The organism is Vibrio sp. 10N.247.311.47, assembly GCF_041467535.1.
In the GTDB taxonomy this organism is placed as follows: Bacteria; Pseudomonadota; Gammaproteobacteria; order Enterobacterales; family Vibrionaceae; genus Vibrio; species Vibrio crassostreae_C.
Genome location: NZ_JBFSUR010000008.1, coordinates 115,344 through 173,014 on the forward strand (window position 1 = coordinate 115,344; position 57,671 = coordinate 173,014).

At 44.5% G+C, this 57,671-nt stretch carries 48 protein-coding genes and 1 other annotated feature (1 of these 49 only partly in view); of the genes, 29 read left to right on the forward strand and 19 right to left on the reverse strand.

The window, feature by feature from the left end; translation table 11 throughout:
* On the forward strand, window positions 1-763 hold the 3' portion of the coding sequence (gene yaaA / locus AB6E51_RS07865) for a peroxide stress protein YaaA (protein WP_372057784.1). It extends 14 nt beyond the left edge of the window; 763 of the gene's 777 nt are visible here — the last part of the coding sequence; its start codon lies beyond the left edge, outside the window; it ends in the stop codon at window positions 761-763.
* A 115-nt stretch (window positions 764-878) separates the two neighbouring features.
* On the opposite strand, the gene srmB is transcribed toward yaaA, so the two are convergent.
* Both srmB and AB6E51_RS07875 read right to left on the reverse strand, forming a co-directional pair.
* Window positions 879-2,144 carry an ATP-dependent RNA helicase SrmB gene (gene srmB / locus AB6E51_RS07870; RefSeq protein ID WP_017059323.1) on the reverse strand — a complete coding sequence of 422 codons (1,266 nt, stop codon included), beginning with the start codon at window positions 2,142-2,144 and terminating at the stop codon, window positions 879-881.
* Window positions 2,145-2,251: 107 nt separating this feature from the next.
* Window positions 2,252-2,980 (reverse strand): tRNA1(Val) (adenine(37)-N6)-methyltransferase, encoded by a 729-nt coding sequence (locus tag AB6E51_RS07875; RefSeq protein ID WP_017062876.1) that lies wholly within the window; start codon window positions 2,978-2,980, stop codon window positions 2,252-2,254.
* A gap of 314 nt (window positions 2,981-3,294) precedes the next feature.
* Here AB6E51_RS07875 and brnQ point away from each other — a divergent pair, with 314 nt between their 5' ends.
* Window positions 3,295-4,608, forward strand: coding sequence for a branched-chain amino acid transport system II carrier protein (brnQ, locus tag AB6E51_RS07880; RefSeq protein WP_065584721.1), 1,314 nt, complete (start codon window positions 3,295-3,297; stop codon window positions 4,606-4,608).
* A 146-nt stretch (window positions 4,609-4,754) separates the two neighbouring features.
* Here the strand turns inward: brnQ and fldB are convergent, their stop codons facing one another.
* The gene (gene fldB / locus AB6E51_RS07885; protein ID WP_017062875.1) at window positions 4,755-5,276 is read right to left on the reverse strand and encodes a flavodoxin FldB; all 522 of its coding nucleotides are present in this window, start codon (window positions 5,274-5,276) and stop codon (window positions 4,755-4,757) included.
* A 150-nt stretch (window positions 5,277-5,426) separates the two neighbouring features.
* Between fldB and xerD the strand changes: the two genes are divergently transcribed.
* The 8 genes from xerD to AB6E51_RS07925 all read left to right on the forward strand — a co-directional run bounded on the left by xerD (window position 5,427) and on the right by AB6E51_RS07925 (window position 14,954).
* The gene (gene xerD, locus AB6E51_RS07890) at window positions 5,427-6,341 is read left to right on the forward strand and encodes a site-specific tyrosine recombinase XerD (RefSeq protein WP_017059327.1); all 915 of its coding nucleotides are present in this window, start codon (window positions 5,427-5,429) and stop codon (window positions 6,339-6,341) included.
* A 26-nt stretch (window positions 6,342-6,367) separates the two neighbouring features.
* Window positions 6,368-7,147 carry a thioredoxin fold domain-containing protein gene (locus AB6E51_RS07895; protein WP_017062874.1) on the forward strand — a complete coding sequence of 260 codons (780 nt, stop codon included), beginning with the start codon at window positions 6,368-6,370 and terminating at the stop codon, window positions 7,145-7,147.
* 80 nt (window positions 7,148-7,227) lie between these two features.
* On the forward strand, window positions 7,228-8,964 hold the full coding sequence (recJ, locus tag AB6E51_RS07900; RefSeq protein WP_372057782.1) for a single-stranded-DNA-specific exonuclease RecJ: 1,737 nt from the start codon (window positions 7,228-7,230) through the stop codon (window positions 8,962-8,964).
* Between the two features lie 236 nt (window positions 8,965-9,200).
* A protein-coding gene (prfB, locus tag AB6E51_RS07905) for a peptide chain release factor 2 (protein ID WP_100208942.1) occupies window positions 9,201-10,299 on the forward strand; the annotation gives its coding sequence in 2 pieces (ribosomal slippage) (window positions 9,201-9,275 and window positions 9,277-10,299; 1,098 coding nt in all).
* Window positions 10,300-10,397: 98 nt separating this feature from the next.
* Window positions 10,398-11,930 (forward strand): lysine--tRNA ligase, encoded by a 1,533-nt coding sequence (gene lysS, locus AB6E51_RS07910; protein ID WP_017059330.1) that lies wholly within the window; start codon window positions 10,398-10,400, stop codon window positions 11,928-11,930.
* Window positions 11,931-12,201: 271 nt separating this feature from the next.
* On the forward strand, window positions 12,202-13,536 hold the full coding sequence (vpsR, locus tag AB6E51_RS07915) for a cyclic-di-GMP-binding transcriptional regulator VpsR (RefSeq protein WP_372057781.1): 1,335 nt from the start codon (window positions 12,202-12,204) through the stop codon (window positions 13,534-13,536).
* Window positions 13,537-14,176: 640 nt separating this feature from the next.
* On the forward strand, window positions 14,177-14,428 hold the full coding sequence (locus tag AB6E51_RS07920) for a hypothetical protein (RefSeq protein WP_004735015.1): 252 nt from the start codon (window positions 14,177-14,179) through the stop codon (window positions 14,426-14,428).
* Between the two features lie 214 nt (window positions 14,429-14,642).
* Complete coding sequence (locus tag AB6E51_RS07925) at window positions 14,643-14,954, forward strand: DUF6482 family protein (RefSeq protein ID WP_004735016.1); 312 nt, start codon at window positions 14,643-14,645, stop codon at window positions 14,952-14,954.
* A gap of 68 nt (window positions 14,955-15,022) precedes the next feature.
* Here AB6E51_RS07925 and mutH read toward each other — a convergent pair whose 3' ends face one another.
* Window positions 15,023-15,688 (reverse strand): DNA mismatch repair endonuclease MutH, encoded by a 666-nt coding sequence (gene mutH, locus AB6E51_RS07930; RefSeq protein WP_102332791.1) that lies wholly within the window; start codon window positions 15,686-15,688, stop codon window positions 15,023-15,025.
* A gap of 616 nt (window positions 15,689-16,304) precedes the next feature.
* Between mutH and rppH the strand changes: the two genes are divergently transcribed.
* The 5 genes from rppH to AB6E51_RS07955 are packed head-to-tail and all read left to right on the forward strand — an operon-like array spanning window position 16,305 to window position 21,615.
* Window positions 16,305-16,823 carry an RNA pyrophosphohydrolase gene (gene rppH / locus AB6E51_RS07935; RefSeq protein WP_017059335.1) on the forward strand — a complete coding sequence of 173 codons (519 nt, stop codon included), beginning with the start codon at window positions 16,305-16,307 and terminating at the stop codon, window positions 16,821-16,823.
* 2 nt (window positions 16,824-16,825) lie between these two features.
* Window positions 16,826-19,075, forward strand: coding sequence for a phosphoenolpyruvate--protein phosphotransferase (gene ptsP, locus AB6E51_RS07940; RefSeq protein WP_102398324.1), 2,250 nt, complete (start codon window positions 16,826-16,828; stop codon window positions 19,073-19,075).
* 8 nt (window positions 19,076-19,083) lie between these two features.
* Complete coding sequence (locus AB6E51_RS07945) at window positions 19,084-19,875, forward strand: sulfite exporter TauE/SafE family protein (RefSeq protein WP_017059337.1); 792 nt, start codon at window positions 19,084-19,086, stop codon at window positions 19,873-19,875.
* A 57-nt stretch (window positions 19,876-19,932) separates the two neighbouring features.
* On the forward strand, window positions 19,933-20,754 hold the full coding sequence (lgt, locus tag AB6E51_RS07950) for a prolipoprotein diacylglyceryl transferase (protein ID WP_017059338.1): 822 nt from the start codon (window positions 19,933-19,935) through the stop codon (window positions 20,752-20,754).
* Window positions 20,755-20,763: 9 nt separating this feature from the next.
* Complete coding sequence (locus AB6E51_RS07955; protein WP_017059339.1) at window positions 20,764-21,615, forward strand: thymidylate synthase; 852 nt, start codon at window positions 20,764-20,766, stop codon at window positions 21,613-21,615.
* Window positions 21,616-22,170: 555 nt separating this feature from the next.
* On the opposite strand, the gene AB6E51_RS07960 is transcribed toward AB6E51_RS07955, so the two are convergent.
* Window positions 22,171-23,316 carry a Na/Pi symporter gene (locus AB6E51_RS07960; RefSeq protein WP_017059340.1) on the reverse strand — a complete coding sequence of 382 codons (1,146 nt, stop codon included), beginning with the start codon at window positions 23,314-23,316 and terminating at the stop codon, window positions 22,171-22,173.
* A 389-nt stretch (window positions 23,317-23,705) separates the two neighbouring features.
* Here AB6E51_RS07960 and nhaR point away from each other — a divergent pair, with 389 nt between their 5' ends.
* Both nhaR and AB6E51_RS07970 read left to right on the forward strand, forming a co-directional pair.
* The gene (gene nhaR, locus AB6E51_RS07965) at window positions 23,706-24,596 is read left to right on the forward strand and encodes a transcriptional activator NhaR (protein WP_017059341.1); all 891 of its coding nucleotides are present in this window, start codon (window positions 23,706-23,708) and stop codon (window positions 24,594-24,596) included.
* Window positions 24,597-24,696: 100 nt separating this feature from the next.
* Window positions 24,697-24,990: a metalloregulator ArsR/SmtB family transcription factor gene (locus AB6E51_RS07970; RefSeq protein WP_004735028.1), complete on the forward strand. Its 294-nt coding sequence runs from the start codon at window positions 24,697-24,699 to the stop codon at window positions 24,988-24,990.
* 277 nt (window positions 24,991-25,267) lie between these two features.
* Here AB6E51_RS07970 and rpsT read toward each other — a convergent pair whose 3' ends face one another.
* Window positions 25,268-25,528 (reverse strand): 30S ribosomal protein S20, encoded by a 261-nt coding sequence (rpsT, locus tag AB6E51_RS07975; RefSeq protein WP_004739529.1) that lies wholly within the window; start codon window positions 25,526-25,528, stop codon window positions 25,268-25,270.
* Between the two features lie 251 nt (window positions 25,529-25,779).
* On the opposite strand from rpsT, the gene murJ reads away from it, so the two are divergent.
* From murJ to ispH, 6 genes are all read left to right on the forward strand, one after another.
* Entirely contained in the window at window positions 25,780-27,342 is a 1,563-nt protein-coding gene (gene murJ / locus AB6E51_RS07980) for a murein biosynthesis integral membrane protein MurJ (protein ID WP_032545655.1), read from the forward strand.
* 70 nt (window positions 27,343-27,412) lie between these two features.
* Entirely contained in the window at window positions 27,413-28,348 is a 936-nt protein-coding gene (gene ribF / locus AB6E51_RS07985) for a bifunctional riboflavin kinase/FAD synthetase (RefSeq protein WP_372057779.1), read from the forward strand.
* Between the two features lie 63 nt (window positions 28,349-28,411).
* Window positions 28,412-31,288: an isoleucine--tRNA ligase gene (gene ileS, locus AB6E51_RS07990; protein ID WP_372057778.1), complete on the forward strand. Its 2,877-nt coding sequence runs from the start codon at window positions 28,412-28,414 to the stop codon at window positions 31,286-31,288.
* A 157-nt stretch (window positions 31,289-31,445) separates the two neighbouring features.
* Entirely contained in the window at window positions 31,446-31,946 is a 501-nt protein-coding gene (lspA, locus tag AB6E51_RS07995; protein WP_004739521.1) for a signal peptidase II, read from the forward strand.
* A gap of 149 nt (window positions 31,947-32,095) precedes the next feature.
* Window positions 32,096-32,527: an FKBP-type peptidyl-prolyl cis-trans isomerase gene (gene fkpB, locus AB6E51_RS08000; protein ID WP_372057777.1), complete on the forward strand. Its 432-nt coding sequence runs from the start codon at window positions 32,096-32,098 to the stop codon at window positions 32,525-32,527.
* Between the two features lie 156 nt (window positions 32,528-32,683).
* Entirely contained in the window at window positions 32,684-33,640 is a 957-nt protein-coding gene (ispH, locus tag AB6E51_RS08005; protein ID WP_372057805.1) for a 4-hydroxy-3-methylbut-2-enyl diphosphate reductase, read from the forward strand.
* Between the two features lie 139 nt (window positions 33,641-33,779).
* Here ispH and btsR read toward each other — a convergent pair whose 3' ends face one another.
* The 3 genes from btsR to AB6E51_RS08020 all read right to left on the reverse strand — a co-directional run bounded on the left by btsR (window position 33,780) and on the right by AB6E51_RS08020 (window position 38,039).
* On the reverse strand, window positions 33,780-34,511 hold the full coding sequence (btsR, locus tag AB6E51_RS08010; protein WP_017070063.1) for a two-component system response regulator BtsR: 732 nt from the start codon (window positions 34,509-34,511) through the stop codon (window positions 33,780-33,782).
* Between the two features lie 105 nt (window positions 34,512-34,616).
* Entirely contained in the window at window positions 34,617-36,287 is a 1,671-nt protein-coding gene (locus AB6E51_RS08015; protein WP_017080271.1) for a sensor histidine kinase, read from the reverse strand.
* Window positions 36,288-36,548: 261 nt separating this feature from the next.
* Entirely contained in the window at window positions 36,549-38,039 is a 1,491-nt protein-coding gene (locus AB6E51_RS08020) for a carbon starvation protein A (protein WP_372057776.1), read from the reverse strand.
* A 354-nt stretch (window positions 38,040-38,393) separates the two neighbouring features.
* Between AB6E51_RS08020 and AB6E51_RS08025 the strand changes: the two genes are divergently transcribed.
* Window positions 38,394-38,744 (forward strand): DUF2799 domain-containing protein, encoded by a 351-nt coding sequence (locus tag AB6E51_RS08025; RefSeq protein WP_017059350.1) that lies wholly within the window; start codon window positions 38,394-38,396, stop codon window positions 38,742-38,744.
* 117 nt (window positions 38,745-38,861) lie between these two features.
* On the opposite strand, the gene murQ is transcribed toward AB6E51_RS08025, so the two are convergent.
* Both murQ and AB6E51_RS08035 read right to left on the reverse strand, forming a co-directional pair.
* Window positions 38,862-39,782, reverse strand: coding sequence for an N-acetylmuramic acid 6-phosphate etherase (murQ, locus tag AB6E51_RS08030; RefSeq protein ID WP_032547377.1), 921 nt, complete (start codon window positions 39,780-39,782; stop codon window positions 38,862-38,864).
* Between the two features lie 45 nt (window positions 39,783-39,827).
* Window positions 39,828-40,943, reverse strand: coding sequence for an anhydro-N-acetylmuramic acid kinase (locus AB6E51_RS08035; protein WP_372057775.1), 1,116 nt, complete (start codon window positions 40,941-40,943; stop codon window positions 39,828-39,830).
* 121 nt (window positions 40,944-41,064) lie between these two features.
* Between AB6E51_RS08035 and nagZ the strand changes: the two genes are divergently transcribed.
* The 3 genes from nagZ to tyrA all read left to right on the forward strand — a co-directional run bounded on the left by nagZ (window position 41,065) and on the right by tyrA (window position 44,603).
* A complete protein-coding gene (nagZ, locus tag AB6E51_RS08040) occupies window positions 41,065-42,054 on the forward strand; it encodes a beta-N-acetylhexosaminidase (protein ID WP_372057773.1) in 990 nt (329 codons plus the stop codon).
* 246 nt (window positions 42,055-42,300) lie between these two features.
* Window positions 42,301-43,374, forward strand: coding sequence for a 3-deoxy-7-phosphoheptulonate synthase (locus tag AB6E51_RS08045; protein ID WP_372057772.1), 1,074 nt, complete (start codon window positions 42,301-42,303; stop codon window positions 43,372-43,374).
* 101 nt (window positions 43,375-43,475) lie between these two features.
* Entirely contained in the window at window positions 43,476-44,603 is a 1,128-nt protein-coding gene (tyrA, locus tag AB6E51_RS08050) for a bifunctional chorismate mutase/prephenate dehydrogenase (RefSeq protein WP_017056144.1), read from the forward strand.
* A 129-nt stretch (window positions 44,604-44,732) separates the two neighbouring features.
* On the opposite strand, the gene AB6E51_RS08055 is transcribed toward tyrA, so the two are convergent.
* From AB6E51_RS08055 to ettA, 3 genes are all read right to left on the reverse strand, one after another.
* On the reverse strand, window positions 44,733-45,764 hold the full coding sequence (locus AB6E51_RS08055) for a M23 family metallopeptidase (protein WP_372057771.1): 1,032 nt from the start codon (window positions 45,762-45,764) through the stop codon (window positions 44,733-44,735).
* 49 nt (window positions 45,765-45,813) lie between these two features.
* Window positions 45,814-46,182, reverse strand: coding sequence for a PilZ domain-containing protein (locus tag AB6E51_RS08060; protein ID WP_017059356.1), 369 nt, complete (start codon window positions 46,180-46,182; stop codon window positions 45,814-45,816).
* Between the two features lie 90 nt (window positions 46,183-46,272).
* On the reverse strand, window positions 46,273-47,940 hold the full coding sequence (ettA, locus tag AB6E51_RS08065) for an energy-dependent translational throttle protein EttA (RefSeq protein WP_017056147.1): 1,668 nt from the start codon (window positions 47,938-47,940) through the stop codon (window positions 46,273-46,275).
* A gap of 263 nt (window positions 47,941-48,203) precedes the next feature.
* Between ettA and sltY the strand changes: the two genes are divergently transcribed.
* On the forward strand, window positions 48,204-50,153 hold the full coding sequence (gene sltY, locus AB6E51_RS08070) for a murein transglycosylase (RefSeq protein ID WP_372057770.1): 1,950 nt from the start codon (window positions 48,204-48,206) through the stop codon (window positions 50,151-50,153).
* A gap of 172 nt (window positions 50,154-50,325) precedes the next feature.
* The gene (gene trpR, locus AB6E51_RS08075; protein ID WP_017059358.1) at window positions 50,326-50,619 is read left to right on the forward strand and encodes a trp operon repressor; all 294 of its coding nucleotides are present in this window, start codon (window positions 50,326-50,328) and stop codon (window positions 50,617-50,619) included.
* 128 nt (window positions 50,620-50,747) lie between these two features.
* Here the strand turns inward: trpR and yjjX are convergent, their stop codons facing one another.
* The 5 genes from yjjX to AB6E51_RS08100 form a co-directional block, all read right to left on the reverse strand.
* Entirely contained in the window at window positions 50,748-51,269 is a 522-nt protein-coding gene (yjjX, locus tag AB6E51_RS08080) for an inosine/xanthosine triphosphatase (protein WP_102332788.1), read from the reverse strand.
* Complete coding sequence (locus AB6E51_RS08085) at window positions 51,232-53,610, reverse strand: bifunctional diguanylate cyclase/phosphodiesterase (RefSeq protein ID WP_229647443.1); 2,379 nt, start codon at window positions 53,608-53,610, stop codon at window positions 51,232-51,234. Before AB6E51_RS08085 ends, yjjX begins: the two co-directional genes overlap by 38 nt.
* A gap of 333 nt (window positions 53,611-53,943) precedes the next feature.
* Window positions 53,944-55,119, reverse strand: a complete 1,176-nt coding sequence (pheA, locus tag AB6E51_RS08090; RefSeq protein ID WP_136973907.1) for a prephenate dehydratase — start codon at window positions 55,117-55,119, stop codon at window positions 53,944-53,946.
* 12 nt (window positions 55,120-55,131) lie between these two features.
* Window positions 55,132-55,253 (reverse strand) — a sequence feature (Phe leader region).
* 110 nt (window positions 55,254-55,363) lie between these two features.
* On the reverse strand, window positions 55,364-55,699 hold the full coding sequence (gene hpf / locus AB6E51_RS08095; RefSeq protein ID WP_004735034.1) for a ribosome hibernation-promoting factor, HPF/YfiA family: 336 nt from the start codon (window positions 55,697-55,699) through the stop codon (window positions 55,364-55,366).
* A gap of 424 nt (window positions 55,700-56,123) precedes the next feature.
* On the reverse strand, window positions 56,124-57,548 hold the full coding sequence (locus tag AB6E51_RS08100) for a lytic transglycosylase F (RefSeq protein ID WP_346393666.1): 1,425 nt from the start codon (window positions 57,546-57,548) through the stop codon (window positions 56,124-56,126).
* Window positions 57,549-57,671: the final 123 nt, after the last annotated feature.

The following is a 57,671-nucleotide window of genomic DNA, read 5'->3' on the forward strand; positions in this document are numbered from 1 at the left end:
TTCTCCAGCCAAAACACTTGATTACGAATCACCATTAGCGACTGAACGCTTTAGTCAGCCTGAGTTTGTTGAACACTCTGCTGAGCTGATTGAAGAGTGCCGTAAGCTGACGCCAGTAGATGTTTCTGCACTGATGAAAGTCAGCGATAAAATCGCAGGGTTGAACGTAGCGCGCTTTGAGCAGTGGAGCGAGACTTTTACCCAAGACAACGCACGCCAAGTAATCCTAGCCTTTAAGGGCGATGTCTACACTGGCCTAGACGCTGAGACTTTATCGGATGAAGATTTTGACTACGCACAAGACCACCTGCGCATGCTTTCTGGGTTATATGGCTTGCTTAAGCCATTAGATTTGATGCAGCCATACCGCCTAGAGATGGGTACACGCTTAGCCAATGCTCGTGGTACTAACTTGTACCAGTTCTGGGGCAACATCATCACAGACAAGCTGAATGAAGCGTTGAATGCTCAAGGCGACAATGTGTTGATCAACTTGGCGTCTAACGAATACTTTAAAGCCGTGAAGCCGAAGAACTTGGATGGCCAAGTGATTACCCCTGTATTCAAAGACTGCAAGAACGGTCAGTACAAGGTGATCAGTTTCTACGCGAAGAAAGCGCGTGGCATGATGGCTCGCTACATCATCGAGAACAAGATCGACTCGGTTGAGGCGCTGACCCAGTTTGATACGGCGGGCTACTACTTCGTTGAAGAAGAGTCGAACGCGAAAGAGCTTGTCTTTAAGCGCGAAGAGCAAAACTAGTAGTCCTTGGCTAACGAGTAGCTCTCGGTTTTAGCCTGATAACAGACCAGATAGAGAAAAGCCCCATGCAGCGAACTGCATGGGGCTTTTTTATTGAATCGTTGAAGCTGGTAGATTACTTCTTCTTTGCTGCTTTCTTTTTCTTCGCGATTTTTTTCTTCTTCGCGATTTTTTGTTTCTCTACCGCTTTCTTATCTTCTTTCTTCGGCTTCTTCTTCTTAGTCACGGCCGCTTTCTTATGCGTAGGGCGCATGCCTTCGATGAAGCGTTCTTTGATTGGTTCGTCTGTGTAACGAGCCACACGCTCAATCATTAGTTGATCGTGCGCTTCAATGATAGAAACCGCGTTACCTTTTTTACCAGCACGAGCCGTACGGCCAATACGGTGTAGGTATACGTCAGCAGTACGTGGCATGTCGTAGTTGATTACGTGGCTTACGTCTGGAAGGTCGATACCACGAGCAGCAACGTCAGTCGCTAGTAGTACGTTTACAGAGCCGTCACGGAAACGAGCAATCGCGTTGTTACGACGATCTTGAGGCATTTCACCTTGGATCCACGCACATGGGATTTGCGCGCTTTCAAGTTGAGCTCGTAGATCACCTAGACGATCACGCGTCTTCAAGAATACGATGCTGCGCTCAGCTTGCTCTGTGATGACGTGCTTTAGGATGTTTAGCTTGTGCTCTGCCGTGTCTGCACGGTGGTACCACTGAGTGATCTTCTTACGCTCACGAAGTGATGATTTCGCATCGATCTCCGCTGGGTTTTTAAGTAGATCTTCAGTGAAGCCTTCAATGCCTTTACCTTCTAGTGTTGCTGAGAACAGTAAAGTTTGTTTACGCCAGCGACACTCTGCAGACAGACGGTCAACAACAGGACCAAAGCCCATGTCTAGCATGCGGTCGGCTTCATCTAGAACCAGCCATTCAATCGCACGACAGTCAAAACGCTCGCCTTCAATGTATTCCATCAAACGGCCAGGTGTTGCTACTACGATATCTTGAGTTGTACTTAAGATATCTGCGTGCTCTTGGTACATAACACCGCCCGTGATCGTGAAGATATTTAGGCTGGTGTATTTAGCAAGCTCACGTGCTTGTTCGGTGATCTGCATTGCTAGCTCACGCGTTGGCGTCAGGATAAGCATACGTGCAGGGCCAGATTTCTTACGTGGGAAATCCAGTAGGTATTGCAGTGCTGGCAATACAAATGATGCTGTTTTACCAGTACCTGTTGGCGCAGAAGCCAAAACGTCTCTTCCATCTAACGCTTGTGGGATTGCTTCAGCTTGTATCTGTGTTGGACGTTCGTAGCCCATTTCGTCAATTGCTTTAAGCAGCTCTTGGTTTAGATCGAGTTCTGCAAAGGTTCTGATCACTGTTGTTTCTCCACAAGCAATAAATGTTTCTGCCTCAAAAAGCAGACGATAAAAAAGAGTAGTCGGACATTATAGAAGCATTAGTGATTAGGATCACATGGTATTTGCTACATCTTGAGATAAAAATCTTTAGTGAGCGCAATAAATGCTTCGCTATAACCACCTTGATGGTGAATTGTAAGCGATTCGCGCTGCAAATCTTGCTCGCAAGCAGGATCTTTAGATAACTCGAATAAAATTCGGCTAGCTGGCTTTTTATCTGTTGTTTTTACATCAAGGCGTTTTGCTAGATACCAACCACATTGCTCGGCAAGCTTGATAAAACCTTCCCCCTCAGGCGTCGGTAGGATGAAACTGGCAGTCGCGGCGTCGGTTGTTATCTCGAAACAACGCTGGGCAAGCGCTAAATGATCCAAGCTGTCGGTGTGCCTGGCGGTGGCTCTTTGGCTTTGCTGCGCCTGTTCTCCAGAGTTGAAGTAGGGCGGGTTACAGATGATCGCATCAAACCTTTGTGGAAAGTCGGTTGTTAACACGCTGCCGTGATCAAGGGAGATACGATTTTGCCAAGGCGACTGCTCAATATTGACAGTGGCAGCATCAATAGCGTGTTGATCAATATCTATCGCAGAGATTGAAGCATCTTCAAAACGCTGCGCAGCCATCAAAGCCAGCAGACCTGTCCCGGTTCCAATATCGAGTACACATGATCTTTGTGGCAGGCTTACCCAAGCGCCAAGTAATACGCCATCGGTACTGACTGGCATACCGCTTTTCCCGCCGTAAATTGAGAATTGCTTAAAATTGAAGCTTTTAGTTTGCACTGTTTTGTCTTTCATTAATGTTCTGAGTATCGAGATATTTTAAGTGATTAGCTCTAATGTTAACCGCTTGTATGAATCAATGTTCTGCTTGGAAGAATATTGTTGTGCATTATGGTTAGTTTATAATTGTGGCTATTTTTCTATAGCTAGTGGAATCCACTGCTTTTTGTTCTCATATGCAAATTTATATGGTGTTTTTGTGTGGTGACTTGCAGCTAGCCAGTTGTTTCGTCATTATGCGCGACTATTTTATAGATTGATTGGCAGCTTTGAGCTGTAACATTCATGTAAGCACAACATAAATTCATAAATATAATTAAGGATTATCTGTGAAACAGAGTCTAAAACTAACAGATATAATGGCATTGGGCTTTATGCTTTTTGCGTTTTTCTTGGGTGCGGGTAACATCATCTTCCCACCTCTAGCTGGCCAATTAGCCGGTGATCACTTCCTTCCAGCGATGTCTGGTTTTCTGCTGACTGCCGTTGGTCTGCCGTTAATCACTATCGTCGCGGTCGCAGTGGCTGGTGGCTCTTGGGGTCACTTAACTAAAGATCTTCCTAAGAAAGCAGCAACCATCATGGCTGTACTGATCTTTATCATTATCGGTCCTGCATTTGCTGCACCGCGTACTGGCCTTGTTGCCTATGAGATGGCGGTGAAACCGTTCTTCATCGATGCCTCTCAAGCTCACCTAACTCTCTTTTCGATTGCATTTTTTGCAGTAGCGATGTTCTTCTCATGGTCGCAAGGTAAGCTTATTGACGTCATTGGTAAGGTGCTAACACCTGCACTGTTCGTTGGTTTGGTTGTGCTGGCGATTGCTGTATTCGTTAACCCTCAAGGCGATATTCTTGCGGCTCACGGTGAGTACATCACTCAACCACTAACCAAAGGTTTCCTTGAAGGCTACAACACCATGGATACTTTTGCTTCTTTGATGTTTGGTATGCTGATTGTTGATGCGATTCGTAGCAAGGGCATTACTGACCGTGCAGCGACGACTAAGTACCTAATTAGCGCGGGTTGTATTGCCGCAGCGGGTCTGGCGTTTGTTTACATCTCTCTATTTTTCCTAGGCGCAACAAGTGCAACAGTCGCAGCTGGTGCAGACAATGGCGGTGCTATTTTAAGCCTATACGTTCAATCGTTGTTTGGTCCTTCTGGTCAGCTAGTGCTTTCTGTGATCGTACTATTAGCATGTCTAACTACGGCGATTGGCCTTGTGTCAGCATGTTCTGATTACTTCAGCTCGCTAACGCCTCTGTCTTACAAGACTTGGGTAATCATCAATGGTGTAGCTTGTGCAACCGTTGCGAACGTTGGTCTTTCTCAACTGATTTCTCTGTCTGTTCCAGTACTGTTTGCACTGTACCCAGTCGCTATCGCGTTGGTTGCTCTGACATTCTTACGTAGCCGTTTCCCTAATCCAAAAGTGGCTTACCGCGTAGTAGTATTAGTGTCACTGCTGTTTGCTCTTATTGATGGCGCTAAAGTAGCGGGTGTAGACGTGTCTGCACTTAAGATGCTGCCACTGTTTGAGATCGGTATGGGTTGGTTGCTTCCAACGACTGCTGCAATCATCTGTATGTTCTTCGTTGGTAAATCAACAGAGCAAGAGATGGCTGAGGAGACTGTTTAATCTTCCGTTGAGATTAGATTGTCCTTCGAGATGAAATAGAAAAGGCCTCATTACTTCGCAGTAATGAGGCCTTTTTGTATTCTGTGGTCTTTTTATATCCAGCTAGTTACTTGGTTAGCTACTTAGCCGGGAGTACTTCTGTTTGGTTATAGCTTTTCGCTGTACTCAACCAGTACTTGCTCAACCCAGCTTGCGATACGGTCGTCGCTTAGCTCGTATTGTGAATCTTCATCAAGCGCCAAACCAACGAATTGAGATTTGTCTTCGGTTAACGCTTTAGACGCTTCGAACTCGTAGCTGTCATCGTTTGGCCAGAAGCCAACAAACTCTGCACCCGCGGTTTTCAGTTCATCATGCAATAGACCCATCGCATCTAGGAACCATTCGCCGTAGCCTTCTTGGTCACCCAAACCAAACAGAGCCACAACCTTGCCTTTCATAGGCGTGGTTGCGATGTCTTCCCACAGTTCATTCCAATCTTCTTGGATTTCACCGAAGTCCCAAGTCGAGATGCCCAGCAATAAAAGGTCGTAGTCCGCCATCAATGAAAGAGGGCTTTCTTTCACGTTATGGATATCAACTAGGTCTTCACCAATAATGCCGCGAATTTTCTCTGCTGCCATTTCTGTGTAGCAGGTGGTTGAGCCGTAAAATAATCCAATTTTCATAGCAAACGTTCGATTTTAATTTCAGATGGCGAATTCTAACCATAAATCGACTTCGATTGCAGCGATTATCCGCTCAAGTCGTAATTTTTATGGCATTCATATTTGCTCTGGCATACTCTCAAAACAGTTTCCAATATTGTGAGTAACACTATGCAGTCGCCTCAAGGGCAGAGCGCAGACCACGGTCTCGTTGAGCAGTTTTTAGATGCTATGTGGATGGAGCGAGGATTATCGGAGAATACGCTTGTCTCGTACCGTACCGATTTGTCCAAGTTATTAGCGTGGATGGAAAAGAACAATTACCGCCTCGACTTCATTAGCCTTTCAGGTTTACAGGATTATCAAGGCTGGTTAGCCGACGCCGATTTTAAGCAGACCTCTCGTGCCCGTATGTTGTCGGCGATTCGTCGCTTGTTCCAATATTTGCACCGCGAGAAAATCAGAGGCGATGATCCAAGTGCCTTGTTGATCAGCCCGAAGCTGCCGCAACGCTTGCCGAAAGATTTGAGCGAAGAGCAGGTTGATGCTTTGCTCGATGCGCCAGATCCGAACGATCCGATTGAGCTTCGCGATAAGGCGATGCTTGAGTTACTCTATGCAACCGGTTTGCGTGTGACAGAACTGGTTAGCTTGACGATGGAAAACATCAGCCTAAGACAGGGCGTGGTGCGTGTTATTGGTAAGGGTGGCAAAGAGCGCTTAGTACCAATGGGCGAAAATGCGGTGGATTGGATAGAGACTTTTATTGAACAAGGTCGTCCACATCTACTTGGCGAAAACAGTTCTGATGTGGTTTTTCCGAGTAAACGCGCCAAGCAAATGACCCGTCAGACGTTCTGGTATCGTATTAAGCACTACTCGGTCGTCGCTGGGATCGATACAGAGCTGTTGTCACCACACGTATTGAGACACGCTTTTGCGACGCATTTACTGAACTATGGCGCAGATCTCAGGGTCGTGCAGATGTTACTTGGGCATAGTGACTTATCGACAACCCAAATTTATACTCACGTGGCGACTGAAAGGCTGAAGCAAATTCACGCGCAGCATCACCCACGTGCTTAAATCCATTTATTTTTAAGGTGAACTTAATGAGCGTATTACGCCGTCTTCCTCTACTAGCGCTTCCTCTTATGATTACTGCATGTAATGCATCAGAAGCGAAAGTAGAAACAACATCAACAGCCGTAGAAGCTGCTCCAGCTCAAGCTATTGATACAGCTGCGTTAACTAAGCGTTTTGAAAAAATCGGTATTAAGGTCGATAAGATTGTGCCTTCGGATATCGATGGTCTTTTAGAAGTTCAAACCAACAGCGGCATTATCTTTTCTTCTCCAGAGGGCGATCACTTTCTAGCCGGCACTCTTTACTCTTTGGATGAAAACGGAAAGTTCAGTGATGTTTTGGCTGAGCGTCAAGCTCCGCTGAATGCTGAAAAAGTGGCAGCGATGTCGGATACGGTTATTGAATACAAAGCCGATAACGAAAAGTATGTTGTGACGGTATTTACTGACATTACGTGCGGCTACTGTGTTCGTCTGCACAGCCAAATGCAAGGCTACAACGATTTGGGTATCACCGTTCGTTACATGGCTTACCCACGCCAAGGTGCGACAGGGCAAGTTGCCGATCAAATGGCAGCAATCTGGGCGTCAGATGATCCAAAAACAGCGATGCATGACGCTAAAGTAAACCGTCAAATGCCAGCGTCTGGTAAAGACCTAGCAGAGCAAAAGCAGATCATTGCTAAACAATACCAACTGGGTCGTGAGCTTGGCATCAATGGCACACCGGCTATCGTGCTAGCAAGTGGTGAGTTGGTGAGTGGTTACTTACCGCCAGCACAACTTCTTCAACGTTTAGAGCAATAATCTCGTTTTCTGTATTGCCAATTTATCCCCCATGTTTTTGATTTAAGGAGTGGCCTGATTGATATCGGGCCCATTTTTATATGATAGAGATCCAACGCCGTCCTGAGGTCGACATTTCAGTCTTACCTGCTCACTTACCTGACTTGTTAAAGCGCATTTATGTGAGTCGTGGAATCGACAGTGCCGACCAACTAGAGACAGCAGCGAAAGGCTTGCACTCTTATCAAAAACTGGGCGGCATTGATGCTGCGGTTGAGCTGTTGTTCAAAGCTATTCAGCAGCAAAAACGCATCATCATTGTTGGTGACTTTGATGCCGATGGCGCGACCAGCTCGGCGCTGTCTGTTTTAGCGTTACGTATGCTCGGCAGCTCTAACGTCGACTATCTGGTACCAAACCGTTTTGAAGATGGTTATGGCTTGAGCCCTGAGGTTGTTGAACAGGCAATCGAGCTTGGTGCTGAAGTGATCATGACGGTCGACAACGGTGTATCTTCAATTGAAGGTGTTCGCTTTGCTAAAGAGAAAGGGCTAGAGGTTCTGGTTACCGATCATCACTTGCCGGGCAATGAACTGCCAATGGTCGATGCTATGGTTAACCCAAACCTTGAAAGTTGTGCTTTTCCTTCGAAAGCCCTAGCGGGGGTTGGTGTCGCTTTTTACCTGATGATGGCATTGTGTGTTCACATGCGTAAATTGGGTTGGTTTGCAGAGCGCGGCATGACAGAACCTAAGTTGATGGAACTGATTGACCTTGTGGCGCTGGGTACGGTTGCCGACGTGGTTCCACTCGATGAAAACAACCGAATTTTAGTTCATCAAGGTTTGCAACGTATTCGTGCGGGTAAAGCTCGTCCGGGCATTCAAGCCTTGATCGAAATTGCTAAGCGAGACGCTAAGCGTTTGGTGGCGTCTGACTTTGGCTTTGCTCTTGGTCCTCGTATCAATGCAGCTGGTCGATTAGACGACATGTCTTTTGGTGTTGAGCTGCTAATGAGTAACAACATCCATGCGGCTCGTCGAATGGCGAGTGAGTTAGATGGCTTGAACCAAACACGTAAAGAGATCGAAGAGGGTATGAAGCAAGAAGCGATGGCTTTTTGTGAGCGCCTTGAATTTGGTAAAGACGACCTACCTTCTGGCTTGGCACTATTCCAACGTGATTGGCACCAAGGTGTGATTGGTATTTTGGCTTCGCGTATCAAAGACAAATACCACCGCCCAGTGATTGCGTTTGCAGATGGCGGCGAAGGCAGTATCAAAGGTTCATGTCGTTCAATTCCGGGTCTGCACATGCGTGATGCATTGGACCGAATTGATACTCAAAACCCTGGCTTGATTCTTAAATTTGGTGGCCACGCAATGGCGGCTGGTTTAACCATCATGGAAAAGGACTTTGAACGCTTCAGCAAGCTGTTCAATGATGTGGTGAAGAATGAACTTGGAGAAACAGCACTGAAGGGCATTATCTTGTCTGATGGTGAGCTGTTACCAGAAGAGTTCTCGATGCACACCGCTGAAACGCTGCGTTCAGGTGGCCCGTGGGGACAAGCTTTCCCTGAGCCAATCTTCGATGGTGAATTTAAAGTACTGCATCAAAAGTTGGTGGGTGAAAAACATCTTAAGTTGATGTTGGAGCCGCTCTACAAAGGTCACCCGACCAATGTGATGATTGATGGTATCGCCTTTAATGTGGACCTACGCCGCTGGCCTGATGCTTCGGTGAAAACTGTGCACCTTGCATTTAAGCTCGATATTAACGAGTTTCGTGGCAACCAATCTTTGCAGCTGATGATTGATTACATCGAGGCCAAATAGTTCTTTTTAGACTCAACAATTCTCATCATATAGCGCCAAATTCAACAAGCTTTGTTCAAAAACAGAGCTTGTTCTCTTCCCTTCCCTTACAAATTTTACGTGTTTTTTCTGCCTGTCAATTTTATATCCCATTAAGTTATTGAATCTTGGTTCACCGCTCTAAAAAATTCTGTATCTCCGTCACACTTTTGAGTACAATTCTTCGGTTAAATTCTACTCATAAATGATGAGCTAAAATGTTTGAAATCAATCCTATAAAAAACCGTCTGCAGGATGTGTCTGAGCGCACAAATATCCTGAGGGGGTATCTTTGACTATGACGCTAAGAAAGAGCGTCTAGAAGAAGTAAACGCAGAATTAGAACAACCGGATGTATGGAACGAACCTGAGCGTGCTCAAGCGCTAGGTAAAGAACGTTCTGCATTGGAAGCGGTAGTAGAAACAATCGACCAACTTGACCAGGGCGTTGAGGATGTTGATGGCCTATTAGAGCTTGCGGTTGAAGAAGAAGATCAAGAAACGTTCGATGAAATTGAACCAGAACTGGCCGAGCTTGAAGCTAAGCTAGAGAAGCTGGAATTCCGTCGTATGTTCTCTGGTGATCACGATGCATCAGATTGCTACATCGATTTACAGTCAGGCTCGGGCGGTACAGAAGCTCAAGACTGGACTTCAATGATGTTGCGTATGTACTTACGTTGGGCTGATTCGAAAGGCTTCAAGACTGAAGTTATCGAAGTGTCGGATGGTGATGTTGCTGGCCTTAAAGGCGCAACGGTACGTATTTCTGGTGAGTATGCTTACGGTTGGTTACGCACAGAGACTGGTGTTCACCGTCTAGTTCGTAAGTCACCATTTGATTCAAGTGGTCGTCGTCATACTTCATTTGCATCTGCGTTTATCTATCCTGAGATTGATGACAACATTACGATCGACATTAATCCTTCTGACCTACGTATTGACGTATACCGTGCCTCTGGCGCTGGTGGTCAGCACGTAAACACCACGGAATCAGCGGTACGTATTACTCACGTTCCGACTAACACTGTGGTTCAGTGTCAGAATGACCGTTCGCAGCATAAGAACAAAGATCAAGCGATGAAGCAGCTACGTGCTAAGCTTTTTGAACTTGAGATTCAAAAACAAAATGCTGAAAAACAAGCGAGCGAAGAGACGAAATCAGACATCGGTTGGGGCAGTCAAATCCGCTCTTACGTGCTGGATGATTCTCGTATCAAAGATTTACGCACCGGCATCGAAAACCGTAATACTCAAGCGGTTCTTGACGGTGACTTAGACAAGTTTATTGAAGCTAGCCTGAAATCAGGTCTGTAAGCTTTATCAACTATTAAGCTTTACCAATAATATTGGTAAAAATGCCTATATTTGCAAAAATATAGCGGTCCAAATTTTAAAAGCAGGGTACATCTCTAATGACTGATGCTGTTCAAAACGAAAACGCACAAGAAGCTTCTTCACCTGAAGAGAACAAACTAATCGCTGAGCGCCGCAGCAAGCTGGATCACATCCGCCAAAACTGCAAAGCTAACGGTCACCCAAATGACTTCCGTCGTGAGCACCTAGCTGGCGATCTTCAAGCGGAATTCGGTGAGAAGACTAAGGAAGAGCTAGAAGAGCTTAACCACATCGTTGCGATCGCTGGTCGTGTTATGGCGAAGCGTGGTCCATTCCTTGCGATTCAAGAAACTTCTGGTCGTATCCAAGCATACGCAGCGAAAGACGTTCAAAAAGTACTGAAAGAGAAGTACCAAGGCCTAGATATCGGTGACATCATCGGTGTTAAAGGTGCGCTTCACAAATCAGGTAAAGGCGACCTTTACGTGAACATGGAAGAGTTTGAATTGCTGACTAAAGCACTTCGTCCTCTACCAGAGAAGTTCCACGGTCTAACTGACCAAGAGATGCGTTACCGTCAGCGTTACGTTGACCTAATCGTGAACGAAGATTCTCGTAATGCATTCATCGTGCGTTCTAAGCTTGTATCTTCAATCCGTAACTTCATGAGCGCGAAAGGCTACCTAGAAGTTGAAACGCCAATGATGCACGTGATCCCGGGTGGCGCAACTGCACGTCCGTTCATCACTCATCACAATGCACTAGACATCGACATGTACCTACGTGTTGCACCAGAGCTTTACCTTAAGCGTCTAGTGGTGGGTGGTTTTGACCGTGTATTCGAGATCAACCGTAACTTCCGTAACGAAGGTCTATCTCCACGTCACAACCCAGAATTCACAATGATGGAATTCTACCAAGCGTACTCTGACTACAAAGACCTTATGGATCTGACAGAAGAGATGCTAAGCACGGCAGCAATGGACGTTCTTGGTTCTACTTCTATGCCTTACGGTGACGAAACGGTTGAGTTCGGTGGCACTTACGCTCGCATGAGCATGTTCGATGCAATCAAACACTACAACCCTGAGCACGCTGAGATTCAAGCGCTAACAGAAGCAGACCTACAAGACCGTGAAAAGATGGTTGCTATCGCAAAATCTGTACACGTAGACGTAGAAACGTTCTGGACATGTGGTCAGCTTCTAGAAGAGATCTTTGGTGAAACGGCTGAGCCTCAGCTAATTCAACCAACGTTCATCACTGGCTACCCAGCGGACATCTCTCCTCTAGCTCGTCGTAGCGATGACAACCCGTTCTTCACAGACCGTTTTGAGTTCTTCATCGGTGGCCGTGAAGTTGCGAATGGTTTCTCTGAGCTTAACGATGCACAAGACCAAGACGAGCGTTTCAAAGCGCAAGTTAACGCGAAAGACGCGGGTGATGACGAAGCGATGTACTACGATGCAGACTACATTACTGCACTAGAGCACGGCCTACCGCCAACAGCGGGTCAAGGTATCGGTATCGACCGTCTAGCAATGCTATTTACAAACACGCACACAATCCGTGACGTGATCTTGTTCCCGGCAATGCGTCCACAGGCGTAATTCTCGCTTATAGGGCGTAACAGCCTATGTAATTAAAAAGCCACTGAAGAGTGGCTTTTTCTGTTTTGGGGCTTCAAAACCTAATCTGTACCGCACTCTTGATTCGAAAAATCGTTATTTCTGACATAGTCTTACTATTGAGACATAAAATCTAAGATAGTCTCACTACTATACGTCTCTGCGCTGAATACGCTCTCGCGGCATTTTGTCGAACGATGAAGCAGTGACTCGTATTAGTCTGATTTAAATAAAAATAGAATAAGGAAGAAGGATGGGAACTCAATTTAAGATGGATTCCTTACCAGGTTCTCTTATCGTCGTTGGTGGTGCGTACGAACCCTGGTTATCAGTGTTAGAACAAGTGGGTTGGCAGTGTACCCAGTGTGCAGATTTACGAAAAGCCGATGCCTTGATTGCTGATATTGGCCCATGCATTGGCATTGTGGATCTTAGTCATGATGAGTTTAGCCTTAACGGTATCGCTAATCTCGTGAGCAACAACAAGCAAGTAAGATGGCTCGCCTTTATTCGTGAATCGCAATTGAGCTCTGATACCATTTGCCAATTTATCGTGAACTTCTGTATCGACTTTTTCACGGCGCCAATCCCAGATTCTCAATTGCTGAGTACCATTGGTCACCAACTGGGTATGCTTAAGCTTGAGCAGAAGGTATGGCCAAACTACGGCATCAATAACAACATGGGACTGCTAGGCGATTCTGTGGCCGTGAAGCGCTTGAGAGACCAAGTAAAGCGTATTGGGCCGACTGATGTCAGTATCTTGATTTATGGCGAGAGTGGGGCTGGTAAAGAGACGATTGCACGCTCGATTCATCAAAATTCGTCGCGAGCACAGAAACCATTTTTAACGGTTAACTGTCGTGCCTTGTCTGAAATGAGAATAGAGGCCGAGGTGTTTGGCATATCAGCACAGTCAGCGACTGCGCCTTGTATGTTGGAAGAAGCCGATGGCGGAACCATCTTGCTTAATGATGTTTTAGCGATGCCACGCAATCAACAACTGAACCTGTTGCGCTTTCTACAAGAAGGTAAGATTGAAACTGCGAATGGACCTAAATCTGTCGATGTGCGTATTCTGGCCGCGAACTCCTCTGATATCGAGAAGGCGTTGATCGAGGGCGACTTCAATGAAGAGCTTTATCACTATATCAATGTTCTGCGTATTCATGTTCCAAGCTTAAAAGAACGTGTGAGCGATATTTCAGTACTGGCGAATCATTTTCTGCGTGAGTACTCGAAAGAGTTTAATGCTCAAGCGAAGAGCTTCTCAGACGATGCTATCCGTTCGATGAATCGATACCATTGGCCTGGAAATGTGCGTGAGCTGATGAATCAGATTAAGCGTGTTGTGTTGATGTCTGATGCTGTGATCATTGAGGATCACCAACTGGATTTACCAAAACAGAATGATGAGCGCCGCAGTCTCAAAAGTATCCGTGAGCGTTCAGAGCGAGATGCGTTGCTGATTGTTCTGGAATCTTATGGTGGTCAAGTATCGTTGGCCGCTAAGGAGCTTGGAGTTTCGCGTGCAACCATGTACCGATTGCTGAACAAACATAGCCTGATTTCTGAAGGTGTTGTTTAGAGCTCTCTATTCATTGATTCTATCCCGTTAGTGTCAATCTAAGAGCCACGCATGATGCGTGGTTTTTTTATATCCATTGCTGCAACTTCTCGTTGATCGTTGATCGTTGATCGTTGACTGCTGACAGATTGACAGATTTACAGGTTGATAGATTGAGCTATTAGAGGCTCGGTCTTTAAGAGAGATGTTCTGTGATTTTATATAATCATAGTGAATATGTTATATATAAAGTAATATGCAACTAATATTTTGGGTGAATCATTTGTTTTGAAATTGTTAATCAATTATCGGTTGAATAATATACTCACTTGGTTAGACTTTAACCGTGAAAGCAATGGTTTAACAAAGACTTATTTGCTTTTATTATCTCATTTCTTTTTGGATTTTTTAGTTAGTTTGGAGGCGCAAATGAAACATTTCGATTTTATACAGCATATTTGCGCGTCGTTTGATCCGTGTACTGACATGGTGACTGTTATGTCACAAACATCAGCCATGGCCGATCGAAACACCCAAGATAAACCTAACTAATAGATCCGTACCCTTATTTGGCTGCGGAAAAATAGCAGCTAAGTGAGAAGCCCTCATACTATTTAACACGCTATTTTTCCTCAGTTTATTTTACAACTGGAGAGTTATTATGCGTCACTCAGTATACTTAAAACTAGCAACAGTCCTTATCCGTGCAGACCTTCGTCGTGAAGAACGTGAATGGCAACGAAAAGTTCGTCGTAGTTCATACGATCTACCATGGAACAATACTCATTTATTGAGAGATATTGGCCTTGAAGCCGATGGTCGACCAATTGGTTTTTCTGAACCTGAAGTCGTTACGATTGAACGTCGAGTTCGTCACCTTCGTCGAGTCTTAAGCGCGCGAATACCGACGTAATCTTGTGGGGTGATAGCGCCTTTCACCCCTTAAGATAAATATCAGCGATAGTTGTGGCGTCGGAAGTGCAAGCTTTTGAACTAGAACTGGCCAAAAAAGAGAAGCACTTGCTTCTCTTTTTTGCTTTTTTAAGCCGTTATGTGTGCTTTTTTAAGTCGTTATCTAGTAAAGAAAAAGAGTTCTACTACGCTTTATAGAGCAAGGGAGGCTGGCTATGCAAAAGCATCAATTAGACATGTGGTTACATGGAGAGCACAAAGACTCGTATCAAACACCAAAGGTATACGTTATTGGCTGTTCCGATATCTCGGAATATCTATTAGCAGTGGAATATAAACACAAGCTAGAACCGGTAAAGCAAGACGGTGAGCCGCTTCACTTTGGATCCTTGGATCAAGTGAAAGAAGAGTTACTCCGGCTCGGCTTTGAAAAGGCGTATCTTCGCTTACACAACGCCTATGATGAGTTTGGTAATGAGCCAAGCCAAAGCTACTGTGATATTGAACTGGCGCTCAAACCTCATTAGAACTCGTTTCTTACTACCGACGGTTGATAACACACTGATCATCCTATCTTTGAAGTGCGTTAAGCGACCTATGCGTAGTGTGTCGTCAGCAATTTGTGGGTGAATTGAGTTCTTAGGTAAAAACCACGCGGTTTAGTCTTGATGGGCTTTCCACTTGCACCGTAGGCTTCCGTTAACACTCGGCTGTTGGCGGCTTTTGGTCGTAGATGCAGCGCTTCACCGTGCCTTGCTGTTATTTGTTCAACATTGCCTAACACGATCAATTCCATCAGTTCTTCCCAATCCCTTTTTAGAAGCTCGTTTTCAGCCTCGCTTGGTGTCCATAGCAAAGGGGATCCTACATGCCTCTCTGCTAGCGGGATCTCTCTTTCTCCCTCGACAGGGATCCACAACACCTTAGACAGCTTGTTTCGAACGTGGCTGGTTTCCCAAGTTATGCCTTGCACACCCATCAAAGGAGCAACACACACAAAGGTGGTTTCGAGTGGCTTGCCAGAGTAGCTAATCGGAATGCTTTTTAGCTCGATACCGAGCTTGGCAAAATCTTGTTCTGGCTTACTGCCTGCAGGTGCACCCAAGTGCCATTCCAATAGCTGCCCAACCCAGCCTTTATCACGCTTAAGGTCGTTTGGCATCACCATCTCAGCTTCGTCAGCGAGCTCTTTAAAGGTCATTCCAGCGATGGCATACGCGCGCTCTAACAGCTCTTGTTGTGTTTGTGGTTCTGGTTTCATAATAAAAGGCATGATCAAAAAAATGATTTTATCAGAAGTTATCACCAAATGACGACTGGTTAAGAAATGATCTCCTTGCGAGAGAAGGGATCAAACTCAGGGTTATCCACAGGACATAAAGGTAATTAATTGAAATATTAATTTAGTGGATAAATAAACAGGGGTTTATGGTGGATAAAATGCTTGCCAAATGGGGTTCAAAATGAATCTTTCACTTAGTAGTGTGGATAAACATCGGAGTGGTTGATCTTTAACCATGTCAGGTTTCTGAAAGATCTTTTACATTTCTAATGTTTTTTAAAACTAGAATGTTATTTTAATTTACTGATTTATATAATAATAAAATTATTTTGACTGATTTGTTGTTTTTGGTGTTGATGAATCTATGGATTAAAAAAAACGATTGCGGGTAATTCTTCACATAGTTATTCACAGAAAAGGTGAATAAATGTGGTCTATGTCTCACTATTGTGTGGGTAACTAGAATTTGAGCAAAACTTATCCATATTCCTAGTTATTATTCATAAATATAGCGCTTATCACGTCACTAAGTTTGCTCCGATTGGGGATATGTGGAAAAATCAGAGTAATTAAAAATTTAGATAGAGGTTGGCCAGTGATAGATGGCGATGGTTACCGATTAAATGTTGGTATTGTAATCTGTAACAACCATGGTCAGGTCTTCTGGGCTAAACGATACGGGCAACATTCATGGCAATTCCCTCAAGGGGGAATAGATGAAGGTGAGACTCCGGAACAGGCAATGTACCGCGAGTTGTATGAAGAGGTTGGCCTTACTAAAAAGGATGTAAAGATCGTCGCGACAAGTCGTCATTGGTTACGCTACAAGCTACCCAAACGACTGGTTCGGTGGGATTCTAAACCTGTCTGTATTGGACAAAAACAGAAGTGGTTCCTTTTGCGCTTAGATTGCGATGAATCGCATATCAATATGCAGCGTGGAAGTACACCTGAGTTTGATGGTTGGCGTTGGGTGAGTTACTGGTACCCAGTTCGACAAGTTGTTTCTTTCAAGCGAGATGTTTACCGTCGAGCGATGAAAGAGTTCGCATCTTTAGCAATGCCGTTTAAAGAGCGAAAAATAAAAGGAAAGCGCAAATTGCGTAGAGGTTAAGCATGCTCAGTCAACTAAGGGAAATAGTTGAACACGTATCAAGAGTTGAAGATGTGTCGACGGCTCTTGATATTTTGGTTAAAGAGACATGCAGTGCGATGCAGACGGAATGTTGCACCGTGTATTTGGCAAATAATGATATGCAGCGCCTTGAGTTGATGGCAACTCAAGGCCTGATCTTCAAAGGCAATAGCATTCACATTGGTTTTGACGAAGGTCTGGTTGGCCTTGTTAAAAGAAGTGCTGAACCTATCAACCTTGCACAAGCGTCTGCTCACCCTGCTTATAAGTTTTTTCCAGAGCTTGGAGAAAACGTCTATCACTCTTTTCTCGGTACTCCGATTATCCACCGCAAGCAAGTGCTCGGTGTATTGGTCATTCAACAGAAGACCCCACGTTTATTTAGTGAGATGGAAGAATCCTTCCTTGTCACGCTCTCTGCACAACTTGCCGTTATTGTGGCGCACGCCCAAACTCAAGGCCATTGGCTGTTAGAGCAACAGAAGCTACCGGCTACTAAAGGTATTGCAGCTTCATCGGGCGTGGCGATTGGTGACTTATGGTGGGACAACACTCAGCCTGAACTCACCGATGTTTATCCTGCTTCGACGCTCAATATAGAGAGAGAGCATGAGTTGTTGGCGGTAGCGGTTGAAAACGCCCTCAATGACTTTAAGCGCATGCGAAAGCGCTTAGATAGCGAAATCAATAAAGATGCGTTGGCGATCTTTGACCTGTTTACTCACTTACTCAACGATCCTATGCTGCGTAAGGATCTAAAAAGCCAAATCCAGAAAGGCGATAAAGCCGATTGGGCACTAAGACAGGTTGTAGAGAGTTATTCTAATCGCTTTGCTCGTATGTCGGACGTGTATCTTCGTGAGAGAGCACAAGACATCCGAGAGCTCGGACAAAGGCTGCTCTATTTCCTCCACAACTCTGAACATGAACTTCGCACGTTAGAGAAGCCGATTATCCTAGTGGTTCGTGAGTTAACCGCTTCGGTATTAGCGTCTATTCCCAAAGAAAAGCTCTTAGCGGTGATTTCCTTGGAAGGGGCGGCGAACTCGCACGCAGCGATTTTATCTCGAGCGCTTGGCATACCTTCCGTCATGGGGGTAAACCTCAACCTAGCTCAAGCTAATGGCAAGCGAGCGATTGTTGATGGGTATAGCGGTGAGATCTTTATTGAGCCGACTAAAAGCCTGCTCAAAGAGTATCGAGGGCTGATTCTAGAAGAGAGTGAGCTCTCCTCTATGGTCAATCGCGAGCTGTACCTACCGGCAAAAACGCAAGACAACAAGCAAGTCGAGATTCTGCTTAATGCGGGTTTAAGTGCAGACACTAACATCGCTATCAACCAAGGCGTTGATGGCGTAGGGCTGTATCGAACTGAAATTTCTTTCTTGTTGCAGCAAAGATTCCCGTCAGAGGATGAACAATTCAAGCAGTATCGTTCTGTACTGGCAAGCTACCCAGAGAAACAAGTGGTGATGCGTACACTCGATATCGGTGGTGATAAGGCCTTACCGTATTTTCCTATCGAAGAGGACAATCCATTCCTTGGTTGGCGTGGTATTCGGTTTACGCTCGATCATCCTGACATCTTTATTATTCAGTTACGTGCCATGCTACGTGCGAGCTGTGAAAGCCATAACTTGAGTATTTTGCTGCCGATGATCTCTGGTGCACAGGAGTTGGATGACGCGCTACAGTTGATTGAACAAGCGTATGATGAAGTGCATGAGCTTGATAACCGAGTGCGTATGCCTCGCGTTGGTATCATGATTGAAGTGCCATCCATGCTGTACATACTGCCGCTGATTGCGCATAAGGTCGACTTTGTTTCAGTCGGTACCAACGACTTAACCCAATATTTATTAGCGGTTGATCGGAACAATTCACGAGTATCCGATGTCTATGAATCAATGCACCCTGCGGTGATCATGGCATTAAAACAAATTCATGATACTTGTAAGCAATATCAATTACCTGTTTGTATTTGTGGCGAGTTAGCCGGTGACCCGATGGGCGCGCTGCTATTGATTGGATTGGGGTATGAGACGTTAAGTATGAATACCTCGAATGTCGCAAGAACCAAATATTTGATTCGTCAATCGAACTTGGCTGAATTACAGGATTTGGCAAATAAGGCACTTTCAAAACCGTATGGTAGTGACATCTATAGTATGATGCTGAACTATTTCGAAGAGCGTGAATTTACAGGCTTCATTCGAGCAGGTAAAAAATAGGATTTAACGTGTCATATGAACTGATAGGTTTGTTAGCGGGCCTTGGTGCTATTGTTGGTGTTTTAGCAGGCTTGCTAGGCATTGGTGGTGGTTTGCTGGTTGTTCCTGCCTTACTGTTTTTGCTTCCTAAAGCGGGTATCCCCCAAGAGTTTGCGATGCAAATGGCATTGGCTACTTCGCTATCAACCATCATCGTTACGTCGGGATCGTCTGCGATTAACCATCTAAAGTTGGGTAACGTAGAGATGTTTGTCGTTAAATGGTTGATGCCAGGTGTGGTGATAGGTGGCTTCCTCGGCTCTTTCGTGGCCGATGTAATTCCAGCTCAATACTTACCAAAAGTCTTTGGTGTGATTGTTTTGGTGTTGGCGTTGCAAATGCTATTGTCGATTCGCTCCAAGAGCCAAAAATCGATGCCGGGTTCAGCTAAAACCGTGTTGTGTGGCGGCGGGATTGGTTTGGTATCAAGCTTAGCGGGCATTGGCGGTGGGTCTTTATCGGTACCTTTCCTTAACCATCACGGTGTGGAAATGCGTAAAGCCGTCGGCTCATCTTCGGTATGCGGTTGTGTTATCGCGATTTCGGGAATGCTAGGTTTCATTTGGCATGGATCTTCTGTCGATGATCTTCCTGCGTATAGCTTGGGTTATGTTTATCTACCGGCTTTGATCGCGATATCTTGTACCTCAGTTTTGACCACTCGAGTGGGTGCGAAACTGGCCACTCAATTGCCAACCCCTGTGCTGAAGAAATTCTTTGCGGTATTTTTAATGTTTATAGCAGCCACAATGCTGCTGTAGTGTCTTTTCTGTTAGTCATTGAGCTAACCGTTAATCAATTTAGATAGAGAGCCAAGTATGTCTCAGGGTTTTATCGAATTCCCAAATATCGATCCTGTTCTTATTGAACTAGGACCAATCTCAGTTCGTTGGTACGGCCTAATGTACCTTGTCGGTTTTATGTTTGCTCTTTGGTTAGCAAATCGCCGAGCTGATCAACCGGGTAGTGGTTGGACTCGAGAGCAAGTATCAGACTTACTGTTTGCTGGCTTTCTAGGTGTGGTGTTGGGTGGTCGTATTGGCTACGTACTTTTCTACAACTTTGACCTTTTCCTAGCAGACCCACTGTACCTATTTAAGGTATGGACTGGCGGTATGTCTTTCCACGGTGGCTTGCTGGGTGTTATCACCGCAATGTTCTGGTATGCGAAAAAGAATGGTCGCACCTTCTTTGGCGTGGCAGACATGATTGCACCACTCGTCCCATTTGGTTTAGGTATGGGCCGTCTAGGTAACTTCATGAACAGCGAGCTTTGGGGCCGTGTGACTGATGTGCCATGGGCGATTGTGTTCCCTAACGGTGGTCCACTTCCTCGTCACCCATCTCAACTTTACGAGATGGCGCTTGAAGGTATCGTGCTGTTCTTCATCTTGAACTGGTTTATCAAAAAGCCGCGTCCTCTTGGTTCTGTATCAGGGTTATTCCTAGCTGGATATGGTACATTCCGCTTCTTAGTAGAATACGTACGTGAACCTGATGCTCACCTAGGTTTGTTCGGTGGATTTATCTCTATGGGACAAATTTTGTCACTGCCAATGGTTATCATCGGTGTGCTGATGATGGTGTGGGCATACAAGCGTGGTCACTACAAAGACGAATTACCACAACAAACGAAGTAAGGAATTGGTGTGAAACAGTATTTAGATCTCTGTCAGCGTATCGTTGATGACGGTACTTGGATTGAAAATGAACGCACGGGCAAGCGTTGCCTAACCGTGATCAATGCTGACCTTGAATATGATGTTGGTAATAACCAATTCCCACTGGTAACAACGCGTAAGAGTTTTTGGAAAGCCGCAGTTGCTGAGCTGCTTGGCTATATCCGTGGTTACGACAATGCTGAAGATTTTCGTAAGCTAGGGACTAAAACTTGGGATGCGAATTCTAACCTGAATGAAGCATGGCTGAATAACCCTTACCGCAAGGGTGAAGATGACATGGGCCGTGTTTATGGCGTTCAAGGACGTGCATGGGCAAAACCTGACGGCGGTCATATCGACCAACTGAAGAAGATTGTTGATGATCTAACTAACGGTATTGATGACCGCGGCGAGATCTTAAACTTCTACAACCCAGGTGAGTTCCACATGGGATGTTTGCGTCCGTGTATGTACAGCCATCACTTCTCACTACTTGGTGATACTCTGTACCTAAACAGCACTCAGCGCTCTTGCGATGTACCCCTAGGCCTGAACTTCAACATGGTTCAAGTGTATGTCTTCCTAGCTATCATGGCGCAAATCACGGGTAAGAAAGCTGGCGTGGCTTACCATAAGCTAGTAAATGCTCATATTTACGAAGATCAACTTGCACCTATGCGTGATATCCAGTTAAAGCGTGAGCCGTTAGCTGGCCCAACATTCCATATCAATCCTCAGATTAAGTCTCTAGAAGATTTGGAAACATGGGTAACGATGGATGACTTCTGGGTTGAAGGTTACGAATGCCACGAAGCGATTAAGTACCCATTCTCGGTTTAATCTCACTCGCTTTGTTTGATTGAAAGGCTGCCTCTGTGCAGCCTTTTTTGTATCTAAGTTACAGTGACGAGTAATCGAGATTCGAAGAGCAGAGAAATCATATGCTGTGTGATGCTTTATGTTACTCGTATACTCTCAACGCGCATTGGCTCTTTCTCTTCGATACTCGCTTACACGCATCTCGAATCTTTTTTCGATTCATCATTCCCTAGACTGACGAAGGAAGGAGTTGGGAGTCTCTTTCGTGGTGTGTTTGTGGGATTCCCTATCACGCTCGTTCCTCGCTGTAGGGAATGACGGAAATATATAGATGCGGGTAAACGAGATGCGGGATACGAAGAGCTAGAACGGACTTCTTTGGTGAGTAATGCTTACCTTACCGATTTACTCTTATATCGTATCAGTTTCAGCTCTTGTCACAAGCTTACTCATATCTCGAATTTGATTTTAGCTCTTCGTTACTCGTTTACCCGAATCCCGTATCTGCTCTTAAAAAGAAAAAGCCCGCAACCTAGGAGGTAGCGGGCTTTGCTATAAGCGATGTTTATTTTGCTATTAAGCGGTAAGAGCTAACACGCTACCAGGCAGTACAAGGAATACCGCAACAAGGTAACCAGCCACTACAGCTTTGTTCTTCACAGCCATGTCTGAAATCATGTCTGCCGCTTTAACTGGAAGTTCACGTAGGAACGGGATACCGAAGATGAATACCGTTGACATGATGTTGAACACCAAGTGTACTAGAGCAATTTGTAGTGCGAATACTGCGAACTCACCAGACACTGCTGTAGCTGCAAGTAGAGCCGTAATACATGTACCGATGTTTGCACCCAGAGTGAATGGGTAAACGTCACGTACTTTAAGAACACCTGAACCTACTAGTGGAACCATCAAGCTTGTTGTCGTAGAAGAAGACTGAACAAGGATAGTCACGATAGAGCCAGAAGCGATACCGTGGATTGGACCACGACCGATTGCGTTCTTTAGAATCTCACGAGCACGACCAACCATTAGGCTCTTCATCAGCTTACCCATTACAGTAATAGCTACGAAGATAGTTGCGATACCTAGAGCGATAAGCATGATGCCGCCAACAGTGTCGCCAAACGTTGATAGTGGTTCTTTAATCGCACTTACAACAGGCTTAGTGATTGGCTTGATGAAGTTAAGACCACCCATGCTCATATCACCTGTTGCTAACATCGGTGATACTAACCAGTGAGAAATTTTCTCTAGAATTCCAAACGCCATCTCTAGTGGTAGGAAGATAGCAACGGCTAATAGGTTAAAGAAGTCGTGGATTGTCGCACTTGCGAATGCACGTTTGAACTCTTCTTTACAACGAACGTGACCAAGGCTAACTAGCGTATTGGTTACCGTAGTACCAATGTTAGCACCCATGATCATAGGAATTGCTAGCTCAACAGGTAAACCACCTGCCACAAGGCCAACGATAATTGAAGTAACTGTACTTGATGATTGAATAAGCGCTGTTGCTACTAAACCAATCATTAAGCCTGCAACTGGGTGTGAAGCAAATTCGAAAAGAACCTTTGCTTGCTCGCCTGTTGCCCATTTGAAGCCTGTACCAACCATTGAAACTGAAAGTAATAGTAGGTAAAGCATGAATGCCAAGTTAGCCCAGCGTAGCCAACGAGTAGTGCTCGAGATAGGCGCTGCTGCAGTAGTAGCTTGGTTCATAATGTTTTCTCCATTGGACCGTTTAAGTCTGTGTTTGGTCTGTTTGTTTAATCTGAGCGTGATGTTAGAGGGGAAATATTTCAGTAATATTACATTTTGGTTTAGGTGCGACTTTTTTGTGATGATTTACTCTTTAAATATTCCAATTGCTAATGTGGTTGTTTTAAGTTGTTGTTTTAAATTGTTTTTTAATGGAAATTCTATAGGTGATATAGATCTTAAAAGTTAGAAAAAAATTGAAAATAATCGATGAAATATTACATTATGAAATCAGACACTTCGAAAAAATAAGTGGTAAATCTATGTTTGGTTAGGTTTTTCCGAGTTTGTTGAGTGGCGGTGTCATATTTGATATAAAAGGGTATCTACTCTTTTATTACGGCACATCTATGTCGCATCTCAACTACAACCATCTGTATTACTTCTGGATGGTTTGCAAGCAAGGCTCTGTTACTAAAGCTGCAGAAGCCCTATTCCTAACACCACAAACGGTAACGGGGCAGATAAAAGCCTTAGAAGAACGCATGGATGGCAAGTTGACCAAGCGTAATGGCCGAAGTGTTGAGCCTACAGAGCTTGGGCAACTGGTCTTTAAATATGCCGATCGTATGTTTGGCCTGAGTTACGAGATGCTGGACATCGTGAATTACAGCCAGCACTCCAATATTCTGTTTGATGTTGGCGTCGCGGATGCGCTCTCTAAAAGACTCGTCAGTAAGATACTGATGTCGACCATCCCTCCAGATAACAGCATTCACTTGCGCTGTTTTGAATCGACCCATGAAATGCTACTTGAGCAACTCTCTCAACATAAGCTCGATATGATTTTGTCTGACTGTCCGGTGGACTCTAGTCAAAGCCCGGGCCTGTTCAGTAAAAAGCTGGGTGAGAGTGGAATGAGCTTTTTTAGTTCAGGTCAGGTTGAAGGGGTTAATTTCCCTGCTGTATTGGAGCAAAGAAAGCTTTTGATCCCTGGCAGCCGAACCTCAATGGGTCGTAAAGTGCTGCAATGGTTTGATAGACAAGGGCTTAAGCCAGATATTTTAGGTGAGTTTGATGATGCCGCATTGATGAAGGCTTTTGCTCGTTACCATCATGACGTAATATTTTTAGCACCGACGATTTATATGTCTGAAGTGGAAGACGACACATCACTGCAACTATTAGGCGGTATTGAAGAGTTAAAAGAGGAGTACTACGTCATATTTGCTGAGAGGATGATCCAACATCCAGCAGTAAAAAACGTATGTGACGCAGATTTTAGCAAATTGTTCGAGTGAGATAGTTTGTTAATGAATTGATATCGATTATCATAAATCCGCAATATGCCGGAAATACTGATAGCCCGTAGTTGGCGTAAAGGTTGTAGGGAGCCAAACTATGAACTTAAAAGAGATGGAGAAGAACTCAGCACAAGCTGTGATTCTACTCAAAGCCATGGCTAACGAGCGTCGCTTACAGATTTTGTGCCTATTACATGGCACTGAACTGTCGGTTGGGGAGTTGTGTGGCAAGTTGGAACTGAGTCAGTCTGCTTTATCTCAACATCTTGCTTGGTTGAGAAGAGATGGTTTGGTCGAAACTCGCAAAGAAGCTCAAACTGTGTATTACACATTGAGTAGTGAAGAAGTAAAAGCGATGATTAACCTACTGCATGGTATTTACTGCAAGTAGCTTATTGCTGGTGGGAGGGGGATTTCTTATCAGCGATAGAATGACACAAGGAAGTGTTAGCATTTCACATTGAACGTTAGTGTTTACCTATCTATCTACGTACCAATTTGCTTCTCTATTTATTTTTCTGATTGTTTGTTTTATCTATCTGCTTAAATTGTTTATCGGTCAGAAAAACGGCTGTTAGCACGTAAAATAAAAGCGTTACTCAAAATTTAGATATAAAAAAACCGGCCTAGGCCGGTTTTTTTCGTTTTGCGTTGTAATCAAATTTCTATTAAAGAGCTTTGATTGCAGCAGCGAAACGAGACTTATGACGTGCAGCTTTATTCTTATGAATAAGGCCTTTAGTCGCCATACGGTCAAGAAGTGGTGTAACTTCTACAAGAGCAGCAGTTGCAGCTTCTTTATCACCAGCTGCGATAGCTGCGATAGTCTTTTTCATGTAAGTGCGCATCATAGAACGACGGCTAGCATTGTGCTGGCGACGTTTCTCAGCTTGGATAGCGCGCTTCTTAGCAGATTTACTGTTTGCCAAGGGTCTAACTCCCAAAAACTTAGTTCGGTGACAATTTAAGGGCGAGGACTATCCCTCATTAGCGCTTAATTGTCAAATGATTTGTGCAAAAACCAATCGTAGCCAAACAAACTTTGGTATGGAAAGGTCATCGCGGTTAAGATGGCGGGGATTCTAACAGCATTTTTAGACCAATGCTAATAAATATGCTTCTTAGGACAGGATAGTATTTATCCTCGCTTGAAAGTAATCAACCAGTGTCAGAGGTTTCTGTGAGTAAACGACTATTAAAGTCAGGCCTGATTGTCAGCGCAATGACTTTTGTTTCCCGTGTATTGGGGCTAGTACGTGATGTAGTAGTAGCAAATTTGATGGGGGCAGGAGCGAGTGCCGACGTATTTTTCTTCGCTAATAAAATTCCTAATTTCTTACGTCGACTTTTTGCAGAAGGTGCGTTTTCTCAAGCGTTTGTTCCTGTATTAACGGAATATCACGCCGCAGGTGATAAAGATAAGACACGAGATTTAATTGCTAAGGTGTCGGGGACGCTCGGGGTTTTAGTTTCTATTGTCACCGTCATCGGGGTATTGGGCTCTGGCGTGATCACCGCGATGTTTGGTGCGGGTTGGTTTATCGACTGGCTAAATGATGGCCCATCAGCACCCAAATTTGAGCTAGCGAGCTTTATGCTCAAGATTACCTTTCCTTATTTATGGTTTATCACCTTCGTCGCTTTATCTGGTGCCATTCTTAATACATTAGGTAAATTTGCGGTCTCTTCTTTTACTCCTGTGTTCTTGAACGTGATGATCATAGGCGCTGCATGGTTTATCTCACCTAATTTAGAACAACCAGAAATTGGTTTGGCTATTGGTGTGTTTCTTGGTGGCTTAGTCCAATTCCTTTTCCAAATGCCTTTCTTGATCAAAGCGGGTGTGTTGGTTAAGCCGAAGTGGGGATGGAGAGACCCGGGTGTGGTTAAGATCCGCACATTAATGATCCCTGCTCTGTTCGGTGTATCGGTCAGCCAAATCAACTTATTGTTTGATACCTTTATTGCCAGCTTCCTCGCAACAGGCTCTATCAGTTGGTTGTACTACTCAGACCGACTGCTTGAATTTCCTCTCGGTTTATTCGGTATCGCGATTGCGACTGTGATTCTTCCTGCTTTGTCTCGTAAACACGTAGATGCTCAAGGGGAAGGGTTCGCGCATACCATGGATTGGGGCGTGCGCATGGTGTTGCTGCTTGGTATTCCTGCGATGTTAGGTCTTATCGTTTTAGCTAAACCCATGTTGATGGTGCTATTTATGCGTGGTGAGTTCTCTCCACACGATGTACAGCAAGCATCGATGTCATTGGTAGCTTACGCATCAGGCTTGCTTAATTTCATGCTGATTAAAGTTTTAGCTCCGGGCTATTACTCTCGCCAAGATACCAAAACACCGGTTAAGTACGGCATTATCGCTATGGTGACCAATATGGTGTTTAACGCGATCTTTGCTTATTTTTATGGCTATGTGGGTTTGGCGATTGCGACGGCACTGTCTGCCTTTGTGAATATGGCCTTGTTATATCGAGGATTGCACCTTGCGGGTGTGTATCAATTAACTAAGACAACCTTGTTGTTCAGTGCCAAATTAATTATCTCAGGTGTGGTGATGGTAGCGGCTATTTTATGGCAGCTGGATAATATGCAACATTGGCTTGAATGGAGCTTTAGCCAGAGAGCGCTGACATTAACTGGCTTGATTGGACTTGGTGGCTTTGTTTATATTGTTTCGGTACTGATTTTAGGTATCCGAGTAAAACATTTAAAAGCAGCGACAGATTAATACTGATTAGTATATAATCCGTCGGTTTCACACAATAAATGATGCAAATAACAGGTTTTAGCTGATCATAATGGAACTGATCCGAGGTATACACAATATTAAAGCGCAGCATCATGGCTGTGTATTAACCATAGGTAACTTCGATGGTGTTCATTTAGGACATCAAGAGGTTTTGAGTCAGGTTTCTAAACAAGCTGCAGCATTAGGGCTACCTTCTGTTGTTATGACGTTTGAACCGCAGCCTATGGAGCTGTTTGCCCGAGATAGAGCGCCAGCACGTTTAACTCGTTTACGAGACAAATACGTGCAACTGAGTAAGCTAGATATCAGTCGCTTATTGTGTGTTAATTTTAATCAGTATTTTGCAAGTTTATCCGCGGAAGCATTCATTAAGGATCTTTTGGTTGATAAGCTTGGTGTGAAGTTCTTGGTGGTTGGTGACGATTTTTGCTTTGGTAAAGGTCGTACCGGTAATTTCGCTATGCTCAGAGAGGCGGGCGAGAAGTACGGTTTTGAGGTGGTCAGCACCCAAAGCTATTGCTTAAACCAATTACGAGTAAGCAGTACTGAGATACGAAATGCATTAGCGGTCGATGACTTGGCTGCAAGTGCTACCATGTTAGGACGTGATTACAGTATTAGTGGTCGAGTGTCCCATGGTCGAAAACTAGGGAGAACTATCGGTTTCCCTACCGCTAATATTCCATTAAAGCGTTGTGTTTCTCCTGTATCGGGAGTGTATGTTGTTGAAGCTTTGGATATCGACGGTGTTCCTGTCGGTGGCGTTGCTAATATTGGACAACGACCAACAGTTAATGGGGTAAGGCAGCAATTGGAAGTGCATTTTTTTGACTTTAAAGCCAATTTATATGGTAAACAGTTAGAAGTACGACTTTTGCACAAACTGCGCGACGAGATAAAATTTGAATCGTTCGACGCACTAAAGAATCAAATAGAATTGGATGCTGAAGCCGCAAGGGTGTGGCTGCTTCAGCTAAAGAATTAATCGGATGATTCCACCGATTAACATAATGTCTAACTTCGCCCAATATAACGGAATTAAGAATCGATGAGTGATTATAAAGATACCCTGAACTTACCAGAAACAGGGTTCCCAATGCGCGGCAATCTGGCAAATCGTGAGCCAGAAATGCTGAAGCGTTGGTACAAAGAAGATCTTTACGGCGAAATCCGTAAGGCAAAGAAAGGTAAAAAATCTTTCGTACTGCATGATGGCCCTCCATACGCGAACGGCGACATTCACATTGGCCACGCGCTGAATAAGATTCTTAAAGACATTATTATCAAATCTAAGACCCTTTCTGGTTTTGATGCACCGTACATCCCTGGTTGGGACTGTCACGGTCTTCCAATCGAGCTAATGGTTGAGAAGAAGAAAGGTAAGCCTGGTCAGAAGATTTCGGCTGCTGAATTCCGCGAAGAGTGTCGTAAGTACGCTGCGGGTCAAGTTGAAGGTCAGAAAGAGAGCTTCAAACGTCTTGGCATCATGGGCGAGTGGGACAAACCTTACCGCACTATGGATTTCGGCACAGAAGCGAACATCATTCGTTCTCTAGGCAAAATCGCAGATAAAGGTCACCTTCTTAAAGGTTTCAAACCCGTTCACTGGTGTACTGATTGTGGTTCTGCTCTGGCTGAAGCTGAAGTTGAATACAAAGATAAAGTTTCTCCATCTATCGATGTGAAATTTACAGCAGCTGACGAAGCGGCGCTTCTAGAGAAATTTACTCTAGCTGAAGGTCACGCGGGTCAGGGCGAAATCTCTATCGTTATCTGGACAACAACACCATGGACTCTGCCGGCTAACCGTGCAGTATGTCTACGTGACGATCTTGAATACGTGCTTATCCAAGTTGAAGCGAATGGCGACCAGCCAGCTCAACGTATCGTTGTTGCTTCTGAACTAGCAAAAGACGTAATGGATCGTGCAGGCATCGAGCATTTCCATAACCTAGGCTTTGCAACTGGTGCTGATCTTGAGCTTTCTCAGTTCAACCACCCGTTCTACGACTTCACAGTTCCTGCGATCCTTGGTGATCACGTTACGACGGATTCTGGTACTGGTGTGGTTCACACTGCTCCTGGTCACGGTCAAGAGGATTTCGTGGTTGGTAAGAAGTACAACCTAGAAATCGCTAACCCAGTAGGCTCTAACGGCGTTTACCTGCCTGATACTGAGCTATTTGCTGGTCAGCATGTATTCAAAGCGAACGACTCTGTTTTAGAAGTTCTAAAAGAGAAAGGTGCACTTCTGCATCACCACGCTTACGAGCACAGCTACCCACACTGTTGGAGACACAAAACTCCAATAATCTTCCGTGCAACACCACAGTGGTTCATCTCTATGGATCAAGCTGGCCTACGTGCTAAAGCACTAGAGTCAATCAAGAGTGTTGAGTGGTTGCCTGAATGGGGTCAAAGCCGTATCGAAGGCATGGTTGAAGGTCGTCCTGAGTGGTGTATCTCTCGTCAACGTACTTGGGGTGTGCCAATTGCTTTGTTTGTTCATAAAGAAACAGCAGAACTTCACCCAGAAAGCCCAGCGCTTATTGAAAAAGTTGCGAAGCTAGTTGAAGAGAAAGGCATTCAAGCTTGGTGGGATGTAGACGCTGCTGAACTTATGGGCGCAGAAGACGCTGATAAGTACGAAAAAGTAATGGATACGTTAGACGTATGGTTCGACTCAGGTGTTACGCACTTCTCTGTTGTTGATTCTCGTGAAGAGTACAACTTCCCGAACGAAGAGCGCACTCACAGTGCTGATCTTTACCTTGAAGGTTCAGACCAACACCGTGGTTGGTTCCAGTCTTCTCTAATTTCATCTATCGCGATGAAAGACGAAGCACCGTACAAGCAAGTACTAACGCACGGTTTCGTAGTGGATGGTAACGGCCGTAAGATGTCTAAATCTATCGGTAACGTTGTTGCTCCTAAAGACGTAACCAACAAGCTAGGTGCAGATATCCTGCGTCTATGGGTTGCTTCTACAGACTACACGGGTGAAGTTGCGGTTTCTGATGAAATCCTGAAGCGTTCAGCGGATGCTTACCGTCGTATTCGTAACACGGCTCGTTTCTTCCTAGCGAACTTGAACGGTTTCAACCCTGAAACTGACCTAGTTCCTGCTGAAGAGATGGTTGCACTTGATCGCTGGGCTGTTGGCCGTGCTCAAGCTGCACAAGAAGAGATTGTTAAAGCATACGGCGAGTACAACACTCACGGTGTGACTCAACGTCTAATGCAGTTCTGTTCTATCGAAATGGGTTCTTTCTACCTAGACGTAATCAAAGACCGTCAGTACACAGCGAAGCAGGGCAGCCATGCTCAACGTAGCTGTCAAACGGCGCTTTACTACATCGTAGAAGCTCTAGTTCGTTGGATGGCACCTATCATGTCGTTCACTGCAGATGAAATTTGGAACGAAATGCCAAGCTCTTTACCAACTGGAGAGCAGCGCGACACGTTCGTATTCACAGGTGAGTGGTTCGAAGGTCTATTTGGTCTTGCAGAAGGCGAAGAGCTAAGCAACGAATTCTGGACTGAAATCCAGTCTGTTCGTGGCGCAGTGAACAAGCTTCTTGAAGATGCTCGTAAAGAGAAAACGATCGGTGGTGCACTGCAAGCTGAAGTTACTCTATACGCTGACGATGCACTGGCTGCTAAAATCAACAAGCTAGAAGATGAGCTACGTTTCGTACTTATCACCTCTGCAGCTGTTGTTAAGCCACTGAGCGAGAAGTCTGATGCAGCGCAAGCGACAGACGTTGCTGGTCTATTCGTTGAAGTTGCGGCTACTGAAGCTGAGAAGTGTGACCGTTGCTGGCACCACACTCCAGATGTAGGCACTATCGAAGGTCACGAGAAAGTTTGTGGTCGTTGTGTGTCGAACATCGACGGTGAAGGCGAAGTGCGTAAGTTCGCATAACGACTCAGAGAAAGACTGAACTTTTTGTAAAAATCATAGCCCCAGTATCAACTGGGGTTATTTTTAGTTATAGGAAATGTGTTTAACCAAGTTGGTAATCAAGGTCACGTAAGGTGACTAACAATTAATACCAACTTCGTAAATACTAGGAATAGAAATGAGTGAAGTTTCGTTAAAACAATCTGGTGTACGTTGGTTATGGCTGGCTCTATTGGTCTTCTTGGCTGATATCGGCATTAAACTCTTTGTCATGGACAATATGGGTTATGGTTGGGCAAACCGTATTGAGGTGCTGCCATTCTTTAACTTTTTGTACGTGCATAACTACGGTGCAGCGTTTAGCTTCTTGAGTGATCAAAGTGGTTGGCAGCGTTGGTTATTTACGGGTATCGCATTTGCGGTAACAGGTATGCTGACGTACTGGATGAGCAAACTACCAGCAACAGAGAAGTGGAATAACATTGCTTATGCGATCATCATTGGTGGTGCAGTAGGTAATGTGTTTGACCGAGTCGTACATGGCTTTGTTGTCGATTACTTAGACTTCTACTGGGGCACTTACCACTGGCCTGCATTTAACTTAGCGGATATGGGAATCTGTATCGGTGCTGCGATGATCATCTTAGATGGTTTCCGTAAGAAAGACGAAAGCAAATAGCTTGCTTCAAAGTCAGTCTATGACTCACAGAATAGAATAGCCCTAAGCGCTGTCGGTTGATTCCGACGGCGCTTTTTTTTATGCTTCAGTCAACAAGGAAGCAAAGCACAGCGCATCCTCAAATAATAAAGAAGTCTAAGGAAAGTAACGTGGCAGCAATTAAAAATGATTCAGCAGTAACTCTACATTTTACGATTAAAATGAAGGATGGTTCAGTTGCCGATAGTACGGAGAACATGGGCAAACCAGCGAAGTTCGTCATGGGTGATGGCAGCCTAAGTGAGAACTTTGAAGCGTGCTTACTTGGACTTGAAGCCGGCACTGAAAAGTCTATCGAACTGAAGGCGGAAGACGCGTTTGGTATGCCAAACCCAGATCATATTCACTATATGGATCGTGCTAAGTTTGTTGGCGATTCTGAAGTTGAAGTGGGCACTATCATGGCATTTTCAGGTGCTGACGGTATGGAAATTCCAGGTATTATTACTGAGATCGCAGGTGATTCAGTGACGGTTGATTTTAATCACCCACTCGCTGGTCAAGACGTTAGCTTTGACGTCAATATCTTAACGGTAGAATAACTCTCTTAACGTTAGAATAGCTGTCTTCACGCTAGAATAAGATAGCCTTACAGCTGTGATCTCACCCAGAGCTTCACTGTCTAGACGCTTCACTGTAGAATGCGAACCTCGCTGACGGCGAACTCTATAGAAGCAACCTTAGTACCGCGGTAAATGATGAGCAATGAAATGAAAATAATGTTAGCTAACCCTCGTGGCTTTTGTGCCGGTGTCGATCGTGCGATCAGCATCGTAGAGCGTGCACTCGAAATGTATCAGCCACCGATCTATGTTCGCCATGAAGTGGTACACAACCGCTTTGTTGTTGAGGGGCTCAAGCAGCGTGGTGCTATTTTTGTCGAAGAACTGAGTGAGGTGCCAGACGACAACATCGTGATCTTTTCGGCTCACGGTGTTTCTCAAGCGGTTCGTAAAGAAGCGAAAGAGCGTGAGTTAACGGTATTTGATGCGACGTGTCCTTTGGTGACTAAAGTTCATATGGAGGTTGCTCGTGCGAGCCGCAAACATATGGAAGTGGTACTGATTGGCCACGCAGGTCACCCTGAAGTGGAAGGCACTATGGGTCAGTACGCGAGCCAAACTGGTGGTATGTACTTGGTTGAAAGACCAAAGGACGTACAGAACCTCGTGGTGAATGATCCAAGTAACCTGCACTATGTTAGCCAAACTACGCTATCAGTAGATGAAACTGCAGATGTGATTGAAGAGCTACGTCGAGTGTTCCCTGAGATTCAAGGCCCACGTAAAGACGACATCTGTTACGCGACTCAAAACCGTCAAGACGCTGTGCGTGAGATGGCGAATGACGTTGATGTGGTGATAGTGGTTGGTTCTAAGAACTCATCGAATTCAACTCGTCTAAAAGAGCTAGCTGAGAAACTAGGCACACCAGGCTACCTAACTGACTGTCCTGAAGACATTCAAACCGAGTGGGTTGAAGGGAAAAAGAAAATCGGTGTAACAGCCGGTGCTTCTGCTCCTGAAGAGCTGGTAAACCAAATTCTAGATCGTATTCGTGAGCTAGGTGCGACTGACGTTGAAGAGATTCAAGGTCGTGAAGAGAACATGTTCTTTGAAGTACCAAAAGAGCTACAGATTAAGCAAGTCGACTAATCTCTATTGATTGGTGACAAGATCGATGCGTAACACTATCGATTTGCAAGCACTATTGATTTGTAAACAGCAGGAAGCCAACGTTGATACGTTGGCTTTTTTGATCGTGCTTTGGAACAAGGCGTCTAATTCTAACGCGTTACTGGAGACCGAGTTGCTCTTTTAAAGTCTTTAAATAACGACGACTCACCGGGACTTCAAAGCCAGTCAGGGTAATGATCTCTGCTAATCCATTTTCTAGCAGTTTGATCTCTTGGATCGATTTTATGTTGATCAAATACTGTCGATGACAGCGGATCAAATCGGTCTTTTCTTCCAAGATCTTTAGTGTTAACTGTGAGGTTGCGGTTTGCGATGAGCTACGAACATGCACACCACTGATATCGGAATAGGCGCACTCTACCGTTTGGCTTGCCATGATCACAATGCGGTTATGACCAATACATGGGATTTGCTCTAAGTGACAGGGAGCAATCGCTGAGATGTTCTGTTCTGGTGCTTTCTGATTTTGTTTGATGACCTTATTCAGGCGACAAACGCTCTTGTTTAATCGACAAGGCTCGACTGGCTTAAGTAGGTAATCAAAAGCGTTATCTTCAAAGGCTTGAATCGCATATTGGTCGTAGGCGGTGACGAATACCACGTAGGGCATGGTATCTGGGTCAAGCATGCTTAACAGCTCAATCCCAGTAACCTGCGGCATTTGGATATCCAAATACACGACATCAGGCTTGAGTAGGTTGATCTGTTTCAGTCCTTCGATCGCGTTACTCGCTTGGCCTATGATTTCCACTTCTCCGGTTTCGGTCAGCAGCTCAATCAGTTCTTCGCGAGCAAAAAGCTCATCATCGATAACTAGTGCCTTTAACATCCTACAATCTTCATCTTGGTTCTATCCCTGCTTGGTTCACGCTTATCTTTTAAATGTCTGCTTCTAAATGTTTCAACTCGGAGCGATCCGTCTCCGAAAATACCATTATTTGAGTATAGGTATGATAAAGCTCATTCGAGTAAATTGCTGTGGTTGAGATTCTATTTTTAGTGCTGAATCTTGTCCAAAGAAATTAGTGAGTCGTTTATCAACAATTTCCATCCCTAATCCTACATGATCTTGAGATGGCTTCTGATAATTACCTGCATTGTCTTCAACGGTTAACTTGAACCCACCCTCGAAAGCCTCGCTAGAGATCTTTACTTTACCGCCTTCCAACATATTAGATATCCCATGTTTGATGGCGTTTTCTACCAGCGGTTGCAGGGTAAAGCTCGGCAATTGAGATTCATATAACTGCGGGTCGATATCCCATTCCACTTCTAGTCGATCGGTAAAGCGTGCTTTCTCTATGGTCAGGTAAGCGTTGACGTGTGCCAGTTCGTCTTTGAGCTTCACGGTGTTGATGTTCTGCTTTAGGTTGCTTCTAAAGAAGTGAGACAGGTGTTGAATCAACTCTCGAGCTTTATCTGGGTCACGACGTGTTACTGCGCTGATAGTATTAAGCGCATTGAACAAGAAGTGCGGGTTCACTTGAGCGTGCAGCAGTTTGATTTCTGCTTGTGTCAGTAGCGTTTGCTGCTGCTGGTAGTTGCTAAATAGGATCTGGCTCGATAATAGTTGAGCGATACCTTCACCCATCGACATATTGATAGTTGAGAATAGTTTCAGCTTTGGCTCATAGAGCTTGATGGTGCCGACCACTTCGTTACCCGCGCGCAATGGAATAATCAACGCAGAACCCAATTTACAATCCTGCGACAAGGAGCATTGGTATGGGTTCTCTTTGCCATCAAGGTAGATGATGTCGTTCTGTTCCATCGAAGTGAGCGTGCTTTGCGATGAAATCGGGGTGTTCGGAATATGGTGTTCATCACCAATACCAACGAACGCGAGGATTTTCTCTCGGTCGGTAATCGCTACCGCCCCTACGTTGGTCTCTTCATAAACGATACGTACGATTTTTTGTGCGTTATCGGAATTGAACCCACCATGCAAAATACCCACCGAACGTTCGGCAATGGTCAGTGCGCGGCGTGAGAAGGTAGCCGAGTACTTTTCGAAGATGGTTTTTCTGTCTTGGATGATGCTCATGAACAGTGCTGCACCGACCGAGTTAGCGATGATCATTGGCGCCGCAATATCGGAGACCAGAGCATAGGATTGTTCGAAGGGTTTTGCGACCGCCAGCAGAATCAGCATCTGAATGATCTCTGCAAACAGGGTTACCGAGAAAACCACTAACGGATTAAACAGTTGGCTGGCTTTGTTCTTTCTCACGAGATAAACGTGTAACAGGCCGCCAATCAAGCCTTCTGCTGTGGTTGAAATCGCACAAGCCAAGTCTGTGAAGCCGCCTAATGAGTAACGGTGAATTCCACCAGTAAAGCCGACGGCAAAGCCAACGACAGGGCCGCCAAACAAACCGCCCATTACCGCACCCATCGCACGCGTGTTGGCGATGGCATCATTGATCTGCAGTCCGAAATAGGTACCCATAATGCAGAACAGGGAAAACAGAACGTAGCAGCTGATCTTATGGCTTAAGCGAGATGAGATGCTCAACAAAGGGAGAATCAGTGGGGTTTTACTCAGCATGTAAGCAATCACTAAGTAGACGCAGGTTTGTTGCAGCAGAGAGAGAATGAGTTCCATATTTTCACCTATTGAGACGCTTGTTAAGTGTAAAGCTCATTGCTTGGTAACGGTAGCTTTGCTTGTGTTTTCGTAGGTTATATTCGCTTCCCAGAGTCGAAAGCACTAACGCCTGAAAACACTAAAGCCCATCACAGAGGACGGGCTTTAGTCTTAATTTCCACGAATCACTGGGTGATACGGGAGCAAGCGAAGTGTGTTTGGCTTGTTCTTTTGTCTCTCTATGAAGACGTGTCTCTTGTTCTCAAGAGTCTGAAAGAACTAGGCGGTTTTGGTGACGCCTTTTGCTTCTTTTTCTTCTTCATCAGCAAGGTCGATATCGCCTTTGCCTTTTGAAATTTTGATAACGTAAGCCGCAATTCCGAATGCACTCACCACGCCGATGATGGTTGAAAGCTGCATTGGTAGACCGAAGCCCAGTTGGCTGTTGTTCAGGATGAATGTGATACACACAGATGTCATGAACACAGCTGGAACCGTTGTTACCCAGTGCAGTTTATTGTGACGAAGTAGGTAAGCCGAAGCTGTCCATAGCATCATGACTGCTGTTGATTGGTTAGCAAAACCGAAGTAGCGCCAGATGATACCGAAATCAACTTGAGTCAGGATGCCACCGATAACGAACAGTGGTAACGCCATTAGTAGACGGTTACGCAGTGTTTTCTGTTCCATGTTGAAGTATTCAGCAAGGATAAGACGGCTTGAACGGAACGCTGTGTCACCAGAAGTGATTGGTAGGATAACCACGCCAAGGAAAGCAAGGATACCGCCAAATACACCCAGTAGACCAAATGAAGCGCTGTATACTACGTTACCTGGGCCGCCGTTTGCAATTGCGTCAGACAGAGACTCAACCGAACCGAAGAAAGACAGAGCAAGTGCACACCAGATTAGAGCGATGATGCCTTCACCAATCATTGCGCCGTAGAATACGAAGCGACCGTTCTTCTCGTTTTCCATACAACGCGCCATCAGAGGAGACTGAGTGGCGTGGAAGCCAGAGATAGCACCACATGCGATAGTGATGAAGAGAGCAGGCCAAAGTGGTAGGTCATTCGGGTTCATGTTGGTGAACATGTCGCTGATCTCAAAGCCCCCCATGATTTGGTGTTCGTCAGATAGACCAATCGCAGTGATTAGGCCAACAGACATAAAGATAAGCAGTGCACCGAACAGTGGGTAGAAGCGACCAATGATTTTATCGACAGGGACAATCGTTGCGATGATGTAGTAAGCAAAGATGATAACAACCATAGTGCTTGTAGACATTACGAAATCAGTTTGGTCGTTCACTAGGTTAGTGATCATGCCTGCAGGAGCAGAAACGAAAACCACACCAACAAGAAGCAGTAGAACAATGGCAAAGATGTTCATAAAGTGTTTTGCGCCATTGCCTAGGTAACGTCCCGTGATCGTTGGAACCGAAGCGCCACCATTGCGGATAGATAACATACCTGAGAAGTAGTCGTGTACTGCACCTGCGAAGATACAACCTAGCACGATCCAAAGCATTGCAGCTGGGCCGTAAAGGGCACCCATGATAGGGCCGAATATTGGACCTACACCCGCGATGTTAAGCAGTTGAACTAGGTAAACCTTTGGCGTCGACATTGGAACGTAGTCCACGCCATCTTGCTTAGTATGAGCTGGTGTTTGACGCTTTTCATTGATACCGAAAATTTTCTCGATAAAGGCACCGTAAATAAAGTAGCCACCAATGAGTGCTGCAACACAGGTAAGAAACCACATCATAATTTGTTATCCCTGAATGTATTAATTAAGTCAGGGTGTATATTAAAGAAGTCGATGAGAAGAAACTTCCGCTACGAGAGTGAGTGGTCGAATAGCCAATTTAGCGGTGTTATAACTGATTTAGTGGTTTGTTCACTGTGCTGAGTGGCCGATATTTCTATCGAGAGGCCTATTAGCTCTATAGAGAGGTTGTTTGAGTTGGCTTAACGGCGACTATTGATTCTGAGTGGTCGGAATGAACCTAAAGTGGCGAACATTAGACAATAAGTGGACATCGATAGGCGTTCAGCGGAGAATCACCACAAAGGCAGCGCTTCGTCAGAAAGTGGTGAAGTAACAATATAAAGGATTGAAATGAAAAAAATAATCGTACTATTCGCCGTGGCATTTAGCCTTGCAGGATGCAGCGCCAATGTTCAAGATTTAGCAGCTGAAGGCAATTGGCAAGAGATTGGCTATCGTGATGGTATCAAAGGCCACACTCAGCGTTCGTATTCAGAGATGACTGAGCTTGGCGCAGTCGATCAAGCGAGTTACACAGAAGGTTATCACCTAGGTGTGACTGAATATTGTAATCCGAACCATGCTTATCAGATTGGTTTATCTGGTCAGGTGTATGAAGGCGTGTGTTCTGGTACGGAAGACGCTCAACGTTTCCGTATGGAATGGCAACGCGGCTGGGACGAGTTCTCAAACGACTATTAAGCCCAAGCTAGCCATAAAAAATTAAAACTAAAAAAAGACCAGTACCGCGTGTGTGCTGGTCTTTTTGTATGTCGTTGAAGTAGCTGTCTAAATGAGAAGCTACAAGCCAAATTAAGATTACTGATTATTCTCGACGGCTTTTCTCAAGAAGCCATTTTGCTTATCAAGCTGAGCCTTGGCTAACTCTAAATCTAGCCCTGTTAGAATCATCAAAATAGATAACTTCACATCGTAATCAGTCGCTTTAAGTGTCGACACTGCCAGTGCTTTGTCGCACTCCGTTGCTTGGATAACGATACGAGCAGCGCGAGCAACCAACTTTTCATTGGTCGCTTTTACGTCGACCATCAGATTTTGGTAGCTCTTACCAATGCGAATCATGCTGGCTGTGGTCAGCATATTAAGCACCAGCTTTTGTGCTGTACCTGATTTGAGTCGTGTTGAACCAGTCAATGCTTCTGGGCCAACCACCGGGCTAATTGCGATTTGAGCGATTTCAGCAATTGGAGAATCAGGGTTACAAGACAATGCAACCGTTACTGCGCCAAGCTGATTGGCATAATTGAGTGCACCAATCACGTAAGGTGTGCGCCCGCTCGCTGCAATACCTACCACGACATCATTTTCTGTAAATTGAATGGCTTTCAGGTCTTCAATACCGAGAGTCAGCGAATCTTCCGCTCCCTCTTTGGCTTTTAAAATCGCTTCTGGTCCGCCAGCGATTAAGCCGATAACCATTTTGTCTGAAACACCGAAAGTCGGAGGGCATTCTGATGCATCTAAAACACCCAATCGACCACTGGTGCCTGCGCCCATATAAATCAGTCGACCACCGTTTTGAAAGGCATGAGCAATTTTATCGACCGCTTTCGCGATCTGTGGCAGTTCCGCTTCAATCGCCAGTGGGACTTGTTTGTCTTGTTGGTTAATCTTTTCAACCACTTCGAGAGAGGTGAGCAGATCAATATCCATAGTGTCAGGGTTTCTCCCCTCCGAAACGAGGTGCGAGAGCGCTGATATGAGAGCGTCGTTACTCATAATGATCCTTAAATGGTGATTCTAAAATTATGGTTCTAAAGTTGTTTAGTCAGCTCGATAGAGAACGCCTAGAGAGGCCGCTCTGCTTGCACCAGTCACTTCTGGTAAATTGCTTGGCAGTTTATGAACATGACGCTGAGCAAGCCACGCAAAGGCCATTGCTTCCATGTAATCGGCATCCACGCCTTTACTGGTGGTTGAGTCAACCTCCCAACTTGGAAGCAATTCAGACAGTCTCTTCATCAACAATGGGTTTCTTGTACCACCGCCACACACATACAGTGCAGGCTGGTTACCCAAGCGATAAGTCTCCACTTCATTGGCTATCGTCAATGCGGTGTATTCACAAAGCGTGCGCTGAACATCTTCTACTGCAAGATCTTTAAATTCTGTTAATTGTTGCTCTAGCCAAGGTAGGTTGAATAGTTCTCTACCAGTACTTTTCGGTGGCATTTGAGATAGATAAGACTCATTTAACAACTGTTCGAGTAAAGCTTGATTGAGTTGACCTTTAAGCGCAAATTGCGCATCACGGTCAAACTTCTCACCCGTGTGTTTATCAACCCAAGCGTCCATCAACATATTGCCCGGGCCTGTATCATAACCAAGCGTTGGCTGATTAGGGCGCAGCACTGAAATATTCGAGATACCACCAATATTCAACACTACAACTGAGCTGTCTTGCGGGTGAAAAATCGTATGGTGAAAAGCGGGTACGAGTGGCGCACCTTGTCCGCCTAATGCCATGTCTTTACGTCTGAAATCAGCAACCGTTTGAATCTGTGTTTTAGCGGCAATGATGTTGGCATCACCCAACTGCATGGTAAATGGAGATTTGCCGCTTGGCTGGTGGAATACCGTTTGACCATGATTACCAATCGCAGTCACAGAAGATGCAGGTGTACCTGACTTTTCGAGAAGTTGCAAAACCGCATCGCCAAACAGATGGCCAAGCTGGTGGTCGAGTTCTCCAATGGCAATTAAATCGGTTTTCTGACCAATACAAACTTCAAGCAGACGCACTTTGAGGTCGTCAGGCATTGGGAACTCATCATGAGCAAGCAATGTGATGCGCGTATCTTCAATCGACACTAAGGCAGTATCAACACCGTCCATACTCGTCCCTGACATCACACCGATATACAGTTCTTTATGATCCATTTCTAAGCTCTTGCACTGCATTCTTAAAGTCTTCCACAGATTGGTTTAAAAACATTGTAAAGCAAATTTAAAGAGAATAACCTCGGGAAGTTTATGAAATTAGGTTTAATAAGGGATAAATATGGGACCGTTGTGGGTTGATGTTGCAGGCTACGAACTGACTGCGGAAGACAAAGAAATTTTAGAGCACCCAACTGTTGGTGGTCTCATCTTATTTGCTCGAAACTATCACGATAGCAAACAGTTATCGGCGTTAAACAAAGAAATTCGCAAGGTAGCGAAACGTCCTATTTTGATTGGTGTCGATCAAGAAGGTGGCCGAGTTCAGCGCTTCCGCGATGGCTTTTCAATTATCCCAGCTGCTCAAGAATTCGCGACTAAGAATAATGGTGAGCAGTTAGCAGAACAGGCCGGTTGGCTGATGGCGGCAGAATTGATTGCCCATGATATCGACCTGAGCTTTGCGCCAGTATTAGATAAAGGCCACGACTGTAAAGCAATTGGTAGCCGAGCGTTTGGTGAAGATATTGATACCATTGTTCGTCATAGCAGCGCTTTCATCAAAGGCATGAAGTCGGTTGGCATGGCGACGACAGGCAAGCACTTCCCTGGACATGGTGGCGTGATTGCTGACTCACACTTAGAGACGCCATATGACCCTAGAGACGACATCTTCGAAACCGATATGGCAATCTTCAAGGCGCAAATTGAAGCTGGAATATTGGATGCCATGATGCCAGCTCACGTGGTTTTTTCTCACTATGATGATCAACCTGCGAGTGGTTCACAGTATTGGCTACAGAAAGTATTGAAGCAGCAGCTTGGTTTTAAAGGTTTAGTGTTCTCTGACGATTTAACGATGGAAGGCGCTGCCATAATGGGCGGACCAGCCGACAGAGCGAAAGCGGCCTTGAATGCAGGTTGTGACATGGTGTTGATGTGTAATAAACGAGATGCACAAATTGAAGCTCTGGATCACTTAGCGATTCAAGAGGTGCCTTTAGCCAACTCATTGCTTAAAAAACACAGCCTTGATTTGTCGACACTTCACTCGGATACTAGGTGGAAAGAGACCTCTGAGACGATTAAGCGAATGCTAGGCAGTGAGTGATAAATAAACACATAATAATTTTAGATAAGGCGATATGATAAATATCGCCTTTTTTGTATGTGTGATCCATGGTTTAAACCTATTTATCTCTTAGAGTGAGCTAAATTCAATGTGTAAGATAAAATTTACAGTTAATGTTTTTTATTGTTTACACTTGCAATCGTTTTTTTAGCTGTTATTGTGTTTTTAAAGATTGTTAGCCCAAATGGAAATGTTGGGTGTAAAAATAAATATACAGGTTGAGTTATGCAGAAAAGTGAATTAAGCAATGTCAATATCATCGACGAACAGGTACTGATTACTCCTGAGGAGTTAAAAGCAAAACTGCCTTTGAGTGATAATGCTCGTCGTTTCATTCAAGAGTCTCGTCAAACTATCGCAAACATCATTCATAAGAAAGATCATCGTATGCTTGTTGTATGTGGTCCATGTTCTATCCATGACATTGAAGCTGCGAAAGAGTACGCGAAACGCCTAAAAGCACTTTCTGAAGAACTGAGCGCTCAACTGTATATTGTAATGCGTGTTTACTTTGAAAAGCCTCGTACTACTGTTGGCTGGAAAGGTTTGATTAATGACCCTCATCTAGATGGCACTTTCGATATTGAGCATGGTCTGCATGTTGGTCGTGAGCTACTTGTTGAACTCGCTGAGATGGAAATTCCATTGGCGACTGAAGCATTAGATCCAATCAGCCCGCAATACCTAGCAGATACCTTCAGCTGGGCGGCGATTGGAGCACGTACGACTGAATCTCAAACTCACCGTGAAATGGCAAGTGGTCTTTCAATGCCAATCGGCTTCAAAAACGGTACCGATGGCAACTTAGGTACAGCAATTAATGCGATGCAGGCTGCTTCTTCTAGCCACCGCTTCATGGGTATTAGCCGCGAAGGTCAAGTTGCACTACTTACGACTCAAGGTAACCCAAATGGTCACGTTATTTTACGTGGCGGTAAGCAGACGAACTACGATTCAGTATCGGTACACGAATGTGAACAAGAGCTTGGTAAATCAGGCTTAGAAGCGGCACTGATGGTTGACTGTAGCCACGCGAACTCTCGCAAAGATTTCCGCCGCCAACCTTTAGTTGCAGAAGATGTGATTCACCAAATTCGTGAAGGCAACAAGTCGATTATCGGCCTTATGATTGAAAGCCATATTAATGAAGGAAACCAATCTTCGGATATACCTCTCAATGAGATGAAATACGGCGTATCTATTACCGACGCGTGTATCAATTGGGATTCAACTGAGGCACTATTGAAGCATGCACATACGGAATTAGTCCCGTTCTTAGAGAACCGTTTGAAAGGTTAGTCAGAGTTTTAAATTTAAGTGCCTCATCTAATGGGGCATTTTAAGATCTGTTACTAGCGAAATCAGCGTTAGTACGGGCTTATAGATTAGTAAGGAATAAAATGGCCGTTGAACTGAACGAATTACGCGACCAAATCGATGCTGTCGATAAACAAATGTTGGATTTACTTGCTCAGCGATTGGCTCTAGTAGAGAAAGTCGGTGAAGTAAAAAGTGAACATGGTTTACCTATTTATGTACCAGAGCGTGAGGCTGCAATGCTGGCATCTCGTCGTCAAGAAGCCGAGAAAATAGGGGTTCCACCACAGCTAATCGAAGATATTTTGCGTCGTACTATGCGTGAGTCTTATGCCAGTGAGAAAGATTCTGGTTTTAAGTGTCTAAACCCAGAGTTACGTTCAGTGGTTATCGTTGGTGGTAATGGTCAACTTGGTGGCTTGTTTGGTCGTATGTTCAAACTGTCTGGCTACGAAGTAAAAATCCTTGGCAGCCAAGATTGGGATAAGGCCGACGAAATCTTAGATAATGCTGGGCTTGTGGTTGTTACGGTTCCAATTCACCTAACGGAAGGTGTGATTGCGAAGCTAGGTAATCTACCAAGCGATTGTATTCTATGTGATTTGACGTCAATTAAATCTAAACCTCTACAAGCAATGATGAACATGCATCAAGGCCCAGTAGTTGGATTGCACCCAATGTTTGGTCCTGATGTTCCTAGCCTTGCTAAGCAGGTGATTGTTTACAGTGATGGTCGTGGTTCTGAAAGTTACCAATGGCTACTGAATCAATTTGGTATTTGGGGCGCGAGCCTTTGCCAGATGGATGCAGCTGAACACGATCACGGCATGACCTTGATTCAAGCACTTCGTCACTTCACCTCTTTTGCTTACGGCTTGCACCTGAGTAAAGAGAACCCGAACATTGATCAACTTCTGAAACTAAGCTCGCCAATCTACCGACTTGAGATTGCGATGGTTGGTCGTCTGTTTGCTCAAGACCCGAACTTGTACGGCGATATCATTCTTTCTTCGGATGAGAATATTGAGATGATTCGACGCTTCCATAGCTGTTTCGGAGAAGCGTTAGAAATTCTAGATGGCAAAGATAAGGCTAAGTTTGTTGAGAGCTTCAACCAAGTGAGTGATTGGTTTGGTGACTACTCACAACAATTTTTACAAGAGAGCCAAAGCCTGTTAAAACAAGCACATGACTCGATTCATCGCGGTTAATAGTGTGGTTTGAAAAATAAAAAAGAGCGACCATTTGGTCGCTCTTTTTGTTTGTGTTGAATGCCGATATTGCATCTGGTCTATAGTAGGCGAAATGCATTTGGATCATCATGGGCCAAACGAACAAACCTAGTTAGTCACGATAGGCTCTTTGTTATTCTCGTTCGAGACTCGGTTATCATCGCTGGATACTGTGTCGATAGTTGAACTGATGTAAGGCACGTTAGTTAGGTTGATCTGCAAGCGAACCACGTTATCAATCAGTTGAACCAGTGGACCCCACTTAACTTTTTTCTCTTTCTCGAACACGTAGTTGAAGTTTTCCGGTGTCCAATCCATCAAGTATTGAGGGTTCAATGAACGACCAAGGAAGCGTACTTCATAATGCAGGTGTGGCCCGGTTGAGTTACCTGAGTTACCACAACTCGCAATCACATCACCTTTACTAACAAACTGACCGCTGCGAACTTTGAATTTTTGTAGGTGCGCGTAAGAACTCATGAAGCCGAACGAGTGACGCATAGTAATAAAGTTACCGAAGCCTTTTTTACTTGGGCGTACCGTTTCAATAACTCCATCTGCGGGTGCTACAATATCTTCACCACGCTTACACGTTAGATCGATACCAGTATGTACATGGCGTTTACCTGAAATAGGGTTAGTGCGGCGACCGTATGAAGACGAGATGCGTTGATAAGCCATCGGACTATCATTAGGAATTAAGCGGAACATGGTAGCTCTTACCGCGGAATCGACGGCTGCAGCATCAATACGGTCTTCTAGTGAAACCTCATCGGTGTGTAACTCTTCATCAGCCAGGCCTAGAACGGATTCCACATCGAATACACGCTTACCCAGTAATTGAATCGTACCTTCTTTCTCAGTTAAGGCTTGAGATAGGTTGTGGTTGGTTTCAACTTGTTCCGCGTATAAGAACTCGGTCTGCTCTTTTTCAACAATCAGAGTTTCAATTAACTGTTGTGCATCACCGGCTTGTGCAGCTAGCTTGTTTTTACTCTCAAGGTGCATGTAGGTTGCACCACCAATCAACATCGGTACTGAGAGCAGGGTTGTCATGCATAAGAGTACGGCTTTTCGACCGAAGTAAAACGTCTGTTCCCCCTGACTAGAGGGAATAGTAATGGACACTTTTTTAGACATGGTTCTGTATTAACTAAATGCTTCTAATAGAAAAAGGGTAATGGAGATATTATTCCTTACCTAAGTCGGTAAGGTGTTCAATCTCTCTATAAAGCAGGTCATCGTCACCAACATTAAGCTCAACAAGGCGCTTAAGGTGGCTGATACTATCAATATCTAAATGCTCTATGCGTAAACGCATTGAGGTATTGATGGTAGAGACTATCGTTGCTTCTAACTGAATATTGATATCACTGTTTTCGAGTTTAAAGCTCACTTGAACAGGGACATCATGGCTAAGTTGTTTTGATTCATTGCATTGAATGAGTAAACCATGGAGTGATAAGTCTTGCACTGAGCCTGATACCTTTACTTGTCCTTGTGAGATCTCAGTCGGGACTTGATAAATAACTCGTGAAAATTGACGTCTTTCAACCATAAGTAATCTCTCTATATCGATGCATTACACGTAAGCCAGATATATCAAAGGCCGCTATTATCGCGGCCTTTGTTCAAAATACAAGCTTATTTACTTAGCTATACGCTTGTACTTGATACGGTGCGGCTCTGCCGCTTGTGCGCCTAGAGTCTGCTTAAGCCACTCAGTGTACTCAGTATAGTTACCTTCGTAGAAGTTAACTTGACCTTCATCACGGTAGTCTAAGATATGGGTCGCAATACGGTCAAGGAACCAACGGTCATGCGAGATAACCATTGCACAGCCCGGGAATTCAAGCAGTGCTTCTTCAAGAGCACGTAGCGTTTCAACGTCAAGGTCGTTGGTAGGCTCATCGAGTAGCAGTACGTTACCGCCCGCTTTTAGCAGTTTCGCTAAGTGAACACGGTTACGTTCACCACCAGAAAGCTCACCGATGATCTTCTGTTGGTCGTTGCCTTTAAAGTTGAAACGAGAACAGTAAGCACGCGCAGGGATTTCGAAGTTGTTGATCTTAATGATATCAGCGCCTTCAGAGATCTCTTGGAATACTGTCTTAGTGTCGTCCATGCTGTCACGGAACTGATCAACAGAAGCAAGCTTAACGGTTTCGCCTAGTTCAACTGTACCTGAATCTGGCTGTTCTGCACCGCTTAGCATCTTGAATAGTGTTGATTTACCTGCACCGTTGGCACCAACGATACCGACGATTGCGCCCTTAGGCATGCTGAACGATAGGTCGTCGATAAGAACGCGATCACCAAACGATTTAGTCAGGTTGTTCACTTCAAGAACTTTATCACCTAGACGCTCACCTGGCGGGATGAACAGTTCGTTGGTTTCGTTACGCTTCTGGTATTGGCCAGTTGTCAATTCTTCAAAACGAGCCATACGAGCTTTAGACTTAGCTTGACGGCCTTTAGGGTTTTGACGAACCCATTCAAGTTCTTTCTCGATTGTCTTTTGACGTGCGCTTTCGCCCGCTTTTTCTTGCTTAAGACGCTCGTCTTTTTGCTCTAGCCAAGACGTGTAGTTACCTTCCCATGGGATACCTTCACCACGGTCAAGTTCTAGAATCCAGCCAGCTGCGTTGTCTAGGAAGTAACGGTCGTGGGTAATCGCCACAACAGTACCACTGTAATCAACAAGGAAGTGCTCAAGCCATGCTACTGATTCTGCATCCAAGTGGTTGGTTGGTTCATCAAGAAGCAGCATGTCTGGCTTTTCAAGAAGTAGACGACAGATAGCAACACGACGACGCTCACCACCTGATAGGAATTCAATTTTCGCATCCCACTCAGGAAGACGAAGTGCATCAGCAGCACGCTCTAGAGCAGTCTCTAAGTTGTGACCGTCTTTTGCTTGAATCAGAGCTTCTAGTTCGCCTTGCTCTTTTGCCAGTGCATCGAAGTCTGCATCTGGTTCTGCGTAAGCTGCGTAAACCGCATCAATACGCTTAAGTGCGTCAGCAACGTCAGAAACCGCTTCTTCTACGATTTCACGAACAGTTTTTGATTCGTCTAGCACAGGCTCTTGTGGTAGATAACCTACTTTAAGGCCTTGTTGTGCACGTGCTTCACCATCAATATCAGTATCAATACCAGCCATGATACGTAGTAGGGTAGATTTACCTGAACCATTTAGACCCAAAACACCGATTTTAGCGCCAGGAAAAAAGCTAAGAGAAATGTCTTTAAGAATTTGACGCTTAGGTGGAACAGTTTTGCTCACCCGAGACATGGTATATACGTATTCAGCCATTGCCGATCGATCCTAATTATTGTTCAAAATTGTCTGCTATTTTATACCAATATCCTCAAAGATGTTACTCCTAGGGCAGAAAAGCCACTCTTGAACTAATCCTTACCTATTATTGTCACATTGGCCATTAAAACTATATTTAATGGGCTTCTGAGGCGAAGTGTTAAATATTAATAATATTTACACTCAAATCCTTTACATTTGATGTGATGTCGGGCGTAAATAGACTTCACGTATTCATACACGCACTAAGGAAAGAGCGAATGTTTTTCCGCATTGGTAATACGAAAATTGCTGTGGCTGCATCGGCAATTTTGTCTTCGGTTTCACTGGCTCCGGTCGCTATGGCTAGCAATGCATCCGAGCTTGAAATGCAGCGTGACGTTTATGACAAAGCGCAAGAGGTTTTAGACAGCCGTGATCTAAAAGCTTACTCCGCGCTGCGTAACAAAATTCAAACATACCCTTTAACACCTTACACCGATTATCGGGCCTTTCTGATTGGCTTAGGTGATCGCACACCTGCTGAGGTCGATGCTTTCATTGAAGAGAACAAGGCATTGCCTTTCTCCAATCGAATGCGCGCACCTTATTTGGACTCATTGGCTTCTCAAAAACAGTGGAAGACGATCCTTGAGTTTCAAACCAAAGAGCCTGTCGGTGAAAAATACCAATGTATTTATTATCGAGCGCATTACGAGCAAGGTAACCAAGAGCTTGCCTTTAAAGGAGCTAAACAACTTTGGTTGAGTGGTAGTGGTGTTGATGACGCTTGTGACCCTTTATTTAAAAGCTGGGATCAAGCTGGGCTAAGAACTGATGAGCTGATTCTGGATAGAATGCTGCTAGCGTTCGAGGGCCGTAACGGTAAGTTAATGAGCTATCTGATTAAGCAATTGGATCATGATGAGTCAATTGCTCAAGCGAAGCAGATGAAGGCGTTGTACAACAAGCCTGAAAATGTACTCGCGTTTGCTAAAAAACATCCAGCGAATGAATTTTACCAAGCTCAAACCGAGTTTGGTTTTGAGAAACTGGCAAGGAAGTCAGCAAGCAGCGCTCAAGAGGTTTTTGATGATGTTGTGAAAGCTCAAAAGTTTTCGAAAGAAAAATCCCAAGAGTTAGCGGACTACCTAACGTTCCGCTTGATCAATACCGACTCTGAAGAGTTGATGGCGTGGCGAGACAAAATGCTCGCGAGCTCATCGAAACAGGTCTTGCTGGAGCGACGTGCTCGCTTAGCTATCCAACATGCAGATTGGACTGGCTTGAAAGAGTGGATAGCGCGCTTAGATGATAAGCATCAGGCTTCGCTTCGCTGGCAGTATTGGCAGGGTCGAGCTGAGATAGCGACGGGGGATAGCGCTCAAGGTAACAAGAGACTATCCGATATTATGGGGCAGCGTAACTTTTACAGTGTAGCGGCAGCTAAGCAGTTAGATGAGCCTATCCAGTACCCAACATCCACGTTGAAATACAATGCTGAAACAGTGAAACCTTTTAACACATCATTGACTCGTATTGGTGAGCTGATTGAACGCGATAAAATTGCGGCAGCTAAGAGTGAGTGGCGTTGGTTATTAGCCAATGCAGACAAAGACCAAAAATCGATGCTTGCGGCTCATGCTGCGACAAAGCGTTGGAATCATCTAACGGTCACGGCCAGTATATCAGCGAAGATGTGGGACAATATTACTTTACGTTTCCCAGTTGCGCACAAGTGGTGGTTCAACTTCTATGCCGAAAAACACGATATTGACCCAATCACTTTGATGTCTTTAGCGAGACAAGAAAGCGCGATGGATTCAGAAGCTCGCTCTCCAGTTGGCGCGCGTGGCATTATGCAAATTATGCCCAAGACGGCGCAATACACAGCGAACAAACATAAGATTAAGTATCAGGGCAGCGATGATCTTTATGATGTCGGCAAAAACATTGAGATTGGCAGTCACTACTTAGATGGTTTACTCGCTCAATATGATGACAACCGTATCTTTGCGTTTGCGGCTTATAATGCTGGACCTAGCCGTGTGAAACAGTGGCGTTCACGCAGCGATGAAAAGCTCGATGCCTTTGCATTTATCGAAATGATCCCATTCAAAGAGACACGTGGCTACGTTCAGAATATCTTGATGTTTGAGACCTACTATCGAGATATCTTGGGTGAGAAAGGGACGTTTTTAGCGCCCCATGAGGCAAAAACGAAATACTAAGCCTTCGGCATTTGGCCCGAAACTGAGTAAGAATAAAGGCAGTGAGTGCTAACCATTTCCACTTACTGCCTTTTTACATTGGATCGCATCAAGTGTTTCGGTATAAAGTGTTAAACGCTTTCAATCGTTAAGCGACTCTTTAAAGTCAGAATTTAAAAGTAAGTGTAGAGATATGGCATCACAACCTGAATATGATAATTGGCAACAACTGATGGACTTGGTAAAGACGGCTGTCGAAAAAGATCAGCACGAGCTGTTGTTGACTATGATGATGACACCAGACGAGCGAGATGCTCTGGTTGCTCGAATTAATATCTTCTGTGAGCTGATGAAAGGCGATATGTCTCAACGACAGGTGAGTCAAATGCTGGGCGTAGGCGTAGCGACGATAACCAGAGGCTCAAATGAGCTAAAGGCCAAATCTGAGCAAGAGAAAGTCGTGATCGCCGACCTATTGCTAAAGTAATAATGGAATTAAGCTATCACGCGATAGTATGAATACGAATTCGATAAAAAACGCTAACTGGATGTTAGCGTTTTTTGTTTCTGAAGATTGTTCTTGGAATCTTTTGAAGTTTAAGGAAGCCTCAAATACTAAATAGGAAAGTGTTCAGGATTCACAAATGGGATCAGAGCCAAAATTAAAGCTTGATGATAGACCGAACTGCGTGACAATTGGTTATGTGTCAGTAGGCCAATGGCACCACCTTTCTGTTTGATATTGTCGGTACCAAACACTTCATCCATCACATCCCCTAACTCGTTTGCATACTCTAGTTTATCAAGCACAACAGGTGGTAGCATTAAGCTTGCAGAGCGAGACTCGCCACGTTGACCATTTGCTTCAATTATCATCCAAGCAAAGGTAACGTTGCCTTCAATTCCAGATTCTAACCCAACATGAAAATCTGCATTTGGCAGTTCTTGGATTGCATTGTTAACGCGATTTAGAGCGCCTTGATAAGTCTCATCATTGCTCATCGGTTGATCGGACACTCCACTAGGGACGCTGATACCTTTGAATTCGAATTCAGAATCAGGAAAGGCAGAAAGGAATGCACTTTTAACGGCGTTTATTTTAGCTGGGTTCAGCGACGCAATGACGACGGATTTCATGTATTGGATTCTTTTTGTTGTCGATTAAATTGAGTTGGTGTAGTCGATACCATTCGTTCAGTTCTTCCAATGGCATCGGTTTACCGAAGTAATAGCCTTGCAGCATATCGCACTGCGCATCTTGCAACCAGTGATGCATGCTTTCGGTTTCGATGCCTTCGGCTGTGACCTTTTTGCCTTGAGCATGGCATAGCCCGATAATCGGTTTTACTATGTTCTGATTATCGGTTTCAATTAAGGTGTCTAAAAAGACTTTATCTAGTTTGATTTTTTGAGTCGGATACTGCACCAGTTGAGTGATCGAAGTATATCCAGATCCAAAGTCGTCAATCGCTAATCGATAGCCCATTAGCGAGAGTTGGTTGAGCAACGGAAAGCCTTGTGAATCTGAGTAAAAGGTTTCAGTGATTTCAAAATCGATTAGGCTTGGTGGAATTCGATTTAACTCCGCGTGTTCTTTAATGAAACCCGCAAGATGAGTGGTTTCAATGCCAGCAGAAGATAGGTTGATCGACAATTGAATTGAGTGATCAAATTGAGCCTGAAGTCGATGGAATGAAGCAAACGCATTCTGTATTACCCAGCGGTCAACATGTTCAAACAGCCCGGTTTGTTCGGCTATTGGAATGAACTCATCTGGTGGAACCAAACCAAGTTGCTTTGAATTCCAACGCAATAACACCTCAACGCCAATAACATCAGTCCCGGTGGAATCCATGTAGGGCATGTAAACGAGCCTGAATTCATCATCAAAATTCTTACCTCTAAGCGCACGTTCAATATCTGCTTGGCGCTGAATGGCTTTGTCTAAATCCCGTGAATAGTCAGCAAATTGGTTTTTACCGGCACGCTTGGCTTGGTACATCGCAGTATCCGCGTTGGACAGTAGCTTCTCGATTGAGTTGCCATCATTAGGGTAGGTCGCAATACCAATACTGACCGTGATCGGAAAGCTGCCTGATTCGGTGACAAAACCTTTTTGCAGTGGAGTCAGTAAATCATTCGAGAATCGATGCGCGACATTTCCTCGGTGACTAGGAGCGTTAATGTAGACAACGAACTCGTCTCCAGAAAGTCGGGCTGGCATACAATGAGCGTCGAACTCCTCTTTATAGTGACGACAAATATCTGAAATACGCTGAGCAAAAGAGACCAGAATCGAGTCGCCGATTTGATGTCCGTATTTGTCGTTCACAAACTTGAAGTTGTCCAAGTCAAAATAGAGAACCCAGGTTTCGGTATTCGAACTCGGTTTTGGCAACGATTGCTGAACGAAGGTTTGAAACTGATGCCTATTGGCTATTTGGGTTAACTGATCATTTTCGGCCAAGAGCTTGGTCTGTTGGTAGGTGTTATCTAACTCTTGGTACATGTCATAAAAACGCTGTGATAGGCGGCCAAGCTCATCACGAGTGCCCAAGCGTTCGATGTTCTTACGTTGTTTTTTTTCGACTTGCTGTAGCTGTCGATCGAGCCGCGTTATTGGAGTAATCACAGTGCGAGACAGAAGCATGAGTAGCAGAGCGACAGTCACAAACGCAGACAGGGCAAACGACAAACTCAGCTTGTTCCAAATTGAATCGAGCTTGTTTTCTAATAGGAATTGCGCCGGATCGACTGTGGCGTACAGTTCTGGAGCAAGCTTGACTGAGTGGGTGACATCATTTTCCAAAGAAACCGCTATGGATGTGAAGAATAAACTGGTTTGGTAGTCGAACTCTATCTGTTTTCTCAGCGCATTAAATTTGTCGAGAGAGACAGAGACAACAACAAAGAACACATCGTCGGGTTGATTGTTAACGGTTGGGAAAATCGCTTTTCTATCTACCTTGTCATAGTGAACCAACATCCCTTCGCCTTGGGAGTTTTGAATATAGTTGGTACTCGATGTTGCTAAGGTGTCTTGATAGTGCAGGTCAACATACTCCAATATCTTACTGTCAATCTGAGTGCGTGAGTCATTGCTATTATCCGCGTAATAACGCAGTTTTCGATCACCATTAAGAAGCGCTAAACCTGTATAGCTTTCATCGTCATCTTGCAGGAAATGAATGGCTTCTCGAAGATTACTGACCAGTTCAAGATCGCGAGATAGATTTTGATCAGTGAGAAAATAACGCTTCACCATATCACTCTGGGTCAAGGTGTAAGAGTAGCTATTGAGGAACGAACGAGATTGGCGAAAGTATCCGGCTAGTTTTTCCATGTTCAGTTGAAGTGCGTTGTCTTCGCGTTTGATGAAACTGCTTTTTTGCGTCGAATAAATAATATAGCTAGAAGCCGCGGTACTGATCAGTATCACAGGGGCTATTAGTAGTAAGATTTTAGTACTTAGCTTCATAGTTAATGACAACACTATTTATAAATTAAGCGCATAAGTTTATGTTACTTAATGCTTACTCGCTATTAATTATACGTAGTTCGATGATTTCCTGTGAAGGGGGTAAGGTTTTGTCTTTATTGATAAAAAAAGCCACTAATGAGTTTTTGTTAGAAAGGCTCAAGTAGTGGAGAGAGTAAGCGTGCCGAATGTGCGAAACAAGTGAATTGTGTTTCAGGCATGCTAGGGGACGTGTTCTTAGCTCGAATGGTGCTCGACTAGAGGGTGATTTAAGTATTTGGCCTACTGTAGGCCAAATACTTATGTTAGCTAAAAGCTGGTACTCACTTTCAGTTATGACAACTTAACTTGAGTCGCTTTGATGTTCTCACTAGGGTAGCAACCCAACACCTTCAGGTGACGAGTAATAGCCGTTAGTTCCGTTATCGCCTGCTGCATATTATCTGAATCCAGGTGCGCCTCTAAATCGACATAGAACATCTCTTCCCAAGGGTTACCCATAATAGGACGAGATTCCAGCTTGGTCATGTTGATGCCTAAGCGTTGCAGGATTAGTAGTGTCTCTACCAAAGAACCCGCTTCTTGAGATGTCGACATGATGAGCGTCGTTTTCGCTGGTATTTGAGTCGATACTTCAACAGGCTTACGCGCCACAACGATGAAACGAGTGTGGTTCTCTGTTTGGTTTGCAATATTGCCCTGGATTGGCTGTAGTCCATAAAGCTTACCGCTCGATGCATTACCAATAGCAGCTACGTCATTACCACCCAATTCTTTAACTTTTTTCATTGCATCAGCGGTGCTTGCGCAAGACTCAAGGTTGACACCCTTAAGGCGGCTCAAGAACTCACTGCATTGTTGATGAGGTTGTGGGTGCGAGTAGAGTGTTTTGATGTCTTCTAAACGGATATCACTTTTAGCAACAAGGCAGTGCTCAATCGGTTGAGAAAGTTCGCCAACAATGTATAGAGTCGTATGCTGTAACAGGTCGTAGACCTCGTTAATTGACCCTGAACTGGTGTTCTCAATCGGCAGGACACCGTAGTCGGCATGGCCAGACTCTACTGTTGATGCGACTTCTTTGAAGTGATTACAGTTCAGCTCAATCAATTCCATATTCTTGCGGCTGAAGTATTCGCGGCTCGCAAGGTGAGAATACGATCCCTTAGAACCTAAGAATGCAACGCGAGCCAATGGTTTACGGCTTTGCGGATTCGCTAGGTTTTGTAAGTATGACTGTTGTAGTAAAACGGAATCTTCGATGATGGTGTGAAACAGCTTGGTAATGTACTGCGCATCAAGTTCGTATTTATCTTTGCCGTTGTTGATCAGCTTAACTAATAGTTGTTGTTCTCGTACTGCATCACGAACTGGTTTTGATGTCTCTACTTTGCTTTTAGCGACTTCGATACTTAGCTTGCGACGCTCTGAAAGTAACTTCAGGAGTTCGTCGTCTAAATCATTAAGACGAAGGCGGATATCATCCAGTGAAATTGAGCGGTCAGTCATAAATGTGTCCTTATAAAAAAGCCTCCCTAGTGTGGGAGGCTTCTTGTTCGTTTTTGACTTGTTTTTCTAAAACGACTTAGCCTCCGATTTACGGAAGAAAAAAGAAGTCAAAAATAAACAAAGATTGAGTGTGCATAAAAAGTGATTGTTTTATGAATGTTTAAACACAATAAGCAAGCGAGCTACGAGCGTCAAGCAAAAAAATAGCGCCCTGAGGCGCTATTTTTTAATCTGTTCTCTTTCCTTATTCTACTTCAGCTTCTAGCTCTTCGATTTCAGGCTTTTCAGCGCGGCGCGCTTCTGGTTTATGGCGTAGCTTGTTGAGTTGACGCTCTAGTTTTTGTTCTACTTCGTTGATCGCTACGTAGAGGTCGTCATGGATTGATGAAGCAACAAGTTGGCCTTTTGGTACGGTTAGTACCGCTTCAAATTTCTTCTTCTTGTTTGGTTCTTCGCTAAAGCTCGCTTGGCAGCCAATGATGTCTACTTGCCATTTATCTAGCTTTTTAAATTTGCTTTCTATGTGATCACGGATTGCAGAGGTAATGTCGATGTTTTTACCAGTGATGTTCATTTTCATAGAAGTTTTCCTCTGTTGTATCCCTCATGGGTTAACTTCAGATTACGACTTTTAGGAATAAAGAATGTGATCTAGATCTTGTTTTGGTTGGGTGGGATAAGCATTAAAATCAAATGTGATCTTACGCAAGTCTTAGTATCTTTTTGGCGAAAAATGCTTGTTATCCTTATGAAAAACGATAACTTTGAGGCAAGGCTTCGCTAAAAATTAAATCAGTTTTTAGGGGTGTCCTACAGCCTATGGAAAGTACTTGATTGAAATTTACTCAATAGTGTTTTGTGATATAGGTCTTGTAATATAGGTCGCTACATAAGCTTCTTCAGAATTAGATAAACAAAAGCCGCATAAGTATTCTTATGCGGCTTTTGTGTTTTTTAGCTTTACCTAATACCTTTGGCTCCCCAGCTCTGGGATGGAGGCGATCCTAGTCGTTAGTGTTCAGTAATCTCGCTGTGCCGTCCTCTCGGATAGCATTGATAGCTTGTAATTGTTTATAGATTACGAAGTAACGATTGATGTTGGCAACATAGGTTACGGGTTCTTTACTCACGTATTTGCGAGTGATGATTTCTACGTTTTTAAACCAGATGTTTGGGTTGTAACCTTTCTGCTTGGCAATGCTCCTCATCTTTCTGATCTTAGCAGGACCAGCGTTGTAAGAAGCCAAGGTAAAGTAGATTTGATTGTCGGGTGATATTGCCGGGTCGTCAAAATATCGGTCTTTGATAAAGCGCATATACTTCACACCCGCATGGATGTTGTTATCCACCTTATGGATGTTCTTGATGTTGACGTTTTTATCTTTGGCGGTACTCGGTAATACCTGCATCACACCAATAGCCCCGCGATGAGAAATCCGGCTCTGATCCAGTCCTGATTCTTGGAAACCTTGAGCTGACATCATCAAAGGATCAAATTCATACTTGCTCGAATACTTTTCAAAGACATCTGAGAGTTTAGCTACTCGGTCTACTTTATTGGGGTTGAGTGCTCGGCCTAACCAGCGAGTATTGTCGATGTATTTCTGGTAGATGACATTCCCAAGCAGGGTGCCTGTTCGTGCGGTCTTGACGTATTTGTTTATCTCTTTCTTCAGTTGAGGGCTGTCTTTTCTTAAAGCCCAAGCAATACGACCATTTTCTCGTAAAGGTAAGTCGTTATGGACTTGAATGTTTTCCATTACATCGATCCAGAGCTTGGCTTTATGGTTATCCAGAATTGTGCCTTGTATATAACCTTGGTTAACCAGTTCTATCAGCTCGTAGTCTTGTAATGACTCCTCGATAAAGTGGACATGCAGTGGTGGTAAACCTAGCTCGTTAAGCTCCTTATTAACTCTTTGTACACTCTCGAAGTAACTCGAGCTTGCTCGTATCCACACCTCTTTGCCACTCAATTGCTTGATTTCGGTGATAGGTTCGGCCTTTTTCCCTGTGATAATGAGTTCTTTACCATCTTTAATCATCGGATCCGAAAAATCGATGGTTCGTAATCGTTTATCGGTGATCGTTAGGTTAGCGACAGCGACATCACCATAGCCAGACTCTAAAGAGGGAAGTAGATCATCTCGTTGCACGGGGATGATTTGAACATTGAGATAGGGATGTTTCTTACGAAGGCTTTTCTCAAAGTGGTAGAGCATTTCTGCCACGATGCCTTTTGGCTTGCCATCCTCGATGTAATAGAAACCAAGATCGGCAGACACTAGCACTCTAACCGTTCCTTTGGTTTTGAGCACATCCAAGTCACCCATGTAAGGCTTATTGCTTAATGGAGACAGTTCTAATGCGTAGGATAAGTGGCTAAATAGCGATATCCAGATAAATAATAACAACCTACTCACATCCACACTCCATGTTGATGTTTTGTTAAAAGTTATCTTTTGAAGATACCGTGTATTATGCGATCCATCAAGTTTGCGATATGTAGATGAAAAAAAGCGCGCTAGTAAATTAGCGCGCTTTTAGGATTG

What these genes read in the sequence shown, in the direction of transcription:
- AB6E51_RS07875 (WP_017062876.1), bottom strand. Translation starts at nt 2,980, where the DNA reads ATGAAAGACAAAACAGTGCAAACTAAAAGCTTCAATTTTAAGCAATTC.
- fldB (WP_017062875.1), bottom strand. Translation starts at nt 5,276, where the DNA reads ATGAAAATTGGATTATTTTACGGCTCAACCACCTGCTACACAGAAATG.
- xerD (WP_017059327.1), top strand. Translation starts at nt 5,427, where the DNA reads ATGCAGTCGCCTCAAGGGCAGAGCGCAGACCACGGTCTCGTTGAGCAG.
- AB6E51_RS07895 (WP_017062874.1), top strand. Translation starts at nt 6,368, where the DNA reads ATGAGCGTATTACGCCGTCTTCCTCTACTAGCGCTTCCTCTTATGATT.
- recJ (WP_372057782.1), top strand. Translation starts at nt 7,228, where the DNA reads ATGATAGAGATCCAACGCCGTCCTGAGGTCGACATTTCAGTCTTACCT.
- lysS (WP_017059330.1), top strand. Translation starts at nt 10,398, where the DNA reads ATGACTGATGCTGTTCAAAACGAAAACGCACAAGAAGCTTCTTCACCT.
- vpsR (WP_372057781.1), top strand. Translation starts at nt 12,202, where the DNA reads ATGGGAACTCAATTTAAGATGGATTCCTTACCAGGTTCTCTTATCGTC.
- AB6E51_RS07920 (WP_004735015.1), top strand. Translation starts at nt 14,177, where the DNA reads ATGCGTCACTCAGTATACTTAAAACTAGCAACAGTCCTTATCCGTGCA.
- AB6E51_RS07925 (WP_004735016.1), top strand. Translation starts at nt 14,643, where the DNA reads ATGCAAAAGCATCAATTAGACATGTGGTTACATGGAGAGCACAAAGAC.
- mutH (WP_102332791.1), bottom strand. Translation starts at nt 15,688, where the DNA reads ATGAAACCAGAACCACAAACACAACAAGAGCTGTTAGAGCGCGCGTAT.
- ptsP (WP_102398324.1), top strand. Translation starts at nt 16,826, where the DNA reads ATGCTCAGTCAACTAAGGGAAATAGTTGAACACGTATCAAGAGTTGAA.
- lgt (WP_017059338.1), top strand. Translation starts at nt 19,933, where the DNA reads ATGTCTCAGGGTTTTATCGAATTCCCAAATATCGATCCTGTTCTTATT.
- AB6E51_RS07960 (WP_017059340.1), bottom strand. Translation starts at nt 23,316, where the DNA reads ATGAACCAAGCTACTACTGCAGCAGCGCCTATCTCGAGCACTACTCGT.
- nhaR (WP_017059341.1), top strand. Translation starts at nt 23,706, where the DNA reads ATGTCGCATCTCAACTACAACCATCTGTATTACTTCTGGATGGTTTGC.
- AB6E51_RS07970 (WP_004735028.1), top strand. Translation starts at nt 24,697, where the DNA reads ATGAACTTAAAAGAGATGGAGAAGAACTCAGCACAAGCTGTGATTCTA.
- ribF (WP_372057779.1), top strand. Translation starts at nt 27,413, where the DNA reads ATGGAACTGATCCGAGGTATACACAATATTAAAGCGCAGCATCATGGC.
- ileS (WP_372057778.1), top strand. Translation starts at nt 28,412, where the DNA reads ATGAGTGATTATAAAGATACCCTGAACTTACCAGAAACAGGGTTCCCA.
- lspA (WP_004739521.1), top strand. Translation starts at nt 31,446, where the DNA reads ATGAGTGAAGTTTCGTTAAAACAATCTGGTGTACGTTGGTTATGGCTG.
- ispH (WP_372057805.1), top strand. Translation starts at nt 32,684, where the DNA reads ATGAGCAATGAAATGAAAATAATGTTAGCTAACCCTCGTGGCTTTTGT.
- btsR (WP_017070063.1), bottom strand. Translation starts at nt 34,511, where the DNA reads ATGTTAAAGGCACTAGTTATCGATGATGAGCTTTTTGCTCGCGAAGAA.
- AB6E51_RS08015 (WP_017080271.1), bottom strand. Translation starts at nt 36,287, where the DNA reads ATGGAACTCATTCTCTCTCTGCTGCAACAAACCTGCGTCTACTTAGTG.
- AB6E51_RS08020 (WP_372057776.1), bottom strand. Translation starts at nt 38,039, where the DNA reads ATGATGTGGTTTCTTACCTGTGTTGCAGCACTCATTGGTGGCTACTTT.
- AB6E51_RS08025 (WP_017059350.1), top strand. Translation starts at nt 38,394, where the DNA reads ATGAAAAAAATAATCGTACTATTCGCCGTGGCATTTAGCCTTGCAGGA.
- murQ (WP_032547377.1), bottom strand. Translation starts at nt 39,782, where the DNA reads ATGAGTAACGACGCTCTCATATCAGCGCTCTCGCACCTCGTTTCGGAG.
- AB6E51_RS08035 (WP_372057775.1), bottom strand. Translation starts at nt 40,943, where the DNA reads ATGGATCATAAAGAACTGTATATCGGTGTGATGTCAGGGACGAGTATG.
- nagZ (WP_372057773.1), top strand. Translation starts at nt 41,065, where the DNA reads ATGGGACCGTTGTGGGTTGATGTTGCAGGCTACGAACTGACTGCGGAA.
- AB6E51_RS08045 (WP_372057772.1), top strand. Translation starts at nt 42,301, where the DNA reads ATGCAGAAAAGTGAATTAAGCAATGTCAATATCATCGACGAACAGGTA.
- tyrA (WP_017056144.1), top strand. Translation starts at nt 43,476, where the DNA reads ATGGCCGTTGAACTGAACGAATTACGCGACCAAATCGATGCTGTCGAT.
- AB6E51_RS08055 (WP_372057771.1), bottom strand. Translation starts at nt 45,764, where the DNA reads ATGTCTAAAAAAGTGTCCATTACTATTCCCTCTAGTCAGGGGGAACAG.
- AB6E51_RS08060 (WP_017059356.1), bottom strand. Translation starts at nt 46,182, where the DNA reads ATGGTTGAAAGACGTCAATTTTCACGAGTTATTTATCAAGTCCCGACT.
- ettA (WP_017056147.1), bottom strand. Translation starts at nt 47,940, where the DNA reads ATGGCTGAATACGTATATACCATGTCTCGGGTGAGCAAAACTGTTCCA.
- sltY (WP_372057770.1), top strand. Translation starts at nt 48,204, where the DNA reads ATGTTTTTCCGCATTGGTAATACGAAAATTGCTGTGGCTGCATCGGCA.
- trpR (WP_017059358.1), top strand. Translation starts at nt 50,326, where the DNA reads ATGGCATCACAACCTGAATATGATAATTGGCAACAACTGATGGACTTG.
- yjjX (WP_102332788.1), bottom strand. Translation starts at nt 51,269, where the DNA reads ATGAAATCCGTCGTCATTGCGTCGCTGAACCCAGCTAAAATAAACGCC.
- AB6E51_RS08085 (WP_229647443.1), bottom strand. Translation starts at nt 53,610, where the DNA reads ATGAAGCTAAGTACTAAAATCTTACTACTAATAGCCCCTGTGATACTG.
- pheA (WP_136973907.1), bottom strand. Translation starts at nt 55,119, where the DNA reads ATGACTGACCGCTCAATTTCACTGGATGATATCCGCCTTCGTCTTAAT.
- hpf (WP_004735034.1), bottom strand. Translation starts at nt 55,699, where the DNA reads ATGAAAATGAACATCACTGGTAAAAACATCGACATTACCTCTGCAATC.